The organism is Chryseobacterium sp. 2VB, from assembly GCF_005503635.1.
Taxonomy (GTDB): Bacteria; Bacteroidota; Bacteroidia; order Flavobacteriales; family Weeksellaceae; genus Chryseobacterium; species Chryseobacterium cupriresistens.
Genome location: NZ_SCNC01000008.1, coordinates 57,273 through 114,943 on the forward strand (window position 1 = coordinate 57,273; position 57,671 = coordinate 114,943).

Below are 57,671 nucleotides of genomic sequence, written 5' to 3' on the forward strand. Positions count from 1 at the left end.
ATCATTACAATAAAATTTGTTTATGCAAAAAGAAGGAGAAAGACTGATTCCTATCAACATTGTTGATGAAATGAAGTCGTCTTATATCGATTATTCGATGTCGGTTATCGTTTCAAGAGCGTTACCGGATGTAAGAGACGGCTTGAAACCCGTTCATAGAAGAGTACTGTATGGTATGTATGGACTAGGGGTGTTTTCTAATAGAAAATATTTAAAATCTGCGAGAATTGTTGGGGACGTTTTGGGTAAATACCACCCGCACGGAGATTCCTCTGTATACGATGCTATGGTAAGAATGGCTCAGGACTGGAGCTTGCGTTATCCTCAGGTAGACGGACAGGGTAACTTTGGTTCCATGGATGGTGACCCGCCTGCAGCAATGCGTTATACCGAGGCTAGATTGAAAAAAATCTCTGATGAGGTTCTTTCAGACCTGGACAAAGAAACAGTTGATTTTCAGAATAACTTCGACGACAGTTTACAGGAACCGACGGTAATGCCGACTAAAGTTCCGAATCTTTTGGTAAATGGTACTTCAGGTATCGCGGTAGGCATGGCAACGAATATGGCGCCTCATAACCTTTCAGAATCTGTAGATGCAATCTGTGCGTATATCGATAATAAAGAAATTACGATTGACGAACTGATGCAGCACATCATTGCACCGGATTTCCCTACAGGTGGTATCATCTACGGATACGACGGAGTAAGAGATGCTTTCCATACAGGAAGAGGTAGAGTCGTTTTAAGAGCTAAAGTTAACTTTGATGAAATCGGAAACAGAAACGCTATTATCGTTACTGAAATCCCTTATCAGGTGAACAAAGCTGAAATGATTGCCAGAACAGCAGAACTTGTTAAAGACGAAAAAATCCCTGGAATTCATGAGATCAGAGACGAATCGGATAGAAAAGGACTTCGCGTTGTATACGAACTGAAAAACGATGCAATCCCGAATGTAGTTCTTAACCTATTATATAAATATACGGCACTTCAGACCTCTTTCAGTGTAAACAATATTGCATTGGTACACGGAAGACCGGAGCAGCTGAACCTTAAAGATATCATTCATCACTTTGTAGAGCACAGACACGAGGTCATCGTAAGAAGAACTCAGTATGAGCTTAAGAAAGCAAAAGAGAGAGCACATATTCTTGAAGGATTTATGAAGGTGATCGGAACTCAGGATGCTTTAGACAGAGCAATCTCTATTATCCGTCACAGTGCCAACCCTCAGGCTGCAAAAGAAGGCTTGATCGAAGCTTTTGAACTTTCTGATATTCAGGCTCAGGCAATTCTTGATCTTAGATTAGCCCGTCTTACAGGAATGGAGCTTGATAAGATCCGTGATGAGTATGATGCGATCATGAAAGAAATCGCAAATTTGGAAGACATCCTAGCTAACGAGCCGAGAAGATTCCAGATCATTAAAGAAGAATTAATCGAAATCAAAGAAAAATACGGAGACGAAAGAAGAACTGAAATAGATTACTCAGGAGGAGAAATGTCTATCGAAGATATTATCCCGAACGAATCTGTAGTTCTTACTATTTCTCATGCAGGATACATCAAGAGAACTTCTCTTTCAGAATATAAAATCCAAAGTAGAGGTGGTGTAGGTAATAAAGCGGCAACGACAAGGGATTCCGATTTCCTTGAATATATCGTTTCTGCAACCAACCACCAGTATATGCTGTTCTTTACTGAAAAAGGAAGATGTTACTGGTTAAGAGTATTTGAAATTCCTGAAGGCTCCAAAACGGCAAAAGGAAGAGCAGTACAAAACCTTATCAACATTGAACCGGATGATAAGATCAAAGCATATATCAGAACCAACAACCTGAAGGATTCCGAATATGTAAATCAGATGAGCGTAGTGATGGTAACTAAAAACGGAACCATCAAGAAAACATCGTTGGAAGCCTATTCAAGACCAAGAGTAAACGGGGTGAATGCTATCGAAATCAGAGATAATGACCAGCTATTAGGAGCTTACCTTACCAATGGAACTTCTCAGATCATGATTGCCACTAAAAATGGTAAGTGTATCCGTTTCCCTGAGGAGAAAGTAAGAGAAGTAGGTAGAGGATCTATCGGGGTAAGAGGAATCCTGCTTGAAGATGGTGACGAAGCTATTGGTATGATTGTTGTGAACGATGTAGAGAACGAAACAGTACTTGTAGTATCTGAAAAAGGATATGGTAAGAGAACTGCGGTAGAAGACTACAGAATTACCAACAGAGGAGGAAAAGGAGTTATTACGCTTAATATTACTGAAAAAACAGGAAATCTTATTGCTATTCAGAACGTAACAGACGAAGACGGATTGATGATTATCAACAAATCCGGTGTTGCCATCAGAATGGGAATGGATGAAATGAGAGTAATGGGTAGAAATACTCAGGGTGTAAAACTGATCAACCTTAAGAAAAATGACGAAATTGCTGCCATTGCAAAAGTAGAAATGGATAAAGATGTAGAGGAAGATTCTGAAGAATTTGAAGAAACAGAAGAAGGTGTTGTAGGATCGCTATTTGATAACCAGGAAAACGAAGAGGCTCCTCAGGCTGAAAATGAAAATTCTGCAGAGGAAAATGAGAATTCTGATTCCGAATAAATTGTACAATATAAATATAAAATAGTTATTATGAAGAAACTAATTTTAGGAATGGCTATCGTAGCATCTGCTTTTGCTTTTGGGCAGAAAAAAGATGCGGCAGCTTTAAATGCTCAGCTTCAGGAAGCTAACAAAGTGGCTATGGATGCATATAATGCAAAAAACTATGCTGCTGCAGCGCCTAAGTTTATAGAAGTCTACGACTTGTTAAAGGCTAACGGGCAGGATAATAAAATATATATGTATTATGCCGGATTGAGCCACGCGTTAGCTAATAACACTGATCAGTCTATCAAAATATATACAGACCTTATCAATTCCGGATTTACAGGAGTAGAAACTACATACACTGCAAAAGAGAAGAAGACAGGTCAGGTTGTAAATCTTGATAAAGCTACCTGGGAACTGATGAAAAAGAACCCTGATTACAGTGATTTCAAGACAGAACAGACTAAAAGTATAGAGTCTGATTTGTATGAAACTTTGTCTTCATTGCTTTTGAATGCTAAAAAACCAACTGAGGCTCTTACGATTATCGAAAAAGGTTTGGTTAAATTCCCAAACAATGCTAAGCTTAAAGAAGCTCAGACTACAGCATACCTTCAGTCTGGAAATACAGACAAATTCGTTTCAGGATTGAAAGAACAATTGGCTAAAAACCCTAACGATGCTACAAACTGGTATAACCTTGGGGTAATGCAGGCTAAAAACCCGGCTACTGTTAACGATGCTTTGGAAGCGTTCAAAAAAGCTGTTGAGCTGAAGCCTGATTTCTCTGATGCATATCAGAATTTAGTATATACGACTATTGGTGACGATGCTAAAGTAGTAGGAGAGATCAATGCCTTAAGAAAAGACAAGCCGGATGAAGCTTCTAAGCTGATTGATGCAAGAAGAGAAAGATTCGGAAAAGCACTACCATATGCTGAAGGATGGTATAAAGCCAACCCAAAGAGTCTTGATGCGGTTACTGCGTTAAAAGAAATTTACATTGTAACTAAAAACATGGATAAAGTTAAAGAAATGAAAGCTAAAGAAGCTGAACTTACAGCTGCTGGTGCAAAATAATCATTTTTTGACACAACAGATAAAGCCGGAACAGAAATGTTCCGGTTTTTTTATTGTAAACACAAAGTAATGAAGTTCTTATCAGAATTTTATGTTTCATGTAGAAGTCTTGCAGACCTTTTATGATTTTGAATTAAATCTATAAACCTAACAGGTTTTTAGACCTGTTAGGTTTGATTTATTTCCGGCCCTGTTATGCAGTTTCTCTTCATGCCGGATTCATGCATTCAAAATTTCTTTTTTTATGGAGATGAACCTTCAATTTCAACCTGAGAATTTCTCTGTAATTCCGTATCTTTGAGAAAAATTTTTATAAGATGATCGAGTGGAAAACCGCCAAGGAATACGAAGATATTACCTATAAAAAATCTAACGGAGTAGCAAGAATTGCTTTCAACAGACCTGAAGTACGTAATGCTTTCAGACCTAAAACAACTTCAGAATTATATGATGCTTTTTATGATGCCTATGAAGATCCTTCAATAGGGGTTGTATTGCTGTCAGGAGAAGGACCAAGTCCAAAAGACGGAGGATGGGCATTTTGCAGCGGAGGAGATCAAAAAGCCAGAGGACATCAGGGATACGTAGGAGAAGATGGAAGACATCGTCTGAACATTCTTGAGGTTCAGCGTCTGATCCGTTTTATGCCGAAAGTGGTTATCGCGGTGGTTCCGGGATGGGCAGTTGGTGGCGGACACTCACTTCACGTAGTATGTGACCTTACTTTAGCGAGCGAAGAACATGCTATCTTCAAACAGACTGATGCAGATGTTACCAGTTTTGATGGTGGTTACGGTTCTGCTTATCTTGCTAAAATGGTAGGACAGAAAAAAGCACGTGAGATTTTCTTTTTAGGAAGAAATTATTCCGCTCAGGAAGCTTTCGAAATGGGAATGGTCAATAAAGTAGTTCCTCATGCAGAATTAGAAGATACTGCTTATGAATGGGCTCAGGAAATATTGGCTAAATCTCCAACTTCTATCAGGATGCTGAAATTTGCCATGAACCTTACAGACGATGGGATGGTAGGGCAGCAGGTTTTTGCCGGAGAAGCTACCCGTCTTGCTTATATGACAGAAGAAGCTCAGGAAGGAAGAAATGCTTTCCTTGAAAAAAGAAAGCCCAACTTCGGAGAAGATCAATGGATATCATAACATGAGTGATGAGTAATAAGTAATGAGCAATATTTTTCATTACTTATTATCCATTGCCTATTACTTATAAATTTATGACGGATTGGATAAAAGCCGCAAGGCTAAGAACTTTACCGCTTTCCTTAAGCGGAATTATTATGGGAGCTTTCATTGCAAAATGGAGACTTTACGGAGAAGGCGGTACCTGGGACTGGAAAATCCTTGCACTCGCTCTGTTGGTTACGCTTTTATACCAGATTTTATCAAATTATGCCAATGATTATGGTGACGGAGTAAAAGGTACAGACGCCAAAAGAATGAATGAAGCTGAAGCAAGAGCTGTAGCATCAGGGAAAATCACCGCAAAACAGATGAAAAATGCAGTAATCCTTTTCGCAGTATTATCCTTCATTGCTACCATCGCTTTGCTATACGTAGCCTTCATTCCAGACTATATGAATGAATTCTACATCTTTATAGGATTGGGAGTAGCAAGTATTCTTGCCGCAATTGGATATACGGTAGGTAAAAAACCTTACGGATACATGGGATTGGGAGATATTTTCGTGTTTATCTTCTTTGGACTGGTTTCCGTATGCGGAAGCTATTTCCTGTTTACAAAAACTTTCAGCTGGGATATATTATTACCCGGAACAGCGGTTGGAATGATGAGTATGGCGGTTCTTAACCTGAACAATATGAGAGATATTGAAAGCGACAGATTATCAGGGAAAAATAGCTTTGCATTGAGAATCGGATTCAAAAATGCAATGATCTATGAAATGGTCCTGTTACAGTTACCTTTGGTGCTTATCCTTATCTTTTTAGGAGTAAATGGGTTTATACAGCAGCAAAACTACTATGTGTTTATTGTAATGATCCTTTTATTCCCATTAGCCAAGCTGAGAAGAAGCATCATGTCGGTGAAAGAACCAAAAGAATTAGACCAGTACTTAAAACAGGTAGGAATCATGACTTTTGTAATGGCAATTCTTACAGCAGCTGGACTTAACTTATTTCACTAAATCTAAAATATTATACCATGAGTTCTAATGCATACGTTGAAGCTCAAATGCTTATCAGGAAGCCGGTTGAAGATGTTTTCGAAGCATTCATCAATCCGGAAGTAACTACCAATTTCTGGTTTACCAAATCTACCGGAAAGCTGGAAGAAGGGAAGACTGTTACCTGGGAATGGGAAATGTACGGAGTAAAAAACGTAGTGAAAGTTCACCAGATTATTCCGAACCAACTGATCATAACAGAATGGGGAGAACCTTCAGTAAACGTAGATTATGAATTCAAAACGATGGAAAAAGGAACACTCGTGGTCATTAAAAGCTATGGATTCAGCCAGACAGGCGAAGATCTGCTGAAAGTAATTAATGATAATACAGGCGGTTTTACGACGGTTTTAGACGGGTGCAAAGCGTATCTGGAACATGGGATTAATTTAAGATTGATTGAGGATAAATTCCCGTCGAAATAACAAATTAAAGAAAACACGGATGGCACGAATGCTTTCACAATCGCCACTAATCTCATTGTGCTGTTTGTGAAATTATTTGAGTCATTTGTGTTTAATCTATTTAATAATAATTGAAATTAAATTTAAAATGAAAATACAATTCTTAGGGCAAAATTGTTTCCTGTTTACCTACAAGGACAAAACAATTTTGAGTGACCCTTTTTACAATTACAAAAAAGCAGAGTCAGGTTTTGACATTGCTGCCCAAAAAATCGACTACATCCTATTAACTCATGCGCACGGTGATCATATTGCTGATGTAGCAGAAGTATTGCAGCACTATCCGGAAGCTACCATAATTGGAGTTCCTGAAGTATGCGGTTATTTCCAACAGGCAAAAAATAAAGATGATGTGAACTTAGGAGGATCGGCAAAAATCGACGATCTTAAAATTTCCATGGTTCCGGCTCACCATACAAGTTCTTTCCCGGATGGAAGCTATGGAGGCGTTCCTGTAGGGTATATTTTCAGACTTCCTGAAGGTAAGAACATCTATCTGGCAGGTGATACAGGAGTAATGGCTGATATGGAGCTTTTCCCGAGATTATACGGAAACATCGACCTTTCTATCCTTCCGATCGGAAGCCACTACACGATGTGCCCCAGAAAAGCTTCTTTTGCAGCAGCAGAACTGTTAAAAACTCCGAAAGTAATCGGATGTCACTTTGATACTTTTCCTGCCATCGAAATCAATCATGAAAGTGCACTAAAGCATTTCGCTGATAAAAATGTAGAACTTGTTTTACCAAAATTAGGAGAAACGTTCGAATTTTAATCGATAACAAAACCGGAGGTAATCTGAAAATTAGAAAAATGAAAATGATGCGTAAGGTATTAAAAACAAAAAAAGATAATTATCAAATTACCTCTCTTCTTACTTTAAACCAAAAAAAAATGGCAAGCTACCTAAATCACACCGCTACGACCGATTACCTTTGCTGCGTTCCCACCCTGGAGGATTCTCAGGAGCTGGTTGTTTAGGACTTGCCGTTGCAAAGGTAGGAATATTTTATAAACTTCAAAACTTTATTAAAGAAAATTAGTCGAAAAAATGCAGTGGTAAAGCTAAACGCCTGACATTTAGAGGGAAAATTTTTCAACTTTTTTCTAAAAATTTAAATATGACGAAAAGTCCATCAACACTAGGAATTATACTTTTTATTGCTACAATGATCGTTTTCTTTGTAGTATATACTTTTTTCTCAGGAATCAATTATTTTGATATCTCTTTGAAAGCCAATGCTTTTGTTTTACCTCTTTTATACGCCGGGGCTGCTTTCTGGTCTGTAAAATCTTACTGGAACAACCATAGAGTGGTGAAATTTAAAGATGCTTTCAAAACAGCATTTGTTCCGATGTTCATCGGAGGAATTCTTTCCATCTTCAGTATTTATGCGTTTTTAACCTTCGTTGATCCTGCAGCAAAAGGCCTTTTGAACTATCAATATGTGCAGAGACAAAAATCAGAACTGGATACAGAATATACTTCTGCAAGAAAAATTCTGAAGCATCAGAAAGATATTGATGAACTGGATCAGAAATACAAAGAAAGACTACAAAGCTTCACTCCTGAGGCGGTTAAAGGAAAAGATATGCTTACCGCAAGTCATTTTTCAGGATATTTTGCAGCAATTCTTATATTTTACGTAGTTTTGTCGGTGTTTTTCGGAGCATTTTTCAGAACAAGAACAATACATCAGCCCGAAGAAGCCAATCAAGCCTAATTTTTATTAAAATTAAATGAATTTATCTATAGTTATTCCGTTACTGAACGAAGAAGACTCTCTGGAAGAACTTTTTTCAAGAATTGATAAAGTGTGTACAACCAGTAACTTATCTTATGAAATCTGGTTTGTAGACGACGGAAGTACGGATTTGTCGTGGAGTATTATTGAGAATATGAAAGTTCAGTATCCTCAGATCCACGCTATTAAATTTTCCAGAAATTATGGAAAATCACAGGCACTTCATGCCGCTTTTGAAAGAACAAACGGTGATGTAGTGATTACAATGGATGCCGATTTACAGGATTTCCCAGAAGAAATTCCGGAACTGTACAATATGGTGATTCATGATAATTATGATATCGTTTCCGGTTGGAAAAAGAAGCGTTTTGATAATGTGATGACGAAAAATATTCCGTCAAAATTATTCAATGCGGCAGCGAGAAAAGTTTCAGGAGTTTACCTTCACGACTTCAACTGTGGTTTGAAAGCTTATAAAAGACAGGTGGTAAAATCGGTTGATGTGTACGGGGATATGCACCGTTATATTCCGGTATTGGCTGCCAATGCAGGTTTCAGAAGAATTACCGAGAAAGAAGTACAGCACCAGGCAAGACCTTACGGAACTTCAAAATTCGGAACGGAAAGATTCATCAGAGGATTTCTGGATCTGATAACCCTTTGGTTTGTAAGTCGTTTCGGAGGAAGGCCAATGCATTTCTTCGGAGCTGTGGGTACTTTAATGTTTATTGTTGGTTTTCTTTCAGCACTTTGGCTGGGAATTTCTAAACTGATTGATGTGGCAAGAGGGATTTACGGACATTTGATTACCAATAATCCATGGTTCTTTATCGCATTAACCATGATGATCATGGGAACACTTCTCTTTATCGCAGGATTCTTAGGAGAAATGATTATCAGAACCAACCGTGAGCACAAGAATTATAATATTGATGAAGTGATATAAATTCAGGTGATTGTTCAATTAAATATACTGAAAACTAATATGTTAATGTAAACCTTTAGTTGATGTATGGCCATTCCCATCCTTTGGAGGGGTGGCGAAAATTCAAAGAATTTTTGACGGGGTGGTTATGCAAAAAATAATCATTCCAATTTCAATACATACAAAGCACTCTATTACAGGGTGCTTTTTTGTATTTTTATAAAAACTTTAAATCCGGATGTTTAAACTCAAATCTATTCTTTTTTACTTTCTTTTACTTTTTGCAGTCTCATGTTCATCAAATAAACTTTACGGTTCATGGGAGTTTATTGATATTTATGATGGAGAAATTTCTAATACGGATACGTTGAAAAATAAAACAAACAATTCCAGATATGGAACAGGAGTTCTGAGCTTTTATCAGGATAAAACTTTCAGTTCAATGGGAAATAAGGGAACTTATCAGATAAAAAATAATCTGTTGAAAATGAAGTATAATGATGATGAAAATGTAATTCCTATGAAGATTTCAGGTGTAGATAAAAATTACCTGCTTTTATTTTCAATGGCAGGAAGTCCTAAAACGTGGTTTTATAAAAAAATAAAGACAAAATATAAATAGGAAACAGTCTTTTTCCTGAAAAGCAGAAAATTAAAAATGATCAGGTATTTTATTGTCAAAAGACAAAGATTTTTAGAAATTTTAATCCTATTTTTGTTCAAAGTAATATTGAAAGTCTAATGAGAGATATGAAAAAACTTTCAGGGATTTTCAGTACGAATTGTTACGATAGTAATGTAATATTTAAAATTAAATATGAAAAAAGTTGTATACACATTGATGCTGATGGCAGTAGTTTCCTGCGGAAAAGTTTCTCCAAAAGGAAATATTGAAAAGAAAGATGTGGATGTACCGGAATTCGTAAACCTTAATCTGGAAGGTAAATTCCGTGTATTTTATGCCAGAGGTCCGAAAAATTTTGTAGAAATAGAAACCTATCCAAATGTAGCAAGCAATCTGGATGTGGATGTCAAAGACAAGACACTTTTCATTAAAGAAAAAAGAGGTACAAAAGGAGTCGATTTTTATAATGTAACGATCTATTCAAAATATAATCTTGAAAAAGTTGCCGTTTCCGATTCTGTGGAAGTGAATATTTCAAGCGAAATCAAAACAGATAATTTCAGACTTAACATGAAAAATAATGCCAGCTTCATGGGCTCTGTCAACACCAGAAGAGCAGAAGTGGAAATGCATAACAGAAGCCGTGCTAATTTTCTTGGATTGTCCAAAGAAGCTGTTATAAAAATTTCAGACACAGCAAGTTTGATTGCACCTTACTGGAAAATTACCAACCTGAATATTGATTCCAAAAACGGAAATTATGCAGAAGTAAACGTAAAGGATTCTTTAAAAGGACATATTCGGAACACAGCAAAATTTGTCTATTATAACGATCCGATCAGAGCGTTTAAAATTGATAAAACGACGAAAGTCGAAAACAAAAAGCTGGATTAAAAAACAGCATTATTTAAACTAGAAACTAGGAACTTTACAAACTATAAAAGAACAACATATAAATATGAATACACTAGAAAAAGCGAAACTTTGGTTAAGTGATACCTTCGATAAGGAAACGAGAGATGCTGTACAATTACTGATTGACAGCAATTCCCCTGATCTGGAAGATTCTTTCTACAGAGAACTGGAATTTGGGACAGGAGGAATGCGTGGGATAATGGGAGTAGGAACCAACCGCTTGAATAAATATACATTAGGACAGGCTACACAGGGATTGGCGAACTACATGTTACAGCAGTTCAAAGGTGAAGAGATTAAAGTGGCCATCGCTTATGATGTTCGTAATAACTCAAAAGAATTCGGGAAACTGGTAGCAGATGTTTTAACAGCCAACGGAATTAAAGTACTGCTTTTCAAAGACCACAGACCGACACCTGAGTTGTCTTTCACCGTTCGTGATAAAAAATGTAACGGAGGAATTGTTTTAACAGCTTCTCACAACCCGCCGGAATACAACGGTTATAAAGTTTACTGGAATGACGGTGCACAGATTGTTCCGCCTAATGATGAAGCGATTATCAATGAAGTATATTCTGTAAAATTTGAGGAAATTAAATTCAACGGAAATGATGATCTGATCGAATGGATCGGAGAGGAGCAGGACGATGTGTATATCGATGCATGTATTGAAAACTCTACGTATCAGAATATCGGAAAAGAAAATTTAAATATTGTTTTCACTTCAATCCACGGTACAACATATACAACTGTTCCTAAAGCACTTGAAAAAGCAGGGTTCAAAAAGGTTGATCTGGTAAGAGAACAGATGATCCCAAGCGGAAATTTCCCTACTGTAGATTCTCCCAACCCGGAAGAGCCTGCAGCATTGGAAATGGCAATGGATCTGGCAAGAATTACCAATGCTGATATTGTAATCGGAACAGACCCGGATGGAGACAGATTAGGAATCGCGGTAAGAAACCTTGATGGCGAAATGCAGCTGTTGAACGGAAACCAGACCAATACCATCCTTACGTATTATATCTTAAACGAGTGGAGGAAGCAGGAAAGAATTACAGGAAAAGAATTTATTGGTTCTACGATTGTAACTTCAGATATCTTCTTTGATATCGCTCAGAAATTTGGAGTTGAATGCAAAGTAGGTCTTACCGGATTCAAATGGATCGGAAAAATGATCCGTGAAGCAGAAGGAAAGCAGAAATTTGTATGCGGAGGTGAAGAAAGTTTCGGATTTATGACCGGAGACTTCGTTCGTGATAAAGACTCTTGCGGAAGTATTCTTTTAGCCTGCGAAATTGCAGCTTGGTGCAAAGCCAACGGAAGAACAATGTATCAGTATATGATCGAGATCTATGAAGACCTTGGAATGTATTACGAAGGATTGATCAATATTGTAAGAAAAGGAAAAGAAGGTGCTGAAGAAATTCAGAATATGATGAAAAACTTCCGTGAAAATCCTCCGAAGGAACTGGCTGGTTCATTAGTGGAAGAAGTGAAAGACTTTAAAGAGCAGACAAGTCTTACCATTTCTACGAATGAGAAAAAAGTGATGAATGATATTCCGAAGTCTAACGTTTTAATCTATTACACACAGGATGGAACAAAAGTATGTGTAAGACCTTCTGGAACAGAGCCAAAAATAAAGTTCTATGTTTCCGTAAAGGATTCCATTACTTCAGAAGCAGATTTCAGAGACAAATTAAAATCATTGGAAGCCAAAATAGGAGCCGTTAAAACAGATTTGAAACTGGATTAATACTCTTAAAAACACCATCAATCAAAAATATGAGAAGATTCATGGAGAACGATAATATAAATTTAAAATAAGAAAAAGTGAAAGTTTCAAAATTAGCAGCGAACCTGATCGGTTCTGAAATTGTAAAAATTGGTAACGAAGTAAATGATCTAAAAGCAAAAGGAGCGGAAATTGCCAATCTTACTATTGGTGATCTGAATTCTAATATCTATCCTATTCCGGCATTGCTGAAGGAAGAGATTCAGAAAGCATATCAGAATAATTTGACGAACTATCCGCCTGCCAACGGACTTTTATCTTTAAGAAAAGAAGTTTCCAAAGACCTTAAAAAAAGATGGAACCTGGATTATTCTCCTAACGATATTCTGATTACTGCAGGATCAAGACCTTTGATTTATGCCGTATACAAAACCATTGTAGACGAAGGAGATAAAGTAGTGTATCCTACACCATCATGGAACAACAATCACTATGCTTATCTTACTTCTGCCAACGCTGTAGAAGTGAAAACAAAACCTGAAACCAACTTCCTTCCGACTGCTGATGATTTAAGACCGCATTTGGATGGAGCTGTTTTATTGGCATTATGTTCTCCATTGAACCCTACAGGAACCATGTTTACGAAAGAACAGCTTTCAGAAATCTGTGAACTGGTCATTGCTGAAAATAAAAAAAGAGGAGCAGACGAAAAACCGTTATACTTAATGTATGACCAGATCTACTCTTGCCTTACATTCGGTGCTGAGCACGTAGATCCTGTTTCTCTTTTCCCGGAAATGAGAGATTACACCATCTATATCGACGGTATTTCAAAATGTCTTGCAGCAACAGGAGTACGTGTTGGATGGGGATTCGGACCTGCTCATATCCTGGATAAAATGAAGGCACTTCTTACTCACGTTGGGGCATGGGCTCCAAAACCAGAGCAGGAAGCAACCGCTAAATTCTATGAAAACTCAGAGAACGTTGATGTTTTCGTTAACGACTTTAAAGCTAAACTTGAAAACAGCTTAAAAGTACTTCACAACGGAGTTCAGGATTTAAAGGCAAAAGGACTTGCTGTTGACAGCATCGAACCAATGGGTGCTCTTTACCTTACCATCAAACTTGATTATATTGGAAAAACAAAACCTGACGGAGCTGTCATTGAAAACTCTTCAGATCTTGTTTTCTACTTAATCAATGAAGCAGGAGTGGCTTTGGTTCCGTTCTCAGCCTTCGGAGAAGAAAAATCAGAACCTTGGTTCCGTGCTTCTGTAGGAGGATTGGCTGTAGATGAGATCAAGGTAATGCTTCCAAAACTGGAAAGTGCTTTAAACAATTTAAAGTAATCTTTACATAAAATATAGGCTTCGACTCTGTCCGGCATGACATCGTTAAAATATATCTTTTAGTTTTAGCAATGTCACGCTGAGCGGAGTCGAAGCGTTTTTACACACCTTTTAAACCATGAACCTTCCACAGAAACCCTTTCTTGAGACAAAATATTTGTTTTTTTCAACACTGTCAATTATTGTAATAGTAATTTTAAGCGTTTGGCTTTCAGGGAAAGCTGATCATCGCTCACTGTTTTTGAATTCAATATTATCAACTTCTGTTCTGGCGGGAGCATTTTTCCTGTTTATCACTGGGGGGCTGTATTCTGGGTTAAAATTAAAAGATAATATCGGAAATATTTTAAACAAAGAAAGAATACAAAGATATGCTGATAAAACGCCAAAATTTGATGGTTTTGAGTTTGATCCACCAGCTGTTGGTGATGGAATAGGTGGTGTTATTTTATCAGTTCTTTTATGGATTGTAATTTCAATTCTACTTATTTTTCTTTCGTATTTTTTCGGACTTTTCTTTTGGTCTGCTGTATTCTTGTTGGGTGCAATTTTGTACTGGATATTTTTCAGAGCACTCAGATTGGTTTTTAAAAATTCAGGAAAATGTAAAGGAAAAATAGTAAAAAGCCTTGGACTCGGACTTTTCTATTCTTTTATCTATATTTCATGGATATATGGAATTATTTTTCTGATCCAATATTTGAATTGAAGCTGCGTTTATTTCTCAAAAAATTAAATAAATATTAAAAGTTAGATAACCGCTTTGCACTACATTCAACAAGGAATTATATTTGTGGCTTTTACACACCTGGATATATAAATCGAAAATTACACGATGAAAAAACTGAGATTTCTACTCTTACCGGTTTCAATATTGGTATGCTCACAAGAAGTTGATACATTGAAGGTACAAGAACTTCCCAAAGAAGCTGAGCTTCCAAAAGTACAAACCTACACCTTAAAAGACGGTTCCGTCCGGACGTATCCAAAACCTAAACTCCTTGACTTTGTCACCAAATTACCAAGAAACTTCATCAATACCAATAAAGATTTCGTAGCTAAAGATCATGCTTATTATCTGGGAGGTGCTGTTGGTGCTACGTTAATACTCCTGCCGTTTGATCAGAAACTGATTGATAATTCAAGAGAACTGGCTGAACAATGGGGAATGGATAAAGATAATAACTACCATAAAGTGGGAGGTGTATTTAAAATTCCGAAAGATGTCGGATCTGCACTGTACCTGATAGGAAATGGCTCTACATTAGTATTATTAGGAATTGGTTTCGGAACCTATGGATTGATAAAAAATGACTACAGAGCCCAGGCTACCGCCAGTGGTTTAATGGAAAGTTTAATTCTTTCCGGAGTTTTCACCCAAACCCTTAAAAGAATTACAGGAAGAGAAAGCCCGTTTATTGCCGAAGAATACGGACACAAAGGAGGCGCATGGAATCCGTTTCCCAGTTTCTCCGCATTCAGTAAAAATACCTCGAATTACGATGCCATGCCGTCGGGACATTTAACCACCTTCATGGCTGGAATCACTGTGATTGCAGATAACTATCCGGATGCCAAATGGATCAAGCCTGTAGGATATACACTGGCAGGAGCATTATGCTTTCAAATGATGCAAAGTAAAGTTCACTGGGCCTCAGACTATCCATTAGCCCTATTAATGGGATATTTTATAGGAAAAACCATATCAAAAAGCAGATACACTTCTTCAGAAGGAACAATCGGAAAGACAAAATATAGTCTCAACTTCACTGCATCCCGCCAATGGGAATACAATATGGTAGGCGTAAAACTCTCTTTTTAAACTCTGAAATCTTTGTTTTGTTTAGGAAATAAGATACTTTTCACTACATTTGGTCTCAGGATAAAAGGTGTATCCGGACTTTTATAAGTGTTGGGATGAAACCTCCTGATTTAAAAAGAATTACTTAATATTGTATTGAATGAAAATAATCGCTGTTATCCCTGCACGTTACGAAGCAAGCCGTTTTCCAGGGAAATTAATGCAGATTTTAGGAGAAAAAACCGTTATTACCACAACCTATCAGAATGTAGTGGAAACGGGGCTGTTTGATGAAGTATTTGTCGCCACAGACTCTGAAATTATTCTTGATGAAATCGTAAAAAACGGAGGAAAAGCCGTTATGACAGGACAGCATGAGACCGGAAGCGACCGTATTGCCGAAGCTGTACAGAATATAGACTGTGATATCGTCATTAATGTTCAGGGAGATGAGCCTTTCCTTAAGTTAGAACCTTTACGTCAACTGATAGAAGTTTTTAAACATGATCAGCAACAGGAAATATCTTTAGCTTCTTTGAAAATACAGCTGCGCGAAAAAGAAGAAATTGAAAATCCGAATAACGTAAAAGTAATTACTGATAACAATGGTTTTGCTTTATATTTCAGTCGTTCTGTAATTCCTTTTCACAGAGAAGTTTCCTTTGATGTAAGCTATTTTAAACATATTGGAGTATATGCTTTCAGAAAAGAAGCGCTGTTGCAGTTTTCAAAGCTGGCTATGAAGCCATTGGAAATCTCCGAAAAGATTGAATGCATCCGCTATCTTGAATATGGAATGAAAATCAAAATGATAGAAACCAATTTCGTAGGAGTAGGCATTGATACCCCGGAAGATCTGGAAAAAGCCCGAAAACTTATCTGAAATTAACAAATTGGTCTTCCTGAGCTTTTGCCTTTGTTGCAATTTTCCATAAATCCCCCTATATTTGAATTTATAAATAAAATTAATGAAGAAGTTATTATTAGTATTTGGACTGATATTTTCGCACGTGATATTCGGACAGGCCGCAAAGGAAATTATTGACAAAAACATTGAATTATCCGGAGGGTTAACCAATTGGAAACTGTTAAACTCAGTATTGCTTCAGGGAAAAGTAGTCCTGGGTGTGAAAGATGAATATCCGATAAGAATTTTTCAGCAGCGTCCGAATCTTACTAAAACATTGATTACTACCGGAGGGAAAGAAACAGCTATTGAAGGTTTTGACGGTACCAAAGGCTATGCAATGAACTATGCGGCCAACAAGCTTCAGGAATATCCTGAATATGTGCCGGAAAGTTTTGATAATGATTTCATTGATTGGGAAAATAAAGGATTTGACGCCAAATATCTTGGAAAAGAAAAAGTAGGAGAGATCTACTGCCATAAGGTACAGCTTACCAAGAATGTAAATAAGAACATGTATTATTTTGATACAAAAACGTATATGCTGATTAAAGAAGTGAAAAAAGATGAGACACTGATTTATTCTGATTTCAAAAAAGTTGGAAACATTATAATGCCTTTCAGAATTGAGTCTTCAAGTCCTAAAAAAGACGGAGATTATGTGATGTTATTAAACAGAATCGATATCAATAAAGTTTTTCCGGCTAATATTTTTAAATTTTAAATCAACTGCAGTCTGCTGCATAAAATTATAAGAAATGAAAAAGATTTTTTTACTGCTGCTTTCTTTCATGGCATTCCTGCAAAGCTGCACCAACCAGAAAAGTGAAATTTCTAAAGCTAAAACCACAGAACTTATGGGAAAAACAATATATGACTTTAAAGTAGAAAGTCTTGATGGTAAAGAAATCAATTTTGCAGATTTCAAAGGGAAAAAAATCCTGATTGTCAATACCGCTTCAGAATGTGGGTTTACACCCCAGTACGCAGATCTTGAAAAGGTGTACGAACAATATAAAGATAAACTGGTTGTAGTAGGTTTCCCTGCAAACAATTTCGGAGGCCAGGAGCCTGGAACAAACACTGAAATTGGTGCTTTCTGCCAGAAAAATTACGGAGTAACGTTCCCTTTGGCTGCCAAAGTTTCTGTGAAAGGAGATGATACCGCTCCTATCTTCAAGTACTTAACAGAAAAGGAGTTGAACGGAGTAAAGAACACAACCATTCTTTGGAACTTCACCAAATTCCTGGTAGATGAAAACGGAAAACTGATCGATTCTTTTGTAAGTACTACAAAGCCTACTGATGAGGCTATTACAAAGTATCTGAAATAAGAAATATTTTTATAAGTGGGTGTTAACATCCACTTTTTTATTTTTAACTTAAATAAATGCTCCCTATGAAAAAAATAATTTTTACCCTTTGTATCCTAGCTTCATTTATGTTAGGATTTGCTTTTAAGGCCGTTACAGAAAACAAGTCTGACGATATGAAAAGAGTTACCGGCATTGGCGGTATCTTTTTTAAATGTAAAGATCCTGAGAAAATGAGAGAGTGGTATGAAAATCACCTGGGGCTCAGTACCAATCAGTATGGAGCTGTATTTGAATGGTTTCAGGGTAGTGATAATTCTAAAAAAGGATTTAGCCAGTGGAGCCCTTTCAGTGAAAAGACTAAATATTTTCAGCCTTCGGAGAAAGATTTCATGATCAATTACAGGGTGGATAACCTTGAAAAACTTGTTGAACAGTTGAAGAAAGAAAATGTAACCGTTGTAGATAAGATTGAAACTTATGAATATGGAAAATTTGTCCATATCATGGATATTGAGGGCAATAAAATAGAACTTTGGGAGCCTAATGATATTGAATATGAAAAATTAGGACAGAAAATGGGCAGCAAGACCACAAAATAGGTAATAGATTACAGGTAGCAGGATTGGGGCTTAGATTTTAAGGGAATCAATAAGGAGGTTTTCCCTTTAACACGAAACATATTACTCGCATCCCAAACCGCGAATTACGCATCCCGAATCTTTTAACTATTCATTAGTCTTCTCTGCAAAACAGAAAATATTTCCCAGCTTGATACTGGAGTAGCCGTTACTTTTTATTTTCGAAGAATTAATCATTGCCTTTGCTAAAATATCTGTTGGCAGAGGTTTTTGACTTTCTAACAACCCAAGTTTATTCGCAAATTTAATGATGCGGCTTCCCAATACTTCTCCGGTTCTTTCAGAATCTTTTCGTTCCAGCATTCCCGGCTTAAAAATAGTGATCTTGTTGAAATGCAATTGTTTTACAGCTTCTTCCAGTTCGCCTTTCATTTTAGAATAGAAAATTTTAGACTGTGGGTTCGCTCCGTAAGCCGATACCAGAATATAATCTTCCACTTCATTCTCTTTTGCAGCTTTCGCAAATTCATACTGATAATCAAAGTCTACTTTCTTCTGGGCTTCTTTACTTCCGGCATCTTTTAAAGTAGTTCCCAGACATGAAAACGCCACATCTCCCTTCACCATCTCTTTCCATTCCTCCGGTTTTTCAAAATTCACCACATGAACTTTCAGCTTATCATTCTGAATATCAACAGGTTTTCTGACGAAAATATCCACTTCATCAAACTCTTTGTCATTCAATAACTGATTGACAAGATCTTTTCCTGTGGCACCTGTAGCACCTATTACAAGAGCTTTCATAATAATTGCGGTTTTGTAAGATTATTTCTTTCTTAAATTTACTAAATTTGAATTAAAGATTAAAGAATTAATTTGATCATTACCTATTACTTATCACTTATTACTTATATTGAACATGGATGCCAACGAAATTTTAGATTACTGCCTGGCCAAAAAAGGAGTTACAGAAAGCTTTCCGTTTGATAACGAAACTCTCGTGATGAAAGTAGACACCAAAATGTTTTTACTAATGGGGCTTGAGAGACAGCCGTTGGCCATTAATGTAAAAACAGATCCGGAATGGAGTGCAGAGCTTCGTGAGCAATATCCTCAGATCACAGGTGCTTATCATATGAACAAAACCCACTGGAATTCCGTAGCAGTAGATGGATTGAAAAGAGATCTGATCTTTAAACTCATTGATCAATCCTACGAGCTGGTTTTCAAATCCCTGACTAAAAAAGCGCAGAATGAAGTCAATTCATTATAGTACATCAAATAAATTGAGGTACGGGATTTGTTATCTATTACTGGTGAAATAATATATTTGACATTAATAAAATAAATTACAAATGAGAAATCACCTTTTATTATTCGCAGCAGCCGGAACATTGATGCTGTCAGGCTGCACCAAGCCGGTAAATAAGAACACTACCGAAAAAAACACTTCTGCTGTATCAGCCTCTGAAAAATATCCCGAAACTCTTAAATTAGAATTTTCAGGAACAGGCGCATTTACCATTAAAAATGCCCGACTGAATGTGAGCTTATATGGAATGGACGAAAAATTAGCTGATGCTCCTGCTACTTTAATTACAGAACAGGAATATGAACAGAAATCAATACCTTTCACCATCAATCTGCCAATACCTGAAGATGCTGAAAGCAAGATCAATCCAAAACCTGCAGGGCCTGCAAAATATTATGTAACCATAAGCTGGGACTCTGATGGAAACGGAAAAGCAGATCAAAAAGGAGATATCTTTATTGATTATGACAAGCAGTTCCCGAATGTGAAACTGAATAATGAAACCCAGAAAATCTACTTAAAAGTACTGAAATAAACAAAAAGGCTATTCTCTATATTTAGAAATCAAATTTTTCTGTTATTCTTTTATCCTCATCCAGCCTTTCAATCAATTTGTCCAGACCTTCAAATTTGATTTCATCATGAAGAAAATCCCTGAAACTTACCGTAATCTTTTCTTCATAAATATCATCACCAAAATCAAGGATATAAACTTCCACAGTTAGTTTTTCTCCATTTACCGTCGGATTGGTTCCGATGCTCAGCATACCTTTATATTGGTTGCCTTTTACAAATACTTCTACAATATAAGCTCCTTTTTTAGGCAACAGCTTGATCGATTCGGTATCAATATTAGCTGTGGGATATCCGATGGTTCTTCCGATCTTTTTCCCATGAACGACAGTTCCGGAAACAGAGTAGGAGTAGCCCAACATTTCATTTGCTTCTTTAACATTTCCTGCTAAAAGCGCATTACGCACTTTTGTGGAGCTGATATTGTTTTCATGAATGTTGATGGCTTCCATCTGTTCTACCTCAAAATCAAGTTCTTTTGATAATTTCTGGAGAAGCTCAAAATTTCCGCTTTTATTTTTTCCGAAGGAATGATCGTATCCTATAATAAGGTACTTTACATTAAGTTTGTCAATTAAAATCTGACGTACAAACTCTTCTCCGGTCAGATTTCTGAATTCCTCATCAAATTCTTTCAGGAACAAATTATCAATGCCATATTTCTCTACAAGTTGTTTCTTTTCCTCCAGTGTATTCAGAAGCTTTAAATCTTCATTCGGATTAAAAACAAATCTTGGATGCGGCCAGAAGGTAAGGATTGCAGTTTCCAGATTATTTTCTGTACCTATTTTAGTCAGTTCATCGATAATACTCTTATGCCCGAGATGTACCCCGTCAAACATTCCTAAAGACAACGCAAGAGGCTTCTGTGAGGAGTAATCTGTAAAATTCTTGAAAACTTTCAAAACGGAAAAATTTTGATTGCAAATATAAAACCTTTATTTTTAATGTAACGGAGAGAACCTGAAAATTTAAAAATGAAAAATTCTGAAAATATCCTGCATTATATTGTATGATAATAATGACAAAGTAATGAATTGCATATTTGCTGTTAAATATAATGATAAATATTGAATTTTACATAGTAAATGGTAAACTCCTTCATCTCTTCAAAAGCATGATAAAAATCTTTTTTTTACCAATTGCGGGTTTATGAAGAATCACTATATTTGCACCAAGAAAAAATTTAGCAATGGCAAACCAAATTAAAGGTAAAATTTCTCAAATTATTGGTCCGGTAATCGACGTTGTCTTCACAGATGTGGAAGCTGTTCCAGCAATCTATGACGCGTTAGAAATTACAAAAGAAAACGGTGAAAAAGTAGTTTTAGAGGTAGAACAACATATTGGCGAAGATACAGTAAGATGTATCGCAATGGACGCTACTGACGGTCTTAAAAGAGGGCAGGACGTAATTGGATACGGAAATCCTATTATGATGCCTATCGGAGAGGCAGTAAACGGAAGACTATTCAACGTTGTTGGTGATGCTATCGATGGACTTCAAGATATTTCTAAGGATGGTGGTCTTCCAATTCACAGACCAGCTCCAAAATTTGATCAATTATCAACTTCAGCAGAAGTTTTATTTACAGGGATTAAAGTAATCGACCTAGTTGAGCCTTATGCAAAAGGAGGTAAAATTGGATTGTTCGGTGGTGCCGGTGTAGGTAAAACAGTATTGATCCAGGAGTTGATTAATAATATTGCAAAAGGACACGGAGGTCTTTCTGTATTCGCCGGAGTAGGTGAAAGAACGAGAGAAGGAAATGACCTTTTGAGAGAGATGTTGGAATCAGGTATTATCAAGTATGGTGATGATTTCATGCACTCTATGGAAAACGGAGGTTGGGATCTTTCTAAAGTAGACTTAGAAGCTATGAAAGATTCAAAAGCTGCATTCGTTTTCGGACAGATGAACGAGCCGCCAGGTGCAAGAGCGAGAGTAGCACTTTCTGGTCTTACATTGGCTGAGTACTACAGAGACGGTGGAGAAAGCGGACAAGGTAGAGACGTACTTTTCTTCGTAGACAACATCTTCCGTTTTACACAGGCTGGTTCTGAGGTATCTGCACTTCTTGGTCGTATGCCATCAGCGGTAGGTTACCAACCAACGCTAGCTTCTGAAATGGGTGCGATGCAGGAAAGAATTACTTCAACTAAAAATGGTTCAATTACTTCAGTACAGGCGGTATACGTACCTGCGGATGACTTAACTGACCCGGCTCCTGCAACTACGTTTGCTCACTTGGATGCAACTACGGTACTTGACAGAAAGATTGCTTCATTAGGTATCTATCCAGCGGTAGATCCACTTGCTTCTACTTCAAGAATCCTTGCTCCTGAAGTTATCGGTCACGATCACTACAACTGTGCTCAAAGAGTAAAAGAGATCCTTCAAAGATATAAAGCACTTCAGGATATCATCGCAATCCTTGGTATGGAAGAACTTTCTGAAGAAGATAAAGCTGTTGTATACCGTGCAAGAAAAGTTCAGAGATTCTTATCTCAACCTTTCCACGTAGCAGAGCAGTTTACAGGTATCCCAGGATCATTGGTAGACATCAAAGATACAATCAAAGGATTCAACATGATTATGGATGGTGAATTAGATCACTTACCAGAAGCAGCTTTCAACTTGAAAGGAACCATCGAAGAAGCTATCGAAGCAGGACAAAAAATGTTAGCTGAAAACGCATAAATTATTAACAATTTGAGATTTGAAATTTGAAATTCGATGAGTAATTTCAAATTTCAAACATCAAATTTCAAATTTGTTTCTATGAATATAAAAATTTTAACACCAGAGTACGTAGTTTTTGAAGGAGAAGTAGACTCAGTATTGTTGCCTGGAAAAAATGGTGAATTTCACATCATGAAAAACCACGCAGGAATTGTTTCTTCTTTAATCGGAGGTGATGTAAAGCTTTTTGCTAACTCTATTGATGAGGCTTATGCTAAAAATTTCACTAAAGAAGCCGGAAAAGACTCTGTTTTTGCTTATGCTATCAAAAGCGGTGTTGTAGAATTTAATCATAATAAAGGAATTATCCTTTGTGAATAATTAAATGAAAAGCTAAATATATTTTCAAGAAAGTGTAACTTTGTGTTACACTTTTTTTATTTGTAAAAGTCTGATTGTATGAAGAGAGGCATAATCATATTATTTACAGTTCTGGGTGTTTTCCTCCATGCCCAGAATATCAAAACCAAAAGAGGAATTATTAATCTTGACGGTATTCCGGTAGCTAAGCTCTCCAACAAATCCAGCGAATATACGTTTATGGATCTTAAAGAGACCCCGATGTATACGATTAAATTCATTGATAAAAGCATCGTGGATTCTGTTCGCGACAGTTATATCATTGTCAACAGAGTGTACAACAGGGACAAAACCATCGAAATTGATTACTCGTCACCTTCTGCATTTTCCGGAGAAGAAAAATCTGCAGTCTTTACTTCAGTTAAAGATCTTAAAATTATTGATAACAAAGGGATCAATGTTAAAAACCTGGATGAGCTTTTTTCAAATGTCCCGAAAAGGAAGCTGGATGCTAAAACAAAAGATGCTTATGCGATCAGAAAGAAAATAGACAAGATGAATATTGAGGTCAATAAAGTAGGAGAGATCCTTAGTAATGGCATTCCGGTGGGGTATTTTACCAATCTGCCGGTAAGTTTTGGTTCGGAAGATACCATTATGGACAAAACACCTATTGATATTGAAATTTATGATGCTAAAAGTAAACTTATCGGAAGGTATATCACCACAACAAAACAGCTGAAAACAGCGGGAGGAAAGTCTTTTACCATCTACAGAGAAATGTCCGGAAGAGCTTCAATCCTGAAATTCCCGACCTACAAAGCATTGGCTGAGCGCATGGCGATTATGGATCCCAATTTTATCAAAATACAGGAAAAAGTAAACGTAGGTACTGTTTCAAAAGAGACCCCTAATTAATGTAATACAGATTTTATAGATAGGAACGGGCTTTAGCCCGTTTTTTTTATTATGGATCAAATTCATCCGGCTTTAGCCAAAACTTAACCACCCCGTCAAAAATTCTTTGAATTTTCGCCACCCCTCCGGAGGAGGGGAATATTTTGCCGTTTTATTTGTAGTAGTTAGAAATTTGGATTTATATTAAATAAATTCTTCCAAAATTAAAAAATACTTTATTCTCTCAAATCAAAATCTGTGGGAGATTATAATTGAATAGAAGCAGGTGTTATTCGTTCAGAAAGAATGACAAAAATTCTGCAATCACAAAAATCCCTGAGAAAAAAACGGAATTTTTTATAAACTTAAAATCACCCCGTTTTCCTTCAATTGCTGCATTGGTTTTGAGAACCAGAACAGCTCAAAATCATCGAAATTTTCTTCAAATTGAGTTTTAAGTTGTTGAATAGTAGGTTTTTTAGAATTTTCAACAGCATTTTCTTCCAGTACATTCATCAGCCATTCTGCTTTTTCCTGTTCCAGTTCCACCTTCACAATATTGGTTTTTAAGTGGAATGTAAGAAGCGTATACGTACCAGAATATTTCTTTTTATTTTTTACGCGATTCTCAGCGATTACATTTTTGGTTAAAAAGACAACTTTGGAATTGGTCTTCAACTGAAACTGCCCATCTTCCAAAAGACAGTCGTGAATATAATCCGGATGAATGGTTGTTCTTGGAATTTTAAAATCAAACCATTCCTGAAGCGGCAGTTCGAAATTGACTCCATGCATATAATTGAATAAAGATTTCTTTAATCCGAAGCTGAACCTGTTATGATCGATTCCGGTCTTATCTTTAAAATCTACATCGTTATTGGCAAACAGAATTTCCTGTTTTACCGGAACTACACCGAAATCTTCCGGGCTCATCCCGACAGGTGAGTGTGCGGTCATCGCAAACTGATGCCAGAAACCGCTTTGAAGAATTCCCATTTCAAACATTTGTCTTACCATTTCAAGGGAGTCTACAGTTTCCTGAATCGTTTGGGTAGGATAGCCATACATCAGATAAGCGTGAACCATAATTCCCGCTTCTGTAAAATTTCTTGTTACATTGGCAACCTGTTCTACAGAAACTCCTTTATCAATTAATTTCAATAATCGGTCGCTGGCTACTTCAAGCCCACCGGAAACAGCCACGCATCCTGAAAGTTTCAGAAGATAACAGAGATCACGGGTAAAGCTTTTTTCAAAACGGATATTGGTCCACCAGGTAACCACCAGATTTCTTCGGAGAATTTCCAGAGCAACCTCTCTCATAAGGGCAGGTGGAGCAGCTTCATCTACAAAATGGAATCCTGTCTCACCGGTTGTACGGATCAGTTCTTCAATCCGGTCTACCAGAATTTTCGCAGAAATAGGTTCGTAGATTTTAATATAGTCTAAAGAAATATCACAGAATGTACATTTTCCCCAGTAGCATCCGTGTGCCATCGTCAGTTTGTTCCATCGTCCGTCGCTCCATAAACTGTGCATCGGATTGGCGATTTCGATAACGGAAATATATTGATCCAGTTTTAAATCTGTATAATCGGGAGTACCTATTTCAGACTGTTTGAAGTCATGCCTTTTAGAATTATTCTTGTAGACAACTTCATTATTTTCGAGAAGAAAAGTTCTTTTAAATTCGCCTTCCCCGGCGGGAATTTCTAAATTTTGGTGAAGAAGTTCCAATGGAAGCTCACCGTCATCTAAAGTAATAAAATCAAAAAATTCAAATACTCTCTGGTCTTTAACTTCTCTTAATTCTGTATTGGGAAATCCTCCTCCCATCGCAATTTTAATGTGAGGATAATACTTTTTGATCCATTGGGCACATTTGAAACCGGAATACAGATTACCGGGAAACGGTATTGAAAAGCAAACCAGTTTTGGCTGTACGGTTTCTATTTTTTCCTGAAGAATTTTTAACGTAAATTCATCAATAAAGGTAGGCTCACCAGATAGTTTTGAATAAAGTTCATCAAAAGAATTAGCACTTTTTCCAAGGCGTTCCGCATATCTGCTGAAACCAAAATCAGCATCAATATTTTCTACAATATAATCGGAAATATCTTCCAGGTACAAAGTTGCCAGATGTTTGGCTTTATCCTGAAGTCCCATATTTCCAAAAGCAAATTCCATATCATCCAGCTGGTTGAAACGGGAAGCTTCGGGAAGAAAGTTCATGCTGCAGATCTGTCTTGCCAGTGTAGGTGTTTTTCCCTGTAGAAAAGGAATCACCTGATCTATCGTTTTTAAATACTCTTCTCTTAAGGCATAAATTCTCCGGGAATTTTCAGAGGTGTTCCGAAGATCAATTTCTTTATTGAAAACCTTGAGTATTCCGTCCTTTGAAAATAATTCCAAAATAACATCGATCCCCAAATCTACCTGATAACTGGAAATATTTTTGGTATTTAAAAATCCTTTAATATAAGCCGTTGCAGGATAAGGAGTATTAAGTTGGGTAAAAGGCGGAGTAATAAGAAGCAGGTCTTTCAACAGAAATTTTTTGCAAAGTTATTCTAAAGTTTTTTTAGAAAAAAATTTTTTCTCCTGATTATAAACAGTCCGAAAAAGTCTTCAGAAATAGCTTGCTTTATTACATCCTTTTTATCACAATTGTTTTATTTCCAATCTTGAAAATGGTATCTTAGAATAAATCAGCGGGTTTATTAAACAAAGCATCAGTAGCATTGTTATCGATAAAGTTTAGAAAAGCATCTTCATCAAAATATCCGTCCTCATCAAGAATTGCCGGATTTAATAATTCTATTTCACTAGGTTTTTCCAGGCTGATATTTTCAATAAACTTTCCGGTTTTGCCTGTGATCTCATTGTGAAAACTGATTAAGTATCTGGAATAAATATTACTTTCAGCAACAGTGTAATGTCCGTTTTCTGCAATAAGTGAAGTCATAATGCTTCCTCCGATGTAGGTTTCATTATCATTCCCCGAAGCACCAAACAATACTTTTGAGGTAACATTTCCAGCGCAATACAGCGAACCGTTGATGATGATATTTTCTGCCTGGATATTACCGGTAACAATAAGGATAATAAAATCTTCCACAAAAAGCTTCTCCGATAAGTGAAGATCACCATCGATAAGAATGATTTTATACCCTTCATCTTCGGAAGTAATCAGTTCCAGAGAAGTATTGCTGTCATTTTGTATAAGAACAATTTCAGGAGCATCATTTTCATTATTGATGTACAGGGAAGCGTCCTTTAACTTTTCTGCTGTTTCATCGTCCAGCATTTCGAGAAATTCAGTAAGACTTTCTTCATCTATGCCGCTTTCATTGAAAAAATTGTTTTCCAGGGCTTCGTGAGCAATGCTGTATAGATTTTCTGATTTTTCTTTGAGTTGTTTGTATAATTGGTCTTTGGTCAGTTTTTGCAATTCTTTCATCGGTTTTTAAAAGTATATACATTATCTATTCGGTGGGGGAAACACCTGTTAATAGACTGATGCAATATAGTCAGATAAATTGTGTTACGCCAGAAAGAGATGTATTTTTTCAAATATTTTTCTTTTTGATGATTTCCTGAGCTGAAAAATTAGATTATTTCATACAAAAACCGAACTCATCAAGAAGTCCGGCTTTTGTATTATTTTGTATATCAGTCAATAAAAATTTTAGATATGATTTATTTTCTTTTGGTCTCCAATCACATTCAGGGTAACTCCCAAAAGAATTAAAGTAATCCCGATGAGTAAATTCAGAGTGAATTTTTCATGAAACATCAGGACACTGATCAATACAGCAACTACAGGTTCCAAAGCTCCCAAAATAGCAACAGGAGTAGATCCGATATATTTAATAGCATATACCAGACAAAGACTGGAAATCACCGTAGTCAGAAAGGCAAAAATAAGGAAGTTAATGAAGATCTCTGTTGAAGGAATAGCAAACGATGCGTGTGCTGTGACCGCTTTGGACATAAAGAACAGTGAGGTGAAAAGCATTGAATAAAATGTAAGCTTGAATCCGGAAACCTTGATATTCGACTTGTTGACGATAACCATATATAAAGCATAGAACAGTGAACTGAGCATGACAATTCCCAACCCTGCAAAGTTGATTTCCAGTCCTTTTCCTTTTAAACATAAAACAATAACTCCCGCGAAAGCAAGAAGTAAAGAAGCTCCGGATAATCTGGTAAGCTTCTCCTTATAAAAGAAAAGCATGATCAATGCGACAATAATCGGATAAATAAATAAAACGGTAGAGGCAATTCCGGGGGTCAGGAAATCATACCCTAAAAAGAGAAACTCTGAAGAAAGGGCATAACAGATACCAAGGATGGCCAGGATTAAGACCTCTTTTTTATTGATTCTAAAACTCTCCCCTGAATACAGCAGATATCCTCCCACCATTAATGCTGAAAAGAAAAATCTGTAAAACAGCGTAATATCCATTGAAAAGTGCGCCTGTTTTACGGGCAGAATAAAAATCGGAATCAGACCATAGGAAACGGCCGACAAAATTCCCAGTGTGTAACCTCTAAGTTTCATGTGCATTATAGTTATTAAACAAAAAAACCACTGAATCAATCAGTGGCTTTCTTTATTTTTTTAAGATTAAATCGGTTTAAAACTTAATCCTTGTTCCTGCAGTAATTTTTCTTCCTGCTCTTTGTAGTAGCCACCTACTAATTTATCGTGAATAGCTTCAAACGCTGCCAGAGTTTCATTAATCTCTGCATCGGTATGAGAAGCGGTAGGAATCAGTCTTAAAAGAATCATTCCCTTCGGAATGACCGGATATACCACCACAGAGGTGAAGATACCATAATTCTCTCTTAAATCTTTTACCAATAGAGTAGCCTCTACCGGAGTTCCCTGCATCATTACCGGAGTTACACAAGTATTCGTGTCTCCAATGTTGAATCCTCTTTCTTTAAGTCCGTTCTGTAATTTGTAAACATTCTCCCAAAGTTTAGCTTTGATCTCAGGTCTTGATCTCAACAGTTCCAGTCTTTTCAGACCTCCGATCACCATTGGCATGGTAAGGGATTTTGCGAAGATTTGTGATCTCAGGTTGAATTTCAGATATCTGATGATTTCTTTGTCACCCGCAAGGAATGCTCCGAAACCAGCCATTGATTTGGCAAAAGTAGAGAAATACACATCAATCTGATCGTTGCAATCCTGCTCTTCACCCACACCGGCACCTGTTTTACCAAGTGTTCCGAAACCATGAGCATCATCTACTAAAAGTCTGAACTGATATTTGGATTTAAGATCGCAGATCTCTTTGATTTTTCCCTGCTGTCCTCTCATCCCGAAAACTCCTTCAGTGATTACAAGAATACCTCCTCCTGTTTCTTCGGCTACTTTAGTGGCTCTCTGAAGGTTTTTCTCCAGACTTGCCATATCATTATGCTTGTAGGTAAATCTTTTACCGGAATGAAGTCTTACTCCATCCACGATGCAGGCATGAGAATCCATATCATAAACAATCACATCATTTCTGCTTACCAAAGCATCAATGGTAGAAACCATTCCCTGGTAACCGAAATTCAATAAATATGCTGATTCTTTTTTTACGAAGTCTGCCAGTTCTCTTTCCAGCTGAAGGTGCTGGTCTGTTTCTCCGGACATTGCTCTTGCACCCATTGGATAGAACATTCCATATTCTGCAGCCGCTTTCGCATCCGCTTCTATTACTTCAGGGTGATTACACAGCCCTAAATAGTCATTGGCACTCCAGAAAATTACTTCTCTCCCCTGAAATTGCATTCTCGGGCCAATAGGTCCCTCTAATCTTGGGAAAATAAAATAGCCTTCACCATAATCTGCAAATTGTCCAAGTGGTCCTGGATTTTCTTTTATTCTTTCAAAAATATCCAACATTGTATCGTAATTTTTAAGTAATAAAGCCTTTTTTGTCTGAATACGCAAAAGGCTTTATTTATTTGTATCGTGATTTTATTCGTTCTTATTTGATAAACTCGGTTTTGAAAACTTCGTCATAGTTGTGAACACAATTGTTAACAAATCCCTGTTCAGCCATCCATTTGTCACTGTATACTTTGGTGATGTATCTGGAACCGTGGTCAGGATAAATCAAAACAACTACGTCATTTTCTGTAAGTTCATGAGATTGGGCATACTGCATCAATCCCTGGGTTACAGCTCCGGTAGTATAACCTCCCATGATGGCTTCTTTCAAAGCGATTTCGCGGGTTCTGTACGCGGACATTTCATCATTTACCCTTACAAACTCATCCACCTTGTCGAAAAGCAGGGCGGAAGGGATCAGGTTTTTACCCATTCCTTCAATCTGATAAGGATGTACATCTTCTTTGTGTATTTCTCCTGTTTCGTGGTAGCTTTTAAGGATAGAACCGTCTGCATCTACACCAATAATCTTGATATCAGGATTTTTTTCCTTCAAAAATTTGGCAGAACCAGACAGTGTACCCCCCGTCCCGGTGCAGGCAAAAAGGTGAGTGATCTTACCTTGTGTCTGTTCCCAGATCTCTGGACCTGTTGTCTGATAGTGTGCATCAATATTCAACTCATTAAAATATTGATTGATGTAAATAGAATTAGGAGTTTCCTGAGCGATTCTTTTAGCTACTTCATAATATGACCTTGGATCATCTGCCGGTACATTGGCCGGGCATATATACACCGTAGCTCCCAATGCTTTCAGATAAGCAATTTTTTCAGGTTTTGTTTTATCACTTACTGCAAGAATACATTTATATCCCTTAATGATACACACCATCGCAATAGAAAATCCGGTATTACCGGAAGTAGTTTCTACAACTACAGAATCTTCCTTTAAAAGGCCTTTTTTCTCTGCGTTTTCTATAATATGAAGTGCGATTCGGTCTTTGGTGGAATGTCCAGGATTATATGATTCTAACTTGGCATAAATGGTTGCTGGAATATCTTTTGTCACAGTATTTAGCTTCACCATCGGAGTGTGTCCTATCAGGCCAAGAATATTATCGTAAACATTACTCATTATTTGTTATTTTCAATAAAAATCTGACTGCAAAAATACAAAAAAATAAATAATTACTAAACTTTTGTTTGATTTCTGGGGCATAGTTTGTAAAAAAATATTTTCGTATTTTCAGTTTTGACACGAGTATAATCGCAAATACTGCGCCAAAATTTTTAAATTTTGTTAAAACCCGCATAAAATAAGATAAAAGCCTTATTTTCGCATAATTGATTTAATACTATGAAAAATTGGACTTTTAGGCAATGGAACACCGTTTCAGGATGGGTGATTTTCGTTATTGCTTTCTTCACGTACTTGTCCACCATAGAACCCAATTTCAGTTTTTGGGATTGTGGCGAGTACATTTCTTCTGCAGTAAAACTTGAAGTAACGCACGCTCCCGGAGCTGCTTTATTCCAGATAGTGGGTGCCGTGGCAGCCATTTTTGCATTAGGGAAAGGCGAAAACTATTCTATCGTGATCAACGCGATGTCTGCATTGTTCAGTGCGCTGACTATTTTATTTTTGTTTTGGACGATCACTCATTTTGTGAGAAGACTTTTAAACAAAGATTTTGAAGAAATTACAAAACATCAGGAAATCTCTATTTTATTTGCAGGAGCAGTGGGAGCACTTTGCTTTACGTTCTCAGATACGTTCTGGTTCTCTGCAGTAGAAGGAGAGGTTTACTCTATGGCTTCTATGTTTATTGCGCTTTTGGTCTGGTTGATCACCAAATGGGAGAATGAGTATCAGGCGGGAGACAGTGAAAGATGGATTATTCTTATTTTCTTCATTTTAGGACTTTCTGTGGGAGTACACATGATGTGTATGCTGGCAATTCCTGCAGTATGTCTGGTATATTATGCAAGAAATTACAAGTTTACCTGGAAAAACTTTATCTGGGCAAACCTTATTACACTGGGAATTTTGATTATCGTTTTCAAAATTATTTTCCCTTTAATTATGACGATGTTCGGAAGACTTGAGATTTTCTTTGTGAATGGTCTTGGACTTCCTTTCCATTCAGGAACCATTGCAGCGTTTATTTTAATGGTAGCGATCTGCTACTTCTTAATTAAATATGCAAGAAAGGCCAAAAGAAACATTTATCAGACGGCTGCATTATCTGTAGTTTTCATGATGATCGGATTCTCCTGCTGGATGGTTATTCCTATCAGAGCGAATGCTAATCCGCCGATGAACCTTAATGATCCGGATACAGCAATTGGTATGCTGGATTATTATAACAGAGAGCAGTATGGTGACTGGCCAACTATTTACGGACAAAACTACACGGCTTTCCTTGATGCTAACGGAATTGAGAAAAACGAAGACGGAAGCTTTAAGACACAGAAAACCGGAGAAATCTACGAAAAAGATGAAAAAACCGGAACCTACAGAAAAACGGGAGACCGTTTCAATTATGTATTCAACAAGTCTCAGGTAAGCTTAATGCCGAGAATGTTTAATGAAGATAAGGATGTAATGGCCAACTATATTTCTATGTATGGCGCTCCTGATTTTACATTCAATTATTCTAATGAAGATGTGGCAGACAATCCGCAGGCAAAGCAGATCTTTGACGAACTGAGAGCAAAATATGAAGATAAATCAATTACCGCTTCAGATTATCTGAAAGTAAAACCTTATAACCTGATCAATGTTCAGAAGCCTTCATTCCTTCAGAATATGGATTATTTTATTACGTTTCAGAACGGATATTATTTTGTAAGATACCTCATGTGGAACTTCGTAGGAAGACAAAATGATCTTGAAGGAAACATGGAAAGCACAAAAGGAAACTGGATTTCCGGTATTCCTTTCATTGATAATGCTACGGTAGGAAATCAGGATAAAATGCCTGCTAAATTCAAGAATGAAAGTACAGTAAAATTCTTCTTCCTTCCATTAATTCTAGGATTGATTGGGTTCTTTTTCCAATTGAACAGAGACTTTGGAAGATTCTATGCACTGTTATCTTTATTTATTTTAACAAGTGTAGGAATTGTTTTCTATACAGGGGTAAAACCTTTTGAACCGAGAGAAAGAGATTATGCAATGGTAGGTTCATTCTATGCATTTGCGATCTGGATCGGTTTGGGTGCCGGAGCTATTCTTTGGTTCTTACAATCTAAAATAAAATCAAACGGGGCTAATATTGCTCTGGGAGTGGTTTTATTAGGAGTACCATTCATGATGGGCTTCCAGAACTATAATGTTCATGACAGAAGCAACAGATATACTGCATACGACTATGCGTATTCAGTGTTAAAATCATTGCCGAAAAACGATATCCTTTTCGTTTACGGAGATAACGATACTTACCCGGTTTGGGCTATTCAGGAGACGGAGCAGTTCAGGGATGATGTGAAGGTGGTTAACTTTACCCTTGCCTCAACTCCATGGAATCTGGATCAGATCAAAAGAAGAACGTACAATGCGATGGGAATCCCTAGCCAGCTGACACACGACGACTATAGAGATGGGGTAAACGACCAGATCTATATGATGAAGAAGGAAGATTGGGAAGGTGTTTTCTCTATGTTGAAAGAACAGGGAGCTCCGGAAACAGAATTCCAGTCGTTCAGAAAATATCTTACTCAGGATTCTCTAACCTTGAAACAGGCGATTGAATTCATTAAATTCAAATCTCCTGAAAAAGACGAATTGTTGAAAATGTATTTCGGGGAAGAGAAATTTGAAAAATACAATATCCTTCCGGTCAACAAATTCATCCTTCCTGTTAACAAAGAAAATGCTTTAAAAGCAGGCATCATCAACAAAGAAGATCTTCCGAATGTTGCTAATCAGATCATGATTACTTACAAAGGAAATACGCTTTATAAGAATAACCTGATTTTGATGGATCTTTTAGCGAACTTCGACTGGAAGCGTCCGATCAACTTCTCATCAGGAGGTATTTATGACAGCGAAAATATTTTCTATCTGAACGATTACCTTCAGTTTGACGGATTCAGTTACAGATTGATTCCTATCCAGACGCCTCCGAGCGCTGATGGAGATATGGGAAGAGTAGATGCCAATTCTCTTTATAATGTAGTGAAAAACTTCAGATGGGGGAACTTCAAAAACTTAAATGCTCACTTTGATGAAACGGCAACTTCCAATATCATCAGCTACAGAATGTCAGCAAGCAGAGCGGCAGCAGCCCTAGCATTAAGCGGACAGAAAGCAAAAGCATTGGAAATTCTGGATCTTGCAGCCAAAGAAATTCCGGCAGAGAAATATAATGATCCCCGTTCATTAAGTTCAATTGTTTCAGGATACATTATTGCAGGACAGGAACAGAAAGGTCTTCAGATTGCTGAAGTACTTAAAAAAGGAATCTTTGAAGAGTATGATTATTATTTAAGTCTTTCCAAAGCAGATCAAAGCTATCTGAGAAGACAAATGAGAACAAAACCAATGGAATATTCTCTTGTGGTTTCTGCAGTAACAGATGCTTATACAAAGATCGGACAGAAAGAAAAAGCATATGCTTATCTGGTAAAATCCATAGAGCCGATTGACAAGAAGTTCAATGTATTTATCAAAGATCTTCAGGAAATGGGCAGAGATAAGGCGATGAAAGAGTCTGAAAATGTACAGGAAATTACGCCTTTCTATCAGTACTTATTTGATGTGATGGAGCCTTATGATTCTACCTATTCCAAAGAAAAGGAAAATCAGATTACGACTGCAATTATCAAAGCAACAAAATAAAATAAAACGGAACTTCGGTTCCGTTTTTTTATTATTGGGAATCCTGAATTTTAAGATTATATTTGTGAAAGTAAAAATACATAATGTCCGAAACACAAAATAACAAATTCCCAATGTATGCCGTCATTGCTACGGTTCTTTTTAAACTTCTTTTTTTATTAACGCACTATATCCAGGAAGATGCGTTTATCACCTGGAGAGTTGCCCAGAATCTATTGGATTATGGAGTAATCGGCTTCAATGGAGATACTAAAATTTCTGCATCTACAACACATCTGTATGTTTTTGTATCCTATATTTTCAATCTTGTTTTTGGAAAAGAAAATTTTATTGAGCCTCTTTTGATTTTTAATTCCATACTGTTTACCATAGGAACTTTATGGCTGTCTAATCTGGTTTTAAAAAATCCATGGCATAAGGCAATCTTTATATTTCTGGTCGGTATTTTACCGCCCGCCATTAAAATTTCAATCCTTGGTATGGAATATGGAATTCTGTTTTTTCTGGAGATGGCATTGCTGTACTACGGATTTAACAAAGGGAAAAAATGGGTTGTGACACTTCTTCCCGTTTTAATCATGTTTACCAGAATTGATACCGTCATATTCCTGGGAATTGTATTCCTTGTAGATTTATTCTGGAATAGAAAAATAAGATGGAATTATATTTTTGGAGGAGCTTTTGGAGTTTTATCAACAGTTGCTTTCAACTGGTTTTACTTTGGTGAACTGGTGAACAATACCATTACCGCAAAAAAATTGCTTTACAGTGAAAATTTTACGATCCAGCAGCATATCGGGTATTTCTTTAAAAGCTTTGGAAATTTCTGGGGAATGCTGAAAGTTCCGGGAGATTTCAATCCGCTGACTATCGTAGTTTTGGTTTTTGAATTGCTTTGCTTTATTTATCTGATCAGACAAAGGGAAAAAAGAAACTACTTTTTGTGGATGATTTTCCTTTTCGGATGGGCAAAACAAATCATATTCATTTCTCAAAAAAGCTTATTCGACTGGTATTACTGGGTGCCGCAGCTTTTACTTTTTGTTCCTGTTCTTATTTTCGTACTGGAACAGAAAGAGAAGAAAAACCTATGGCTTTCATTATTAATTGTATTCTACATTTTTCCGATGCTTGTTTTCCAGACGGTTCACTGTATTGCAACAGGAAACGGAGAATGGAACTACCGCAGAACAATTGGTACCTTTTTAAACCAATATGAAAAAGATAAAAACCAATGGATTTTATTGGAGCCGGCAGGTTATGTGCCTTATTTTTCAGGATTAAAAACGATTGATGAGGTTGGATTGGTAGATAAACAGATTCAGGAGGAAATTAAAAAAGATAAAACAAATTACTGGATCAACACGGTAAAAACAAGAAAACCGAAATATCTTCTTTCTTATCAGAATTTATATGAAGAGAAGAACGCCAATTCAGAATACTATAAAACCCATTATAAGCTTTTGAAGGAATTCCGTGTGAAAGATCATCTGAATAGTGATCATAAGATTCTGGAAAAAATATACCATCTGAAACCTTCCGGAACAGACTATAATTTGTACATTAGAATTGATTAAAAGATTTAAAAATTGAAAGAATTCAGAAAAAAGTTTTATAATAACTCTTTCACTCTAATACTCTCAAACCCTCCGACCCAACAATCACTGCAACCTAATATCTAAAACCTAATACCTGAAAAAATGAAATACTGTGCTTTTCTCCGCGGCGTCAACGTAAAAGGAACCAATATGAAAATGGCGGAAGTCTGCCAGGTTTTTAAAGATGCGGGGATGAAAGACGTAAGTTCAATATTGGCGTCCGGAAATATTGTGTTTTCTTCAGATAAAAATGTGAAGGAGTTAAAGACCATTCTTGAAAAAGCGATGTCTGACCATTTTTCTTACGAAGCTTTTTTGTTTGTGAAAACTCAGGAAGAAATAGAAGTGTTCTGGAACAGTATTCCTTTTGAAAAGAACGATACATTTCACATCTATGGCTTTGTAGGGATTCCCGGAGTGGAAAAGGTTTTGATGGAGGAGTTTCAGAAAGCCACTCAGGCAGAAAATGAGAAAGCGGAGATCATCAATGATATATTTTACTGGCAGGTTCCGAAAGGAAATACCTTAGATTCTACCTTCGGGAAAGTATTAGGTAAAAAGAGCCTTAAAGATCAGTTTACCACCAGAAATGTGAATACTTTTGAGAAGATTTTGAAAAAGATGAATTAAAATACACGAATTACCCTTCGGATATAGCTTATCCAGTTATATTATAACATTTATTGGAAATTCAATAGGAATGGGCTTTAGCCCGTTTATCAATAAAAGTAACAGCCATTGGCTTCAGCCAAAACCTATTTTATTTTTATAAATTATAGTAGAGTTTCCCACAGATTTTGCTGATCTACGCAGATTCTACCTTTGGAAAGTACTGGGCAAAAAAAGTCTTAAAGATCGTGCAGGAAGGTGAAAAGGCATGAGAAAATTTAAAAAAAATTCTAAATAATTATCCCAATGCTTCGACAGGCTTAGCATGACACCGCTAAAAAATAACGTTAATGTAACGTGACCTCGATGTGTTTGTACATTGATGGTTTATACTTTGTATTATGATTTTCACATTAATAAAACAGCTAGTATTAGAGTTGTCATGCTGAGCCTGTCGAAGCATCCATCAATTATCAAGTCCTCATTAACTGTTAGTATTAGTGTTGTCATGCTGAGCCTGTCGAAGCATCCATCAATAAATAATCAGAAATCCAAAAGCCAAAAACGATTGCAGCCATAGCCTGTTAAAGCAATCAAATAATTTCCATTTGTGAAACTTTCTCAGTATTTTTACTGAACTTTTTAATTACAACAAAATGATTCAGTATTTAGATAATATTTCGCACAAAGATTCAAAAAACTTTTTCCTTATTGCCGGACCTTGTATTATTGAAGGGGAAGATATGGCATTAAGAATTGCTGAAAAAGTAATCAGTATTACAGACAAATACAATATTCCCTATATTTTCAAAGGAAGCTTCAAAAAGGCTAACAGAAGCCGTGTAGATTCTTTTACAACCATTGGTGAAGAGAAATCTCTGGAAATTCTTAAAAAAGTGGGAGAGACATTCAATATTCCCACCACAACAGATATTCATGAGAATGAACATGCAGCATTAGCAGCACAGTATGTGGATGTTTTACAGATTCCTGCATTCCTGGTGCGCCAGACTGATTTATTGGTGGCTGCTGCTAAAACAGGAAAATGTGTTACCCTTAAAAAAGGTCAGTTCCTTTCTCCGGAAGCGATGAAGTTTGCCGTTCAGAAAATTACAGATTCCAACAATCAGAAAGTAGCCATCATTGAAAGAGGAAATTCTTTCGGATATACGGATCTTATCGTGGATTACAGAGGAATTCCTACCATGAGAGAATACGCCCCTGTGATTCTGGACGTTACGCACTCTCTGCAGCAACCTAATCAAAGCTCAGGCGTTACAGGCGGAAGACCGGACCTTATTGAAACCGTTGCCAAAGCAGGAATTGCAGTGGGAGCAGACGGAATTTTCATCGAAACACATCCTACACCGGAAACCGCGTTATCTGATGGTGCCAACATGTTAAGATTAGATTTATTAGAAGATTTGTTACAAAAATTGACAAGAATTAGAGAATCGATTTTGTAATTGTTAAAAAAACATTAATTTTAGAAATTCTAAAACATTTCTTTTGAAAAAACTAGTTTTACCGCTAAGCCTTATGGTCCCTGTATTGTTTTTCTCCCAACAAAGGAAAAAAGATACAGCGACCACTAAAGTAACCGATATAGAGGAAGTTGTCTTCCAGAAAAAAGCAACAGGAAAAACAAACGACCTTACCAACGTAAGAATTTCAGCAAAAGAAGCGAAATCAGTAGCTTCTATAAATGGTGGGATTGAAGGATTGCTTAAAACACTACCTTCCGTAAACTCCAATACCGAGCTGTCCTCACAATATATGGTTCGTGGTGGAAACTATGATGAAAACCTGATCTACATTAATGATATTGAGATCTACAGACCTTTCCTGATCAGAAACTCTCAACAGGAAGGAATGAGTATTATCAACCCGGATATGGTTTCTGCAGTGAATTTCTCTGCGGGAGGATTTGAAGCTAAGTATGGCGATAAAATGTCTTCTGCCTTAAATATCTATTACCGTGAGCCTGAAAAATTTGAAGTTTCAGGAGAGGCAAGCTTAATTGGAGGAAGGCTTACAACAGGTCTGGCTTCAAAAAATAAAAAATTTACTGCTTTATTTTCCGGCAGATACAGAAATACCAACCTTGTTCTTAATACCTTAAAAGAAGATACAGACTTTAATCCAACCTATTGGGATTTCCAGTCTTATCTCAATTATCATGTCAGTGACAAATTCTCCATGTCATTCATCGGATATTATTCCAAGAATGATTATGAGATGATCCCAAGGGCAAAAAGTGTTACTTTCGGAAGTCTTCAGCAGCCTATTACCGTTAATATTGGATATGGAGGTCAGGAAAATGACCAATATAAAAATATGATGGGAACATTCTCTATGAACTATAAGCCGGCAGATAAGTGGAAGCTTACCCTGGATGCCTTTGCTTATCAGAACAGAGAAAGAGAATATTACACGATACAGTCAGCATACGAGCTGCAAACTTTTGATCCTGTGACACAGCAGCCTGTAACGTCTTTTGATGTTGGAGGGCAGATAGAACATGCAAGAAACGACTTGTTTGTAAGAACCTACGGAACACAATTCAGAGCTAAATTTTCACCCAATGTCAATACAGATTTTGAAGTAGGTTTCAAATATGAAAAAGAAAACCTGAAAGATCTTACCAATGAGTGGAAATTGGTAGACTCTGCCGGATACAGCCTTCCAAGACCGGAAGTTATTGATCCAAGAACAGGAACCACAGGAGATCTTAAGCTTGCTTATTATATTGCCGGGCAAAATAATATTGAGCCTACAAGACTTTCAGCATATGCACAGTATTCACAGAAGTTCTACTGGGGTGCCAGTAAAGTATTTGTGAATGCCGGAGTACGTGTTGCCAACTGGAGTTTCAATAAAGAAACGATATTCTCACCAAGAGCTCAGTTTGCGATCAAACCGGATTGGGACAGCGATATGTTGTTCAAAATTTCAGGAGGAATCTACTATCAGGCTCCTTTCTATAAAGAAATTAAAGATTTAGATGGTAATTTTAACTCTAATATAAAATCGCAGCGTTCTATCCAGGTCATTCTTGCCAATGATTATGAGTTCCAGATGTATGACAGACCATTCAAACTGACAACGGAACTTTATTACAAGAAAATGGATAACCTGATTCCTTATTATATGGATAATGTAAGGATTCGTTATTCCGGGCAGAATAATTCAAAAGGATATGCTTATGGTATCGATACCAGACTATTCGGAGAATTTGTTCCGGGTGTGGATTCATGGTTATCTGCGAGTTATGCCAGAGTGTATGAAAATATTGATGGAAGAGGAGATATTCCAAGACCTACAGATCAGAGGTTGAGGTTTGCGATGTTCTATCAGGATTATATGCCAAGCTTTCCATCTATGCGTGTGAATCTTACTTTGGTGTACGCTATGGGATTACCTACAGGAGCTCCTGTACTATTCAACAGTAACGGACAGCCGGATTTTGGCTCAGCTTATAATTATCAGCAGACCCTTCCTTCCTATAAAAGGGTAGACTTAGGGTTGACAAAGGTATTTATTGATCCAAAAGAAAAAAATAAGAGATCCGGTTTCTGGGGTAATTTCGAAGAACTTACATTAGGAGTTCAGGTTTTTAACGCATTCAATATCAATAACACGGTAGCGAACCAATGGATCACAGATTATAACAGCAATTATATGTATCCTGTTCCGGTACGTCTTACAGGCCGTTTCTTTAATGTAAAACTGGAATTCAAACTGTAAAAACTAAAGGTTGAGGTTGATTTTATCTTAATCTGTCAGAAAATATGTAAAATAAAAAGCTTTCAAATTTTTTGGAAGCTTTTTTATTTACCCGAATTTTATAACAACATTACCAAATTTTATAACAACGGTATCACAGATATTTTTAACTTTGTCCTACCAATGAAAAAGATTCTTGCCATATTGTTTTCTATTTTCTACTTCGGATTCTCTTCCGGAGCGGCATTTAGCATTCATTATTGCATGAAAGAATTTGTTTCCGTAAGCCAGAAAGTAGATGACATCTGTGGAAAATGCGGCGTTAAAGATAAAAAGGGATGCTGCAAAACGGAGATCAAAATCGTAAAAGTAGACGATTCACAGAAATCAGATTATCTGAATGTGGATTTCTTAAGTGCAGTTTCAGAAATTCCGGTGAAACATCAGTTTCCAGTTGTTGACAAGTCTTTTTCAGCTACGAAATTTACTCCGATCCAGATTAATGGGCCGCCTGAATACCGGCCGGTCCCTATCTACATTAATCATTGTAATTTTAGAATTTAGAATCCGTCAGTCGTTTCCGGTATAATGAATCATATACCGTTACAGACGACATGTTCTGACGCACTACCGATGTGTTACCCTTTATTCTTTATTAAAAAATTAATTCTAAAATTTAAAACAATGAAAAAATATATCATCACAGCAGCCTTAACTTTATTTTCAATCATTTCATTATCAGCACAATCTAAAAAGGATGCTCAGGTTACTAAGCTGTATCAGAACTATATCGCTATTAAATCAGCTTTAGCTTCAGATGATGCTGACACAACTTCAAAAGCAGCAACAGAATTCATTAAAACAGCTTCAGCCATCGACTATAAAGTTGTTTCTGAAGGAAACCTTAATATTCTCAGAAAAGATGCCTCTGCCATTTCTGAAGCAAGAACAGTTGCCGCACAAAGAGAAACTTTTTTCAATCTTTCCGACAATATGATTGCTTTGACCAAAGAGTTCAAACTTTCTGAAAAACCAGTCTACGTTCAATATTGCCCAATGGCAGACGGAAGCTGGCTAAGCGATGAAAAACAGATCGTTAACCCATACTATGGGAAATCTATGCTTTCTTGTGGTAGCGTAAAGTCGGAAATTAACTAATTGTTGTATTATTGTTAAAAACAATAAGTTGCATGGCTTAAATTAGAATTAACTTTAATCCATGCAGCTTCTAAAAAGTTCGAAATATTATGAAAAAACTGATAATGTTTCTGATGCTTTTATTCTCTGTGTTTACTTTCGCACAAACTACAAAAACGTATTATACCTGTCCCATGCACCCGGAAGTGGTGTCATCAAAACCCGGAGACTGCCCGAAATGCGGAATGACTCTCGTGAAAAAAACAGTGGTTATAAAACCCAAAGTAGCAGCAAAACCGGAAGTAAAGCCTACCCCTAAAACAGAGGCTAAAGCAAAACCTGCAGAAACAAAAATAAATAAGAGAAAGGTTGAGAAAAAAGCAGGAGCTAAAAAGGTTAATGATGCTAAATCTCAGACAAAGATTGTATTGCCGGCTAAAACTCAGGATTTAAATCAATCGGAATCTAAAGCTCAGAAACAGGCTCAAACTACGTATACCTGCCCGATGCATCCTGAAATAGTTTCAGACAAACCGGGAAAATGTCCTAAATGCGGGATGGAACTGGTAGAAAAAGAAGATCATTCCCATACACAGGCTGAAAATCCTAAAGAAGAAAAATCTGTTTTAAAACGTAATTCAGAAAATGGAAAGATTACTTTTGGAGGAAAAACGGTTCGTTATGATCTCTATGTAAAAGATACGATTGTCAATTTTACAGGAAAAAACAGAAGAGCGATTGCGATCAACGGGAAGCTTCAGGCTCCGACCTTATATTTTACAGAAGGAGATACCGCTGAGATCTACCTGCACAATATGCTTAAAGAAAATACAGGGTTGCATTGGCACGGCGTGATTCTTCCCAATGAACATGACGGTGTTCCATACCTTACCACAAAACCTGTAAAACCCGGGGAAACTCATTTATACAAATTCAGAATTTCTCAGAACGGAACCTATTGGTATCATTCGCACGAAGCCCTTCAGGAACAGATTGGGATGAACGGTATTCTGGTTTTCAAAAAAAGAGAAGGTGAGCCGAAAACAACATACAATGCTGAAATTCCGGTATTACTTGGAGATTGGAGTGATGATGATCCGATGCAGATTGCCAGAAGGCTTCATATGGCCAATACAGACTGGTATGCGGTAAAGAAAAATGCCGTACAGAGTTACTGGGAAGCCATCAAATCCGGGAATTTAGGGACAAAAGCCCTGAATGAATGGAAAAGAATGGAAGCCATGGATGTAAGTGATGTTTATTACGATAAATTCTTAATCAATGGCGCACCAAGTTCAGATTATTCTAATGTAAAAGCTGGTGATAAAGTAAGACTGAGAGTTGCCAATGGAGGTTCATCTACCTATTTCTGGCTGAACTATGGTGGAGGAAAGATAAAAGTAGTGGGAAATGACGGAAATGATGTGGTACCGATAGAAGTTGATCGTTTAATTGTCGGAGTTTCCGAAACTTATGATATTGAAGTGACCATTCCTGAAAACAAAAGCTTTGAATTCAGAGCGACTTCTGAAGACAGAATAGGACACGCTTCTCTTTGGCTGGGTGCAGGAGAAAAGGTTGAAGCTCCCAATCTTCCAAGGCTGATGCTTTTTGAAGGCATGAAAATGATGAACGGCATGATGGAGATGAGCGGAAATATGAAACCGATGAATATGACGATGGGAAATCAGATGATGGATATGAACGAAGTGATGTACCCTGAATTATCCGAAAGCCAGAGAAAGACTACAGCGAAGCACATCAATGAAATGATGGGCGTGAAGACGAAGGAAGATCAGAAAGAGGATCATTCTCAACATGCCGGAATGGATATGAAGGAAGAGAAAACAATCAAAAGAATGTCTTACAATATTTTGAAATCTCCTGAGAAAACCATTCTTCCCACAGACAGTATTCGTGAAATGAAATTTACACTGGAAGGGAATATGAACCATTATCTGTGGACACTGGATAACAAAACGGTTACAGAAACAGATAAAATTCTGATCAAAAAAGGAGAGGTTCTGAGAATCAAGATGTATAATAATTCTATGATGCGTCACCCGATGCACCTTCACGGTCATGATTTCAGATTGATCAATTCAAAAGGAGAATATTCTCCATTGAAAAATGTTGTGGATATTATGCCAATGGAAACCGTAACGATAGAATTTGCTGCGAATCAGGATGGAGACTGGTTTTTTCACTGTCACATTTTATACCATATGATGGCAGGAATGGGAAGAATCTTCAGTTATGAAAACTCAAAGCCCAATCCGCAGCTTCCCAACAGGAAATTAGCCTGGAAAAATTTTATACAGGATAATAAAATGACCAGTTCTATGGCGATGCTGGATGTTGCAAGTAATAAGATCCATGCAGAAACGATGACGATGTTCGGGCCTAGATGGGCTAACCTGAATGAGTTTCATTCCAACTGGAACTTTGATCATTTCGAAGGAAGTGCGAAAGTGGGACGTTTTTTAGGTAAATTCCAGTGGGCGCTTCCTTATGCCGGAATCAGAGTTCAAAAGAATCATGAGATCATGGAAAGACAGATGGCAGAAGATATGGGAACGGATTTTCATGGTAAAAAGACCTGGTTCGGACAGCAGAAAGCCTCCAAAAATAAGTTTACATTCATGGTGGGTATGCAGTATGTGCTGCCAATGCTGATCACTGCTGATGCTAGTGTAGATCAGCACGGAAAAGTACTGCTGGAATTGAGCCGCGAAGATATCCCACTTTCAAGAAGGCTGAGAGGAAATTTCTCTGTCAATTCAGACGGCGAGTTTTCAACCGGGGTGAGATATATCGTTCAGAAATGGCTGTCTCTTTCAGGAAATTATGATAACGAACTGGGCTGGGGCGCAGGTGTCACTTTAACATATTAATTTTTTAACCCTATTATTTAAGAAACAATGAAAAATATAATAACCGTATTGTTTGTGGGAGCTACATTATATTCTTGTAATAAACCCGATCATAAAATACCTGAAAACAAAGCCGCTGAACCGGAAATTAAAACAATAGAAAGAACTGAGGCTGGCGAAACTTCAAATCAGGTGGTAAAAGAAAACCCGGAAAATAAAAAAGAAGCAGAGGAGCTTTCACCTTTTCCGATTCAGCAAGTTATCAAAGGTTACCTTCCTCTAAAAAATGCCCTGGCTCAGGATGATTCTAAAAAAGCTTCCGATGCGGCTAAAAGCCTGTTTTCCATCTTAAAGAAAATAGACATCAGTACAACCGATGCAAAAAATAATTCTGAGTTGCGTGATATTATAGAAAGTGCAGCAGAGAACGCAGAACATATAGGCGAAAAACCTGATGATATAGCTCATCAGAGAGAACATTTGCTTTCCCTGAGTAATGATATCACCGATTTAATAAAAGAACAGGGAACAGGCGGTTTAAAATTATACCAGGATTTCTGTCCAATGTACAATAATGGAAAAGGTGGAACCTGGATCAGCGAGTCGGAGGAGATTGTCAATCCATATGAGGGACAGAAAATGATTAACTGTGGCTCTGTAAAAAAAGTATTTTAAATGTAAAAAGAAATGAACCGGCACATTAAAAGCATATTTTTAGGGTTTGTTCTCATTTTTTTACTTATTCAGATCATTCAGCCTGCCCGTAATATTGATTACGGGCAGGTTCCTTCAACAGATATTTCAAAGGTTTATAAAGTTCCTGATAATGTACAGTTTGTTTTGAGGCAATCTTGTTATGACTGTCACAGCAATTCTACGCATTATCCGTTCTATTCCTATATACAGCCTTTAAGTTATTATCTTGAAAAGCATATTAAAAAAGGAAAAGAGGAATTGAATTTTAATGAAAGGGGGTAGCTACAGTCAACGTAAGCAGGCCAATTACAAATGTTATGAGTTTAAGTAAAAAACAAAAGCCACCTCATTTTCACGAGATGGCTTTATGTAATATATAGGATGCTTTTATTTAGAAGCTCCCACGGTTTTTTCAGTCTTTGCTGGCGTATAAGTAACTTTTGAAATATCAACCGTCATTTCCTTCAGACGTTTTGCCACATTTTCAGGCATTTCTTTCTGATATCTTCCTCCGATTACTTCAGCAAGGAATTTTTCGGTTTCAGCATACATCGCCATGCTGTTTACAGGTTTACGGAATCCGTGGCCTTCATCATCAGCAAGAATGTAGTTTACCTTTTTACCTTTATCACGAAGAGCAATGACAATCTGATCTGCCTCAGCCTGCTTTACTCTTGGATCATTAGCTCCCTGAACAATCAATAATGGTTTATTGATTTTATCTACACTGAATAGTGGGCTTGCATCATGCATACGCTTTTTTCCTTCCTCCGTTTTTGGATCACCTACCATCCCATAAAGGAATGCACGGGCAGATTCCCAGTAAGCAGGAACAGAATCCAGCAAGGTAAATAGATTACTTGGTCCTACGATATCTACTCCCGCAGCATATACATCCGGAGTGAAAGCCAGCCCGGCCAGCGTTGCATAGCCTCCATAGCTTCCTCCCATGATCACCACTTTGTTTTTATCTGCAATTCCCTGATCGATCAGATATTTTACGCCCCAGGTAATGTCATCCTGCATCAGTTTTCCCCACTGAAGATCTCCGCCATTCTGGAACTTTTTACCATAACCGCCACTTGCTCTGAAGTTAGGCTGAAGCACGGCATATCCTCTGTTGGCTAAAAACTGTACCGTTGAGTTATATCCCCAATAATCTCTTGGACCTTTCGGGCCTCCGTGTACTAAAACCACAACAGGAACATTCTTTCCAGAAGAACCTACAGGTAAAGTCAGGTAAGCCGGAATTTCAAGTCCGTCACTGCTTTTGTAGCTGATAGGAGTCATGGCTGCAAGGTATTTTTCAACTTTTTTCAGTTCTGTTCTTGGGGTATACTGGAATATCAGATGTTTGGTCTTGGCATCAAAGAAATAGGCTTCTGAAGCATATTTATCTCCTCCTACGGAAACCAAAAACTTAGAATAATCATTGGTAGAACTTGCAAAACCAACCTCTCTTCCAGGGAATTTACTTTGCAGGAATTTGTAGTTAGTTTCCCAGGCTTTATCTTTCCAGTAATATTCTGTTTTATCTCCTGTATAAGAAGTGTAGATCATTTTTCTTGTATTTCTGTCCAGGAACAGTCCTCCAAAATCTACTTTATCTTTAGGATCACTTTCTATTTTTGTAATCTGTTTTGTTTTCGGATCCATCAGGAATAGTGCAGATTTATCCAGATCTCCTTTATTGGTTACCAGGTAAAACTTGGAGTTATCCTCGTTCCAGTTGGAGATATAAGCACTTTCCGTTACCAGGGTTTCGTAAATAGGAGTCAGTTTATCACCTTCTTTATAAAAAAACTGTGTCGTTCCTTTATCATCCGTTTTGGAAAGAACTCTCAATTTTTCATCCCAGTCAAATTCATAGCTGGTGATACGGTCTCTATTTTCGTAAATCTTTTTCAGTTCTCCTGTAGAAATTTTCACCGAATACAGATCATGCCATGCTTTATCGCGGTTATTCAATCCAATCATCAGCAAATCGGGATCTTTTCTGCTTGCCATGTAGATACTGGCAGTTACGTCTTTAAGCGGTGTAATATTCCTTGATTCCGGAACTCCTTTTGTTACTTTTGCCATAGGATCTACTGCAAAAATATTCATGTTTTCATCCCCGTTATTATCTTTTACATACAGAATATATTTTCCGTCTTCTGTCCAGAAATATCCATTCAACGGGCGTTTGCTATTTGTTAAAGGACGTGCTTTTTCAAAAGGCTCATCAATTTTTTTTACCCAGATATTCATAATCCCTTCATATTCTTTTGTAAAGGAAATCCATTTCCCATCGGGACTGAGTTGTCCTCCGGCAATTTCCGGGTTACCAAAGAATAAAGCTCTGTCCAGTACCGGGACTTCCTGTGCTCGTGCTGTATGTACTCCTATGAGCAGGAGCAATACATAAAAGATTTTTTTCATGTTTTTAAGTTTTAGTTGTTATTAATAAATTGTTGATGATTTTTAATTTTTATTGATTCTTACAATAATGGCCTACATTTCCAGTTCTATAATTCTTTTTGCCATTTTCTGATTTATACTTTCCGGAATTAAACCCATCATAAAATTCCGGAGTGAATTTCCTTTTTCCCATTGAGAAACCTTTCCGATGGTACGGCTTGTACTGACGATATAATCTACCTTTTTCCTTCTGGTACTTTGAAACTTTTTGAAAATAGCATTGAAATCCTGATGATCTTCCAGCAATTTTCCAATGATGTAGGCATCTTCAATGGCCTGGCAGGCGCCTTGTCCCATATTAGGTGTTGTGGCATGGGCCGCATCGCCAATCAGACAGAGGTTTTCAGAATACCACTGAGGAATAGGAGCGAGGTCGGAAATTGGGTTACAGATGATGTTCTCATGCCTGGTGGCTCCAATGATTTTTAACACCAACGGATCAAAATCATAGAAAATGTCTTCAATCTGCCAATATCTTCCGAAACTTTTCTCATTGATACAGGCATACCAGTAGACCTTTTTATCAGAAATTTTTACAAAACCGAAACGTTTTCCTTTTCCCCATAGCTCAACAGCTTCCTGATGATGTTTCTCAGGCAGATCAAAATCTACCAGGCCACGCCAGCATTTCTGCCCTGAATCCCTTATTATGCCGGTTTTCATGATCTGATTTCTGACAGACGACTTTATGCCATCAGCACCGAAAACAATCTGACTTTCGATCTCGGTTCCATTTTCAAAATTCAGAATATAGTTTTCTTCTTTCTTTATTTTTTGTACTGGATGGTTGAGTTGTATAGAATTTGGGTTTAAATTTTCTGCCAGAATTTTCTGAAGTTCAGCCCGGTGAATCGCAACATTACAGGAATTGTACAGGGCTTCCAGTTTGTTAATCTCCGTTTTGGAAATAGTCTTTAAAGATTCATCAGTAATAACAATTCTGTGAATTTTATTACCTGCTTTTTCTATTTTTTCCTTTAAACCTAATTTATCGAATATCTGCATTGCATTGACGGCCATCATAATTCCTGCTCCTACCGGTTTTATTTCCGGCGCAGATTCATAGATCGTGAAATCATACTGATGCTGTTTCAGTACATTTCCGAGGGTAAGTCCTCCGATTCCGGCTCCGATAATTGAAATGGTGTTCATAAGTTAGGACCTGGATTTTAATTTATACACTTAAAATATAACTCTCCGACACTTTTTTGAAACCGTACTTACTGAAAAAGTTGTGAGCGCCATGGTTGTTGACTCCACTTTCTAATAAGATAAAACTGATATTCCAGCTTTTAGATTCTTGAATAGCTTTCTCCAGCAGTTTGCTTCCAAGGGATTGCCCTCTCACAGATTGATCCAGAAGCATGTCCTCCAGAATGGCATATTTTTTAAATGGACTGTTGATGACGTTGAAAACCATCATGCCGACTATTTCTCCATTTTCATTTTCTGCAACCAGAATATTCAGTTTGGAACTGCCATCGGAATTAAAATCGGTGATCAGCTGTTCTGTCAGGATCAGTTCAAGATCAGGATTCCAGTGGTGTGAGTCTATGGCTCTGCCGGACATCATTTCGCCATGAGAAATATAAGCATCTGTTTTATGCGTAATAAAAAAGTCTACAAGTTCTTTCACGCGGCTTTTATCTATAAGCCATTGGGTCGTATATTTCATAAGGTGTTATGATTTTATTTCAGATTTTTCAGCTCTTGCAGCAGTTTATTCTGCTTGCTGATAAATTGATTGAGACTATCTGTTTTCAGAGGGTGAGCCTTTTGATATTTTTCAATTTCAGGAAGTGTTTTTCTGATTTTGAATACAAGGTATTGATCATGAAGTGTGGTCCTGTTTGCTTTTATTTTGGCGATGAGGTCTCTGATCGTCTGTGTTTTTACATCATATTTTTCAGCGCTTGCTTTTATCTCTTTTTCAATTTGTTTCTTGGTAATGGAATCTGTAATGGAACCGGATAATACAGTCGCATCATTATAGTATGTTTCCGATTTTTGAATAACATCATCATATTCCGAAATGGAGGTTTCCGTTTCCTTTTGAATATTTTCTATTCTTAAGTCAAGATCCTGTAAAGTTTTATCATTTTTTATAAGCTCCAGATAGATTTCCTGAACAAGATTTCCTTCACGTGAGGAGTATCTGGTATTTTTTTTAATAGCGCCTGAAACGGAAGATTCAGCATTGTCAACTGCATTTTCTACCACAGGAGCGTGCTGCGGTTTGTTTTCACTGCAGGAAAATAGAGACAAGGCAAGGATAGAAGCGAAAAGTATTTTTTTCATAGTATGTTTTGTTTTAGTTGAAAATCAGCATCATATCCAAAGCTATTAAAGTTAATCATTTCAATGCTAACGCAAGTGGATTAAAGGATATGATTTTAATTAGTTGAATAAACTTTGAAAAATGTTACATCCATAAAAAAACGGAGCCTGAAAACAGACTCCGCCTATAAAATTTTTACGCTAAAATTATTTACCCAGGTAAGATTTAAGGATCTTGCTTCTGGTATTGTGTTTTAGTCTCTTAATTGCTTTTTCTTTGATCTGACGAACTCTCTCTCTTGTAAGATCGAAAGTTTCACCAATTTCCTCTAAAGTCATTGGGTGTTTTCCGTTCAGTCCGAAGTACAATCTTACTAAATCAGCCTCTCTTGGCGTCAAAGTATTCAATGCTCTTTCAATCTCAATTTGTAAAGATTCAAGCATCAGATCTTTATCAGGACTTGGAGATTCTCCTGAACGTAATACATCATAAAGATTAGAATCTTCACCTTCTACCAAAGGCGCATCCATAGACAGGTGTCTTCCGGAGTTTTTCATAGATTCTTTGATATCTTCCTCGCTCATGTCAAGAACTTCAGCCAATTCTTCCGGAGAAGGTGGTCTTTCATTTTCCTGTTCAAGGTGAGCGTATGCTTTATTGATTTTGTTGATAGATCCAATCTTGTTCAATGGTAATCTTACAATTCTTGACTGTTCAGCCAATGCCTGTAAAATTGATTGACGGATCCACCATACTGCATAAGAGATAAATTTGAAACCTCTAGTTTCATCGTACCTTTTTGCCGCTTTCATTAATCCTAAGTTACCTTCATTGATCAAATCGGGTAAAGAAAGACCCTGATTTTGGTATTGCTTAGATACAGATACTACGAAACGAAGGTTGGCTTTGATTAATTTCTCAAGTGCGGCTCTGTCGCCGGCACGTATTCTTTGTGCCAATTCTACTTCCTCGTCCGCAGTAATCAGTTCCACTTTACCAATTTCCTGCAAATACTTGTCTAATGAAGCAGTTTCCCTGTTGGTAACCTGCTTAGTGATTTTTAATTGTCTCATTTATTTTTTCCTCAAAAAAGAGTTACTATAATATATACGTATGAAAAGGTAAAAAGGTTACACAGGATTTAATATTTTTGTGCAAAGTATACTATAAAATGTATTAATGATTTTTTAATAATGGATAAATAACTGATAACTAAATTGTTGTGTGTTTTTGTTTATAATTTTAAAAATAAATATAAATTCTAAAAGAGGTAAGTTCATTTACAAATTTCATAATTTCCCTAAATCCTAAATCCTAAATCCTAAACTTTAAACAAAAAAAAACGAAACCGAAGTCCCGTCTTTATATCTAAGATTACTATTGCAGGCTATTATGGTTAATGAACCCGTAACTCGCAACTCGTAACTAGAAAAGCTCGTTTAATACTTTTGCCAGTCTCAATCCTCCGTATAGAAGCTGTCTTTCCATCGTTTCATTAAACTTGTACTGGTAATCGTAAGCTAATTTAGAATCATTTGGAGTCTGTGCATAGATCTTATTGGCGATTTTGTGAGAATCATACAGCCAGTCTTCCAGTGTTCCGGACTGAATCTGTGCTACTTCTTCTTTAGATTTGATATCTAAAAGCTTAGAATATTCGGTGTAGCTGTATTTTTGAGAATCTACTAATTTTCCATCCCAAACAGAGTGTAAATTTGTTTTTTCCCCGAAATAGGTAACATTGATTTTGTTTCCACCTAAATCTTCAGCTCTTCCTACGTGTAGAGGCTGAGCAAGATCTCCCATAATGTGAATAAGGAAGATCAAAGCAATTTTTCTGTCTTTTTCAGAAGTGTTTTTATCTTTGATCTGGCTGGAAAGGGTATTTACCTGAGTATAAAGGCTTGGCCCTGCCTGTGCTTTTAAGTTTTGTTCAAAAGCTTTAAAATCAGTCATTGGATCAATGTTTACATAATGCCATGATGAAGCCTGCTTCCATGTGCCTGTTGTATCAGATTTGATAAAATCCGGCCAGTTTGCCCAGTAAGCCAGGCGCTCTTTCCCCATGATCTTTTTAATCTCTCTTCTTGCTTTGCGGGAAAGGTGGTTTTGTGCAATGTCTGCAATCACTCTGTGTCCCGTTAATCCCCACGCATAAGAATAAAGTGAAGAGGCCATGAATGCTAAAATCAGAATTTTAGAATAAATACTTTTCATTTTAAATAACAATTTTCAGTCTGCAAAGATACGGCCCGCTTTCGGAATGAGCATGCTTTATCCTGAATTTATTCCATATGATGATGTTAATAAAATTTAATTTAAATAAAAGAAGCAATTACAGTAGGTTTGACGGCTCGAATTTTTCCGGTAATAAAGGTAACAGGAGAGAACAATACGGATTATAATTTAAAATCTGAATCACAACCTTACACTTTAAATTTTAAACCTTGAACTTTAAACGATAAATGAAAACCCTTTAATCGATTGATTCTGAATAGTTAATTTTAAATTTAAAAAAGCAAATAAATAGGCTGTTTACCGTATTTTCACGGAATTTGTAGAAAATTATTCCTATTAATGTCAATAAATTATTATTTTTAGGATAAAATTGTTGTAAAAATATTTTTTCAAACTTATGAGATATATTATCTTTACAAGTCATAATCAGAGGAAACACTATGTATGAGAATAATATTGTAGATATGCATTACAATAAGCTGCAGACAGACTTTAAGGCTGAAGCTGTGGCTGTAAACCTCTTGAAATACCATCGTGCGGTAAGTAATATCTTCATTGAGCGTGTGGGCGTAAACGACCGTGCTTACCTGAAAGATATTAAAAGTATTTCAAGCAGTTATTTAGGATTTGATGAGGAAGTTTTTACTATAGAGACTTACAGGGAAGGCATTTATGACTATCTTCCGGAAGGATTATTCCATCCGCCGTCTCTCGGAGCTTCCAGAAAAAATGTAGATACTGTAGTAAGAGAAATCCGGAAGCAGAAAAGGGTAGAAGATGATGCCCGTAAGTTTTTCCGGCCTTTTGAGCTGGAAGTATTTTTTACAGAAATAAGTGCTTTACTTAAAGAATCAGAATTTGATATTACAAGCAATACAGATTCTTTGCTGGAAACAGTGAGTGAGCTTTGGCCTCTTATAAAAATGCTTGACAAGCAGAGTGCTTATATTTTCATGCATATTTTACCGTTTTTCCATCAGATCAGAGGAGACAAAAGATGGTTTGAAAGATGTATGACTGCTTTTCTGCAGGTACCGGTAAAAGTAAGTTTTTCACCTAATATTATTGACGGAATTGAGAAAAACGATGATTCCATGTTACTGGGAAATTCAAGATTGGGCGTCACCTATATTCCAAGCGGACCTCATATGGACGGGCAGCGAAACTGGGTGGTGAATATTGGTCCTATTCCTTACGGGGATATGAAGAAATATATTCCGGGAAGTCCGTTCAGAAATGTGCTTCAGGCTCTGTATGATTATTTTCTTCCTGTAACAGTGGACGTAGAGGAGAATTTTGTTACCGAAAAGAAGGAATATTCATTCAGTCTTGAGGACGATGAAAGAAATGCCAGCCGCCTTGGATACTCTACATTCCTCTAAATTATTTTATTATATTTACAACTACCAACAAAGTATAAATTCGAAAAGAAACAAATGGAAATTTCTTCAGTAAAAGGTATTTTTCTAAGGTATATCTTAATGCCTTTAATCGCTATTATTATGATGGTTATACTGGGTGTAATCAGGAGAAATAAACCTGCGATAAAAATTAAAGTAATTATTATATACGTTCTGCTCTGCAGCTTATGTCTGGCTATTCCGGGTGTTTTTGGGTTTGCGGGAAACCTTTTTAATCCGTACTGGTATCTTATTGCACAGGTGATCTATCTTATTTTTGGGATTATCCATGTGAATCTGCTGCATAAATATTTCAAAAAGCACATCGATTCTCTGGCAATGAGTATTCTGTTTGAATCTATCCTTTCACTGACGTGTATCGCTTTGGGCGGATATCTTTTCACACTGCTCTTTAACCTGATGAGTAAAGGTACAGGATATGCTGTAATGGCAGCAACAAGTATGGTGATCTTTGTGGTTCCGATGGTTTTTTATTACTGCTATATTCAGTTTATCAGCATTCCTTTTGATATTTATAAAACGTGGAGATATTCTCCGGAGCAGAAACTGCCTGATTTTGAAGGTGCCGATTTTGACAGATTAATGGTCCTGAATGTTGAACTGAGCAAAAAATTGGAAGATACCAACCGTTTCAGAATTAAAGCCAAAACACTTCCTACCGGAGTTACTTTCGGAGACTGGTTCTACAGGGTAGTAGATGATTACAATCATAAAAATCCTGGTTCCATTATTCATCTTTCAGACGAAGGAAATGAGCCTTATTACTGGATCTTTTACACAAAAAAATCGTTTTTCAGTTTTAGAAAATATATAGATTTCGATCACGACATTACGACAAACAACATTTCTGAAAATGAAGTGGTGATTTGTAAGAGAGTTATTCAGCATGAAGAGGAGGGAGTCACAAGAAAATCATAACACAAAAAATTAAAAAGTATTAAACATGATACAGCCTATTAAACATTTTGCCATCAATTGGGTGGATGGGATGAAAGTTTCCCAGAGACACCTTAATGATCAGGATAATTTCTTAATCGATACCATCAGAGATTCCAATTCCCTTGGAATTACTACATATAACTACGGGCTTCTGCCTATTTCCAATGAATTTACAGACCGTACCATTTTTGATGTTCACAACACGGCAACCAATGATGTGCAACTGGTAATCAAGCGTTGCAGCGCCGTTACTATGGCTGGATACCGTATTGAACTGACAGACAGAAGAATCAGTGTGAAGTCTTTGGCGAAATCAATGAATGAAGAGCAGGCAGACGGGGAATATTATATTCTGATCTCTGTAAATCCTTTTGATAAAGTACCTTTTGGCGATATTGATCCTGAAGAAATTCCACCGCGCCACCCAAGTGCACAGCCGAATCATCATATTGAACTGCTTCCTGTAACATCCTTGAACAGCAGCTACTCAGGAGGAAATTATCTTATTATCGGTAAGGTAGATTTAAAAGGAAATATTGCCCAGGTGGATTCCAACTTTATTCCGCCTTGTACTTCTGTGCAGAGTCATCCGGCTTTGATAGATTATTACAGCAGCTATGCAAAATCTATTGGAAACCTTCAGCAGTATGCTTTTAAAATTATCCAGAAAGCTTCTCACAAAAATCAGAATACAGCTTTAGCACAAAACGTTAAGTTTTTGTGTACTACCATGATCAATACTTTTGGTGATATGTATTTCCAGTTCAGAAATATTACACCATGGCAGCCACCTGTATTTTTAATTGAATCTTTTGCAAGACTGGCGCTTCATTTATACAATTCAACCCAGCTTCTTGTTCCGGCAGAACTGGAGGAAATGCTGAACTACAGCTTAGAGTGGAGTGAAATTGCTCCTCATACCTTATTAAATCAGCTTTCTATTGTAGCAGAAACGAATTATGACCACCATAATTGTGGTGAACCATTGCTTTATATTCAACAGATGTTGAGAAGCCTTGAAATTATTTTCTCTAAACTGAGCGAGCTTGATTATATCGGTCAGAGAAAAGAAAATATTATCGTTAATGAGCAGGAAGTATCCACGAATACGAATCCAAAAAGAGGTTGGAGTGTTTTAGATTAAAATCATTAATTAAAAATAGAGTCCCGGATGAAAATTCGGGATTTTTTATGGTCGTATTTAGGAAAAATTAAAAGTAAATTTGTTGTAAGGATTGATAAAATGAATTTAGAGGTTATAAGACAGGAGACTCCGGGATGTTCGGATAAGATTTTTTTAAACAGTGCAGGCGCATCATTGATGCCTAAATCTGTTGTGGACACTACCATTAAGTTTTTATATGAAGAGCAGGAGTTTGGAGGCTATACAGCTGCAACTAAAAACACAGGTCTCATCAACCGGTTTTATGATGAAACTGCAAAACTGATTAATGCAAAACCTTCCAACATAGCATTTGTAAGCAGTTCTACAGATGGATATGCAAAAGCATTATCCAGTATTGATTTTAAAGAAGGTGACTGTATCATTACCACCAATGATGATTATATATCCAATCAGATTGCTTTTATTTCTCTGCAGAAAAGATGTCATATTGAAATTGTAAGGGTTGCCAATCTTCCTGATCATGAATTAGATCTGGAAGACTTTGAAAGATTAATTAAAAAACATAATCCGAAATTAATTGCGGTTACTCATATTCCTACCAATTCCGGGTTAATTCAGAATGTGGAAGGAGTGGGGAAGTTATGCAAACAGTATGATGTTTTGTATCTTGTAGATGCCTGCCAGTCTGTGGGCCAGATTGTGGTGGATATAGAAAAAATCCATTGTGATTTTCTGACGGCAACCGGAAGAAAGTTCATGCGAGGGCCCAGAGGAACTGGATTTTTATATGTTTCAGATAAAGTATTAAACCAGAAAATGTATCCTCTGTTTTTAGATAGTTTTGGGGCTCAATGGACATCATTTGATGATTTTCAACTCCATGACACTGCTAAAAGATTTGAACTTTTTGAAAGACCTTATGCTGCTTTAGCTGGATTTGCAGAGGCTTTACGCTATGCCAATGCGATAGGAATGGATCAAATTGAGAATCACAACCGGAAGTTGACTGATACTTTAAGAATTAATTTGCAGAATAATGGTTTCAGAGTTCTGGATAAAGGAAACAGATTAAGCAGTATTGTAACTTTCTGCCAGGCAGATGGAAAGGTTGAAAAGATTCATAAAGCTTTGAGTGATCATAATGTGTTTTTCAAGGAAAACCGCAGACAGGATGCATTAATTGATTTTACGTTTAAAAATGTAGACCATGCGATCCGGTTATCTCCTCATTATTTCAATACGATGCAAGAAATTGAAAAAGTATCACAACTTTTAGAAAATAGTAATTATTAATATGATGGTTTAAAAATTGAAGCGCCCTGGCATGCGCCAGGGCGCTTCTAATTTATTTTTTATTAAGAAGATCGAGTGTATGTTCTACGTGTCCCCCTCCTTTCCATTCATCATGTCCGGGGATAATCAAAGTTGCCTGTGAATATTTGTTTTTAAGTTTTGTCATGGTTTTCGGCCATTCTGCAACATTAGCTTCTCCCGTGTACCCAAGATCAACGGCTGCTTTGCTTTTTACAAGACAACCTCCGTCCAGGATTTTATATTTCGGGAACCATACCACTACATTATCAGCAGTATGCCCTTCCCCAAGAAAATCTACTATAAACTCTTCTCCACCAATGCGGTAAGGTTTTCCTGTTTTAATCAGTTCAGTAGAAGTTGCTTTTCCATCTTTCTTCAAAAGCTCATTGGTTTTCGCTGTAGCGTAGGTTTTGATCCCTTTCTTATTATAAAAGCTTAAATCTC

51 protein-coding genes and 1 other RNA gene (1 of these 52 only partly in view) are annotated in these 57,671 nt (G+C 36.9%); 37 read left to right on the forward strand and 15 right to left on the reverse strand.

Annotation, left to right across the window (positions count from 1 at the left end; translation table 11 throughout):
• Positions 1–22: 22 nt before the first annotated feature.
• The 6 genes from gyrA (at position 23) to FFS26_RS09790 (ending at position 7,121) form a co-directional block, all read left to right on the forward strand.
• Positions 23–2,617: a DNA gyrase subunit A gene (gene gyrA, locus FFS26_RS09765; RefSeq protein WP_137904931.1), complete on the forward strand. Its 2,595-nt coding sequence runs from the start codon at positions 23–25 to the stop codon at positions 2,615–2,617.
• Positions 2,618–2,647: 30 nt separating this feature from the next.
• Entirely contained in the window at positions 2,648–3,685 is a 1,038-nt protein-coding gene (locus FFS26_RS09770; protein ID WP_110010234.1) for a tetratricopeptide repeat protein, read from the forward strand.
• Positions 3,686–4,002: 317 nt separating this feature from the next.
• Positions 4,003–4,839 (forward strand): 1,4-dihydroxy-2-naphthoyl-CoA synthase, encoded by an 837-nt coding sequence (locus tag FFS26_RS09775; RefSeq protein ID WP_034697698.1) that lies wholly within the window; start codon positions 4,003–4,005, stop codon positions 4,837–4,839.
• A 74-nt stretch (positions 4,840–4,913) separates the two neighbouring features.
• The gene (menA, locus tag FFS26_RS09780) at positions 4,914–5,843 is read left to right on the forward strand and encodes a 1,4-dihydroxy-2-naphthoate octaprenyltransferase (protein WP_137904932.1); all 930 of its coding nucleotides are present in this window, start codon (positions 4,914–4,916) and stop codon (positions 5,841–5,843) included.
• A gap of 17 nt (positions 5,844–5,860) precedes the next feature.
• Positions 5,861–6,307: an SRPBCC family protein gene (locus FFS26_RS09785; RefSeq protein ID WP_137904933.1), complete on the forward strand. Its 447-nt coding sequence runs from the start codon at positions 5,861–5,863 to the stop codon at positions 6,305–6,307.
• A 127-nt stretch (positions 6,308–6,434) separates the two neighbouring features.
• Entirely contained in the window at positions 6,435–7,121 is a 687-nt protein-coding gene (locus FFS26_RS09790) for a metal-dependent hydrolase (protein ID WP_047425484.1), read from the forward strand.
• A 117-nt stretch (positions 7,122–7,238) separates the two neighbouring features.
• Here the strand turns inward: FFS26_RS09790 and ffs are convergent.
• An RNA gene (ffs, locus tag FFS26_RS09795) (signal recognition particle sRNA small type) lies at positions 7,239–7,336 on the reverse strand.
• A 131-nt stretch (positions 7,337–7,467) separates the two neighbouring features.
• On the opposite strand from ffs, the gene FFS26_RS09800 reads away from it, so the two are divergent.
• The 12 genes from FFS26_RS09800 (at position 7,468) to FFS26_RS09855 (ending at position 18,269) form a co-directional block, all read left to right on the forward strand.
• Positions 7,468–8,070: a DUF4199 domain-containing protein gene (locus tag FFS26_RS09800; protein WP_137904934.1), complete on the forward strand. Its 603-nt coding sequence runs from the start codon at positions 7,468–7,470 to the stop codon at positions 8,068–8,070.
• A 16-nt stretch (positions 8,071–8,086) separates the two neighbouring features.
• Positions 8,087–9,037, forward strand: coding sequence for a glycosyltransferase family 2 protein (locus FFS26_RS09805; protein ID WP_110010230.1), 951 nt, complete (start codon positions 8,087–8,089; stop codon positions 9,035–9,037).
• A gap of 217 nt (positions 9,038–9,254) precedes the next feature.
• Positions 9,255–9,638, forward strand: coding sequence for a hypothetical protein (locus FFS26_RS09810; protein WP_137904935.1), 384 nt, complete (start codon positions 9,255–9,257; stop codon positions 9,636–9,638).
• A 195-nt stretch (positions 9,639–9,833) separates the two neighbouring features.
• Positions 9,834–10,535: a GIN domain-containing protein gene (locus tag FFS26_RS09815; RefSeq protein ID WP_137904936.1), complete on the forward strand. Its 702-nt coding sequence runs from the start codon at positions 9,834–9,836 to the stop codon at positions 10,533–10,535.
• Positions 10,536–10,599: 64 nt separating this feature from the next.
• Positions 10,600–12,315 (forward strand): phospho-sugar mutase, encoded by a 1,716-nt coding sequence (locus FFS26_RS09820; RefSeq protein WP_137904937.1) that lies wholly within the window; start codon positions 10,600–10,602, stop codon positions 12,313–12,315.
• 77 nt (positions 12,316–12,392) lie between these two features.
• The gene (locus tag FFS26_RS09825; RefSeq protein ID WP_110010226.1) at positions 12,393–13,646 is read left to right on the forward strand and encodes a pyridoxal phosphate-dependent aminotransferase; all 1,254 of its coding nucleotides are present in this window, start codon (positions 12,393–12,395) and stop codon (positions 13,644–13,646) included.
• 118 nt (positions 13,647–13,764) lie between these two features.
• The gene (locus FFS26_RS09830; RefSeq protein ID WP_110010225.1) at positions 13,765–14,355 is read left to right on the forward strand and encodes a hypothetical protein; all 591 of its coding nucleotides are present in this window, start codon (positions 13,765–13,767) and stop codon (positions 14,353–14,355) included.
• A gap of 126 nt (positions 14,356–14,481) precedes the next feature.
• On the forward strand, positions 14,482–15,468 hold the full coding sequence (locus FFS26_RS09835) for a phosphatase PAP2 family protein (RefSeq protein ID WP_110010224.1): 987 nt from the start codon (positions 14,482–14,484) through the stop codon (positions 15,466–15,468).
• Between the two features lie 139 nt (positions 15,469–15,607).
• Positions 15,608–16,330, forward strand: coding sequence for a 3-deoxy-manno-octulosonate cytidylyltransferase (kdsB, locus tag FFS26_RS09840; RefSeq protein ID WP_110010223.1), 723 nt, complete (start codon positions 15,608–15,610; stop codon positions 16,328–16,330).
• Between the two features lie 85 nt (positions 16,331–16,415).
• Complete coding sequence (locus tag FFS26_RS09845) at positions 16,416–17,078, forward strand: outer membrane lipoprotein-sorting protein (protein WP_137904938.1); 663 nt, start codon at positions 16,416–16,418, stop codon at positions 17,076–17,078.
• Positions 17,079–17,112: 34 nt separating this feature from the next.
• On the forward strand, positions 17,113–17,688 hold the full coding sequence (locus tag FFS26_RS09850) for a glutathione peroxidase (protein WP_110010221.1): 576 nt from the start codon (positions 17,113–17,115) through the stop codon (positions 17,686–17,688).
• A gap of 65 nt (positions 17,689–17,753) precedes the next feature.
• Complete coding sequence (locus FFS26_RS09855) at positions 17,754–18,269, forward strand: VOC family protein (protein ID WP_317047529.1); 516 nt, start codon at positions 17,754–17,756, stop codon at positions 18,267–18,269.
• 126 nt (positions 18,270–18,395) lie between these two features.
• On the opposite strand, the gene FFS26_RS09860 is transcribed toward FFS26_RS09855, so the two are convergent.
• Positions 18,396–19,052 (reverse strand): NAD(P)H-binding protein, encoded by a 657-nt coding sequence (locus FFS26_RS09860; protein ID WP_137904939.1) that lies wholly within the window; start codon positions 19,050–19,052, stop codon positions 18,396–18,398.
• Between the two features lie 115 nt (positions 19,053–19,167).
• Between FFS26_RS09860 and FFS26_RS09865 the strand changes: the two genes are divergently transcribed.
• Positions 19,168–19,521: an MmcQ/YjbR family DNA-binding protein gene (locus FFS26_RS09865; RefSeq protein ID WP_110010219.1), complete on the forward strand. Its 354-nt coding sequence runs from the start codon at positions 19,168–19,170 to the stop codon at positions 19,519–19,521.
• Positions 19,522–19,603: 82 nt separating this feature from the next.
• On the forward strand, positions 19,604–20,095 hold the full coding sequence (locus FFS26_RS09870; RefSeq protein ID WP_228449422.1) for a hypothetical protein: 492 nt from the start codon (positions 19,604–19,606) through the stop codon (positions 20,093–20,095).
• 22 nt (positions 20,096–20,117) lie between these two features.
• Here the strand turns inward: FFS26_RS09870 and FFS26_RS09875 are convergent, their stop codons facing one another.
• Complete coding sequence (locus FFS26_RS09875) at positions 20,118–21,038, reverse strand: bifunctional riboflavin kinase/FAD synthetase (RefSeq protein WP_137904940.1); 921 nt, start codon at positions 21,036–21,038, stop codon at positions 20,118–20,120.
• 287 nt (positions 21,039–21,325) lie between these two features.
• On the opposite strand from FFS26_RS09875, the gene atpD reads away from it, so the two are divergent.
• From atpD to FFS26_RS09890, 3 genes are all read left to right on the forward strand, one after another.
• Positions 21,326–22,834, forward strand: a complete 1,509-nt coding sequence (atpD, locus tag FFS26_RS09880) for a F0F1 ATP synthase subunit beta (protein WP_062674887.1) — start codon at positions 21,326–21,328, stop codon at positions 22,832–22,834.
• 81 nt (positions 22,835–22,915) lie between these two features.
• Positions 22,916–23,197, forward strand: a complete 282-nt coding sequence (locus tag FFS26_RS09885) for a FoF1 ATP synthase subunit delta/epsilon (protein ID WP_062674884.1) — start codon at positions 22,916–22,918, stop codon at positions 23,195–23,197.
• 78 nt (positions 23,198–23,275) lie between these two features.
• Entirely contained in the window at positions 23,276–24,094 is an 819-nt protein-coding gene (locus tag FFS26_RS09890; RefSeq protein ID WP_110010217.1) for a hypothetical protein, read from the forward strand.
• 336 nt (positions 24,095–24,430) lie between these two features.
• Here FFS26_RS09890 and FFS26_RS09895 read toward each other — a convergent pair whose 3' ends face one another.
• The 5 genes from FFS26_RS09895 to FFS26_RS09915 all read right to left on the reverse strand — a co-directional run bounded on the left by FFS26_RS09895 (position 24,431) and on the right by FFS26_RS09915 (position 31,104).
• The gene (locus FFS26_RS09895; RefSeq protein WP_137904941.1) at positions 24,431–26,620 is read right to left on the reverse strand and encodes a B12-binding domain-containing radical SAM protein; all 2,190 of its coding nucleotides are present in this window, start codon (positions 26,618–26,620) and stop codon (positions 24,431–24,433) included.
• Between the two features lie 151 nt (positions 26,621–26,771).
• On the reverse strand, positions 26,772–27,533 hold the full coding sequence (locus tag FFS26_RS09900; RefSeq protein ID WP_110010215.1) for a hypothetical protein: 762 nt from the start codon (positions 27,531–27,533) through the stop codon (positions 26,772–26,774).
• 228 nt (positions 27,534–27,761) lie between these two features.
• Positions 27,762–28,640, reverse strand: coding sequence for a DMT family transporter (locus tag FFS26_RS09905; protein ID WP_110010214.1), 879 nt, complete (start codon positions 28,638–28,640; stop codon positions 27,762–27,764).
• A 66-nt stretch (positions 28,641–28,706) separates the two neighbouring features.
• Positions 28,707–29,978 (reverse strand): aminotransferase class I/II-fold pyridoxal phosphate-dependent enzyme, encoded by a 1,272-nt coding sequence (locus FFS26_RS09910; protein WP_171006283.1) that lies wholly within the window; start codon positions 29,976–29,978, stop codon positions 28,707–28,709.
• Positions 29,979–30,066: 88 nt separating this feature from the next.
• Positions 30,067–31,104, reverse strand: a complete 1,038-nt coding sequence (locus tag FFS26_RS09915) for a PLP-dependent cysteine synthase family protein (protein WP_110010212.1) — start codon at positions 31,102–31,104, stop codon at positions 30,067–30,069.
• Positions 31,105–31,326: 222 nt separating this feature from the next.
• On the opposite strand from FFS26_RS09915, the gene FFS26_RS09920 reads away from it, so the two are divergent.
• From FFS26_RS09920 to FFS26_RS09965, 10 genes are all read left to right on the forward strand, one after another.
• Complete coding sequence (locus tag FFS26_RS09920; RefSeq protein ID WP_137904942.1) at positions 31,327–34,812, forward strand: DUF2723 domain-containing protein; 3,486 nt, start codon at positions 31,327–31,329, stop codon at positions 34,810–34,812.
• 83 nt (positions 34,813–34,895) lie between these two features.
• On the forward strand, positions 34,896–36,389 hold the full coding sequence (locus FFS26_RS09925; protein ID WP_137904943.1) for a hypothetical protein: 1,494 nt from the start codon (positions 34,896–34,898) through the stop codon (positions 36,387–36,389).
• 123 nt (positions 36,390–36,512) lie between these two features.
• Entirely contained in the window at positions 36,513–37,040 is a 528-nt protein-coding gene (locus tag FFS26_RS09930; RefSeq protein WP_137904944.1) for a DUF1697 domain-containing protein, read from the forward strand.
• Positions 37,041–37,675: 635 nt separating this feature from the next.
• Positions 37,676–38,485 (forward strand): 3-deoxy-8-phosphooctulonate synthase, encoded by an 810-nt coding sequence (gene kdsA, locus FFS26_RS09935; RefSeq protein WP_137904945.1) that lies wholly within the window; start codon positions 37,676–37,678, stop codon positions 38,483–38,485.
• 43 nt (positions 38,486–38,528) lie between these two features.
• Complete coding sequence (locus tag FFS26_RS09940) at positions 38,529–40,766, forward strand: TonB-dependent receptor plug domain-containing protein (RefSeq protein WP_137904946.1); 2,238 nt, start codon at positions 38,529–38,531, stop codon at positions 40,764–40,766.
• Positions 40,767–40,928: 162 nt separating this feature from the next.
• Positions 40,929–41,309, forward strand: a complete 381-nt coding sequence (locus FFS26_RS09945) for an HYC_CC_PP family protein (RefSeq protein WP_228406580.1) — start codon at positions 40,929–40,931, stop codon at positions 41,307–41,309.
• A gap of 120 nt (positions 41,310–41,429) precedes the next feature.
• Positions 41,430–41,903, forward strand: a complete 474-nt coding sequence (locus FFS26_RS09950) for a DUF3347 domain-containing protein (RefSeq protein ID WP_137904947.1) — start codon at positions 41,430–41,432, stop codon at positions 41,901–41,903.
• 104 nt (positions 41,904–42,007) lie between these two features.
• The gene (locus FFS26_RS09955; protein WP_137904985.1) at positions 42,008–44,776 is read left to right on the forward strand and encodes a multicopper oxidase domain-containing protein; all 2,769 of its coding nucleotides are present in this window, start codon (positions 42,008–42,010) and stop codon (positions 44,774–44,776) included.
• A gap of 27 nt (positions 44,777–44,803) precedes the next feature.
• Positions 44,804–45,430: a DUF3347 domain-containing protein gene (locus FFS26_RS09960; RefSeq protein WP_137904948.1), complete on the forward strand. Its 627-nt coding sequence runs from the start codon at positions 44,804–44,806 to the stop codon at positions 45,428–45,430.
• Positions 45,431–45,442: 12 nt separating this feature from the next.
• Positions 45,443–45,733: a heme-binding domain-containing protein gene (locus tag FFS26_RS09965; protein WP_228406582.1), complete on the forward strand. Its 291-nt coding sequence runs from the start codon at positions 45,443–45,445 to the stop codon at positions 45,731–45,733.
• 105 nt (positions 45,734–45,838) lie between these two features.
• On the opposite strand, the gene FFS26_RS09970 is transcribed toward FFS26_RS09965, so the two are convergent.
• From FFS26_RS09970 to FFS26_RS09995, 6 genes are all read right to left on the reverse strand, one after another.
• Complete coding sequence (locus tag FFS26_RS09970; RefSeq protein WP_110011556.1) at positions 45,839–47,872, reverse strand: S9 family peptidase; 2,034 nt, start codon at positions 47,870–47,872, stop codon at positions 45,839–45,841.
• 72 nt (positions 47,873–47,944) lie between these two features.
• Positions 47,945–49,063, reverse strand: coding sequence for an FAD-dependent monooxygenase (locus FFS26_RS09975; protein ID WP_137904949.1), 1,119 nt, complete (start codon positions 49,061–49,063; stop codon positions 47,945–47,947).
• A 22-nt stretch (positions 49,064–49,085) separates the two neighbouring features.
• Entirely contained in the window at positions 49,086–49,586 is a 501-nt protein-coding gene (locus tag FFS26_RS09980; protein ID WP_137904950.1) for a GNAT family N-acetyltransferase, read from the reverse strand.
• Positions 49,587–49,600: 14 nt separating this feature from the next.
• Entirely contained in the window at positions 49,601–50,209 is a 609-nt protein-coding gene (locus FFS26_RS09985) for a hypothetical protein (protein WP_137904951.1), read from the reverse strand.
• A gap of 186 nt (positions 50,210–50,395) precedes the next feature.
• Positions 50,396–51,262, reverse strand: a complete 867-nt coding sequence (locus FFS26_RS09990; protein ID WP_002979276.1) for an RNA polymerase sigma factor RpoD/SigA — start codon at positions 51,260–51,262, stop codon at positions 50,396–50,398.
• A 352-nt stretch (positions 51,263–51,614) separates the two neighbouring features.
• Positions 51,615–52,406, reverse strand: coding sequence for a S1/P1 nuclease (locus tag FFS26_RS09995; RefSeq protein ID WP_137904952.1), 792 nt, complete (start codon positions 52,404–52,406; stop codon positions 51,615–51,617).
• 461 nt (positions 52,407–52,867) lie between these two features.
• On the opposite strand from FFS26_RS09995, the gene FFS26_RS10000 reads away from it, so the two are divergent.
• The 4 genes from FFS26_RS10000 (at position 52,868) to FFS26_RS10015 (ending at position 57,206) form a co-directional block, all read left to right on the forward strand.
• Positions 52,868–53,809, forward strand: a complete 942-nt coding sequence (locus tag FFS26_RS10000) for a type VI secretion system baseplate subunit TssG (RefSeq protein WP_110011561.1) — start codon at positions 52,868–52,870, stop codon at positions 53,807–53,809.
• Positions 53,810–53,863: 54 nt separating this feature from the next.
• A complete protein-coding gene (locus FFS26_RS10005; protein ID WP_110011562.1) occupies positions 53,864–54,766 on the forward strand; it encodes a TssN family type VI secretion system protein in 903 nt (300 codons plus the stop codon).
• A gap of 25 nt (positions 54,767–54,791) precedes the next feature.
• Positions 54,792–55,931 carry a hypothetical protein gene (locus tag FFS26_RS10010; RefSeq protein ID WP_110011563.1) on the forward strand — a complete coding sequence of 380 codons (1,140 nt, stop codon included), beginning with the start codon at positions 54,792–54,794 and terminating at the stop codon, positions 55,929–55,931.
• Between the two features lie 99 nt (positions 55,932–56,030).
• Positions 56,031–57,206, forward strand: a complete 1,176-nt coding sequence (locus FFS26_RS10015) for an aminotransferase class V-fold PLP-dependent enzyme (protein WP_228449424.1) — start codon at positions 56,031–56,033, stop codon at positions 57,204–57,206.
• Between the two features lie 52 nt (positions 57,207–57,258).
• On the opposite strand, the gene blaIND is transcribed toward FFS26_RS10015, so the two are convergent.
• Positions 57,259–57,671 carry the 3' portion of an IND family subclass B1 metallo-beta-lactamase gene (blaIND, locus tag FFS26_RS10020; protein WP_110011597.1) on the reverse strand. Its footprint extends 316 nt past the window's final position, so 413 of the gene's 729 nt are visible here — the last part of the coding sequence; its start codon lies off the right edge, out of view; it ends in the stop codon at positions 57,259–57,261.

What these genes read in the sequence shown, in the direction of transcription:
- gyrA (WP_137904931.1), top strand. Translation starts at nt 23, where the DNA reads ATGCAAAAAGAAGGAGAAAGACTGATTCCTATCAACATTGTTGATGAA.
- FFS26_RS09770 (WP_110010234.1), top strand. Translation starts at nt 2,648, where the DNA reads ATGAAGAAACTAATTTTAGGAATGGCTATCGTAGCATCTGCTTTTGCT.
- FFS26_RS09775 (WP_034697698.1), top strand. Translation starts at nt 4,003, where the DNA reads ATGATCGAGTGGAAAACCGCCAAGGAATACGAAGATATTACCTATAAA.
- menA (WP_137904932.1), top strand. Translation starts at nt 4,914, where the DNA reads ATGACGGATTGGATAAAAGCCGCAAGGCTAAGAACTTTACCGCTTTCC.
- FFS26_RS09785 (WP_137904933.1), top strand. Translation starts at nt 5,861, where the DNA reads ATGAGTTCTAATGCATACGTTGAAGCTCAAATGCTTATCAGGAAGCCG.
- FFS26_RS09790 (WP_047425484.1), top strand. Translation starts at nt 6,435, where the DNA reads ATGAAAATACAATTCTTAGGGCAAAATTGTTTCCTGTTTACCTACAAG.
- FFS26_RS09800 (WP_137904934.1), top strand. Translation starts at nt 7,468, where the DNA reads ATGACGAAAAGTCCATCAACACTAGGAATTATACTTTTTATTGCTACA.
- FFS26_RS09805 (WP_110010230.1), top strand. Translation starts at nt 8,087, where the DNA reads ATGAATTTATCTATAGTTATTCCGTTACTGAACGAAGAAGACTCTCTG.
- FFS26_RS09810 (WP_137904935.1), top strand. Translation starts at nt 9,255, where the DNA reads ATGTTTAAACTCAAATCTATTCTTTTTTACTTTCTTTTACTTTTTGCA.
- FFS26_RS09815 (WP_137904936.1), top strand. Translation starts at nt 9,834, where the DNA reads ATGAAAAAAGTTGTATACACATTGATGCTGATGGCAGTAGTTTCCTGC.
- FFS26_RS09820 (WP_137904937.1), top strand. Translation starts at nt 10,600, where the DNA reads ATGAATACACTAGAAAAAGCGAAACTTTGGTTAAGTGATACCTTCGAT.
- FFS26_RS09830 (WP_110010225.1), top strand. Translation starts at nt 13,765, where the DNA reads ATGAACCTTCCACAGAAACCCTTTCTTGAGACAAAATATTTGTTTTTT.
- FFS26_RS09835 (WP_110010224.1), top strand. Translation starts at nt 14,482, where the DNA reads ATGAAAAAACTGAGATTTCTACTCTTACCGGTTTCAATATTGGTATGC.
- kdsB (WP_110010223.1), top strand. Translation starts at nt 15,608, where the DNA reads ATGAAAATAATCGCTGTTATCCCTGCACGTTACGAAGCAAGCCGTTTT.
- FFS26_RS09845 (WP_137904938.1), top strand. Translation starts at nt 16,416, where the DNA reads ATGAAGAAGTTATTATTAGTATTTGGACTGATATTTTCGCACGTGATA.
- FFS26_RS09850 (WP_110010221.1), top strand. Translation starts at nt 17,113, where the DNA reads ATGAAAAAGATTTTTTTACTGCTGCTTTCTTTCATGGCATTCCTGCAA.
- FFS26_RS09855 (WP_317047529.1), top strand. Translation starts at nt 17,754, where the DNA reads ATGAAAAAAATAATTTTTACCCTTTGTATCCTAGCTTCATTTATGTTA.
- FFS26_RS09860 (WP_137904939.1), bottom strand. Translation starts at nt 19,052, where the DNA reads ATGAAAGCTCTTGTAATAGGTGCTACAGGTGCCACAGGAAAAGATCTT.
- FFS26_RS09865 (WP_110010219.1), top strand. Translation starts at nt 19,168, where the DNA reads ATGGATGCCAACGAAATTTTAGATTACTGCCTGGCCAAAAAAGGAGTT.
- FFS26_RS09870 (WP_228449422.1), top strand. Translation starts at nt 19,604, where the DNA reads ATGAGAAATCACCTTTTATTATTCGCAGCAGCCGGAACATTGATGCTG.
- atpD (WP_062674887.1), top strand. Translation starts at nt 21,326, where the DNA reads ATGGCAAACCAAATTAAAGGTAAAATTTCTCAAATTATTGGTCCGGTA.
- FFS26_RS09885 (WP_062674884.1), top strand. Translation starts at nt 22,916, where the DNA reads ATGAATATAAAAATTTTAACACCAGAGTACGTAGTTTTTGAAGGAGAA.
- FFS26_RS09890 (WP_110010217.1), top strand. Translation starts at nt 23,276, where the DNA reads ATGAAGAGAGGCATAATCATATTATTTACAGTTCTGGGTGTTTTCCTC.
- FFS26_RS09900 (WP_110010215.1), bottom strand. Translation starts at nt 27,533, where the DNA reads ATGAAAGAATTGCAAAAACTGACCAAAGACCAATTATACAAACAACTC.
- FFS26_RS09905 (WP_110010214.1), bottom strand. Translation starts at nt 28,640, where the DNA reads ATGAAACTTAGAGGTTACACACTGGGAATTTTGTCGGCCGTTTCCTAT.
- FFS26_RS09915 (WP_110010212.1), bottom strand. Translation starts at nt 31,104, where the DNA reads ATGAGTAATGTTTACGATAATATTCTTGGCCTGATAGGACACACTCCG.
- FFS26_RS09920 (WP_137904942.1), top strand. Translation starts at nt 31,327, where the DNA reads ATGAAAAATTGGACTTTTAGGCAATGGAACACCGTTTCAGGATGGGTG.
- FFS26_RS09925 (WP_137904943.1), top strand. Translation starts at nt 34,896, where the DNA reads ATGTCCGAAACACAAAATAACAAATTCCCAATGTATGCCGTCATTGCT.
- FFS26_RS09930 (WP_137904944.1), top strand. Translation starts at nt 36,513, where the DNA reads ATGAAATACTGTGCTTTTCTCCGCGGCGTCAACGTAAAAGGAACCAAT.
- kdsA (WP_137904945.1), top strand. Translation starts at nt 37,676, where the DNA reads ATGATTCAGTATTTAGATAATATTTCGCACAAAGATTCAAAAAACTTT.
- FFS26_RS09945 (WP_228406580.1), top strand. Translation starts at nt 40,929, where the DNA reads ATGAAAAAGATTCTTGCCATATTGTTTTCTATTTTCTACTTCGGATTC.
- FFS26_RS09950 (WP_137904947.1), top strand. Translation starts at nt 41,430, where the DNA reads ATGAAAAAATATATCATCACAGCAGCCTTAACTTTATTTTCAATCATT.
- FFS26_RS09955 (WP_137904985.1), top strand. Translation starts at nt 42,008, where the DNA reads ATGTTTCTGATGCTTTTATTCTCTGTGTTTACTTTCGCACAAACTACA.
- FFS26_RS09960 (WP_137904948.1), top strand. Translation starts at nt 44,804, where the DNA reads ATGAAAAATATAATAACCGTATTGTTTGTGGGAGCTACATTATATTCT.
- FFS26_RS09965 (WP_228406582.1), top strand. Translation starts at nt 45,443, where the DNA reads ATGAACCGGCACATTAAAAGCATATTTTTAGGGTTTGTTCTCATTTTT.
- FFS26_RS09970 (WP_110011556.1), bottom strand. Translation starts at nt 47,872, where the DNA reads ATGAAAAAAATCTTTTATGTATTGCTCCTGCTCATAGGAGTACATACA.
- FFS26_RS09975 (WP_137904949.1), bottom strand. Translation starts at nt 49,063, where the DNA reads ATGAACACCATTTCAATTATCGGAGCCGGAATCGGAGGACTTACCCTC.
- FFS26_RS09980 (WP_137904950.1), bottom strand. Translation starts at nt 49,586, where the DNA reads ATGAAATATACGACCCAATGGCTTATAGATAAAAGCCGCGTGAAAGAA.
- FFS26_RS09985 (WP_137904951.1), bottom strand. Translation starts at nt 50,209, where the DNA reads ATGAAAAAAATACTTTTCGCTTCTATCCTTGCCTTGTCTCTATTTTCC.
- FFS26_RS09990 (WP_002979276.1), bottom strand. Translation starts at nt 51,262, where the DNA reads ATGAGACAATTAAAAATCACTAAGCAGGTTACCAACAGGGAAACTGCT.
- FFS26_RS09995 (WP_137904952.1), bottom strand. Translation starts at nt 52,406, where the DNA reads ATGAAAAGTATTTATTCTAAAATTCTGATTTTAGCATTCATGGCCTCT.
- FFS26_RS10000 (WP_110011561.1), top strand. Translation starts at nt 52,868, where the DNA reads ATGTATGAGAATAATATTGTAGATATGCATTACAATAAGCTGCAGACA.
- FFS26_RS10005 (WP_110011562.1), top strand. Translation starts at nt 53,864, where the DNA reads ATGGAAATTTCTTCAGTAAAAGGTATTTTTCTAAGGTATATCTTAATG.
- FFS26_RS10010 (WP_110011563.1), top strand. Translation starts at nt 54,792, where the DNA reads ATGATACAGCCTATTAAACATTTTGCCATCAATTGGGTGGATGGGATG.
- FFS26_RS10015 (WP_228449424.1), top strand. Translation starts at nt 56,031, where the DNA reads ATGAATTTAGAGGTTATAAGACAGGAGACTCCGGGATGTTCGGATAAG.